We start from the raw sequence: 56,306 nt of genomic DNA, 5'->3' as shown, positions 1-56,306 counted from the left end.
CACTGCTCGTCCTCATCGCGTACGGCGCCGCCGCGCTGCTGGCCGGATACCTCCTGTTGAGGAGGCGTGATGCGTGAACAACCACTCCCGCGCGAGCGGAGCCGGACATCCCCGCCCGAAACGGCGGACCGGATGCGCCTGGCGGAAAAGTGGCGGACATGAGTGTGCTGACCGCCGAATGGCTCAAGGTCAGGTCGGTCCGCTCCAGCCACCTGACCGTCGGCATCGGACTGTGCTCCGTGCTGCTCGCCGCCGGGCTGGCCTGGATGGCGATCGGGATGTACGACAATGCGTCGCCGTCCATGCGTGCCAGTGCCCGCATCGCGGAGTTGGAGGAGGTGGTGGTGATCGTTCCGCAGCTGTGCCTGGGCATCATGGGCGTGCTGTCGTGGACGTCGGACCGTGTGCTCCAGACCAGCCTGACCATCGTGCCGCGTCGCTGGCCCGTCCTGGTGTCGAAGGCGGCGGTGACGGGCGGGCTCGGGCTCGTGGTGGGTGTGGTCAGCGTCTTCGGGACGTTCTTCCTGTCCCGCGGGATGCTCGCCGGGCGCTATCCGGTGAGCGGTTTCGCCGAGTCCTGGTCGATCCTCGTGCCGACCAGCATCTCCGTGGCGGTCTTCGCCCTGCTCGGGCTGGGGCTGGGCGTGATCATGAGGTCCACGGCCGGGGCGGTGGCGATCCTCGTCGGACTCGTCTACGTCATTCCGATGGTCTGCGGCAACCTGCCGGAGCCGTGGAGCGAGCGGCTGGGCTCGGTGATGATTGGCGCGCTGCCCCGAGAGATCGCCGGGGCTTCCCTCGCCTCGTCGGTCTACGGGGAACTGCTGTCTCCCGTGGCCGCCGCGATCGTCCTAGCTGCCTATGCCGGGGTGCCCCTGCTCGCGGGGGTCTGGTTGTTAAGGCGTCGCGACGCCTGACCGGCGTCACCCAAGCAGCCTGACCAGATCGGAACACGGGCAGAAAGGCACGGAAATGACCCGAGGAGCCGGGCAGGGGTACGGCGTGGCCGTACCCCTGGAGAGGGTGTCAGACCTCCACCACGACCGGGATGATCATCGGACGGCGGCGGTAGGTGTCGCTCACCCAGCGACCGACCGTGCGGCGGACCACGCGGCGGATCTCCTGCATGTCGACGACCCCGTCGGCCGCTTTGGCCTCAAGGGCACGTTCTATCTGCGGGATGAACTGGTCGAACTGCATCGGGTCGATGCCGGAGCCCCTGGCGTGGATCTCCGGGCCGGCGGTCAGCTTGCCGGTCTGCGAGTCGACGACCACGACCACCGAGATGAAGCCCTCGTCGCCGAGGATCCTGCGGTCCTTGAGCGAGGTGTCGGTGATCTCGCCGACCGACGAACCGTCCACGTAGACGTAGCCGGCGTGGACCGCACCGACGATCTTCGCTCGGCCGTCCACCAGGTCCACGACCACGCCGTCCTCGGCGATCACGATGTGATCGTCGGGCACGCCGGTGAGCGAGGCCAACCGGGCGTGGGCCCGCAGGTGACGCCATTCACCGTGAACCGGCATGAAGTTGGAGGGCCTGGTCAGGTTGAGCACGTACAGCAGCTCGCCCGCGGCGGCGTGTCCGGAGACGTGCACCTTGGCGTTGCCCTTGTGCACGACGCGGGCGCCCCAGCGGGTCAGGCCGTTGATGACCTTGTTGACGGCGGTTTCGTTGCCCGGCACCAGCGAACTGGCCAGCAGCACCGTGTCACCCTCCGCGATGCGGATGGGGTGGTCACGGTTGGCCATGCGCGAGAGCGCCGCCATGGGCTCGCCCTGGGAGCCGGTGCAGATGAGGACGACGTCCTCCGGCGGCCATTCCTCGATGTCGCGGGAGTCGACGATCAACTCCGGCGGCACCTGCAGATAGCCCAGGTCGCGGGCGATGCCCATGTTGCGGACCATGGAGCGGCCGACGAGCGCGACCTTGCGGCCGTACTTGGCCGCGGAGTCCATGACCTGCTGCACGCGGTGGACGTGGGAGGCGAAGCTCGCCACGATAACGCGTTTGTCGGAGGTGCGGATGACCTCGTCGACGACCGGGCCGATCTCGCGCTCACTGGTGACGAACCCGGGCACTTCGGCGTTGGTCGAGTCGGACATCAGCAGGTCGACGCCCTCGGAGCCGAGTCTGGCCATGGCGCCGAGGTCGGTCAGCCTGCCGTCGCTGGGCAACTGGTCCATCTTGAAGTCGCCGGTGTGCAGCACCAGCCCGGCGGGCGTGCGGATGGCGACCGCGAGCGCGTCCGGGATCGAGTGGTTGACGGCGAGAAACTCGCAGTCGAACGGCCCGAAGCGGTCGCGCTGACCCTCCACGACCTCGATCTTGGCTGGCTGGATGCGGTGCTCGGTGAGCTTGGCCTCGATGAAGGCGAGCGTCAGCCTGGACCCGACGAGCGGGATGTCGCGCCGCTCGCGCAAGAGATACGGCACGGCGCCGATGTGGTCCTCGTGGCCGTGCGTCAGGATGAGCGCCTCGACGTCGTCGAGCCGGTCCCTGATGTACTCGAAGTCGGGCAGGATCAGATCAACGCCAGGCTGGTCGGGCTCGGGGAACAGTACCCCGCAGTCCACGATCAGCAGCCGGCCGTCGTACTCGAAAACGGCCATGTTGCGGCCGATCTCGCCGAGGCCGCCCAGCGCGACGATGCGCAGGCCCCCGTCGGCCAGCGGCGGCGGGTCCGGGAGTTCCGGATGCGGATGGCTCATGGTCTACCCGCCTGGAGACGTAGTGTTCGCAAAACTTCTTTGTCCTCCCCGTTCCTATATATCTGCCAACTTCACCCCGCCGGCCACCAGGCAGGCCCGCAGCTCGGCGATCTGCTTGTCGTCCGCTTCCACGAGCGGCAGCCGTACCGGGCCCACAGGCATCCCGACCAGGCCGAGAGCGGCCTTCGCCATGATCGCCCCACCGGCGCGCAGCATGATGCCGTCGACCACCGGAATCAACTGGCGGTGAATGGCGCGCGCTTGCTCGGCGTGGTTGTTCCGGAACAACTGGATCATCTGGGCCAGCTCCGAGCCGACCACGTGCCCGACGACACTCACGAACCCGGCCGCGCCCACCGACAGCCAGGGCAGGTTGAGCAGGTCGTCCCCCGAGTAGAAGGCCAGCTCGGTGGCGAGCATCACCTGACCGGCGGCGAACATGTCGCCCTTGGCGTCCTTCACCGCGACGATACGGTCATGCTGCGCCAGCCGAATCAGCGTCTCGGTGGCGATCGGAACCCCGCTGCGTCCAGGAATGTCATAGAGCATCACCGGAAGCTGGGTCGAGTCCGCCACATGCGAGAAGTGCCGGTACAGCCCCTCCTGCGGGGGCTTGTTGTAGTACGGCGTGACGACGAGCAGCCCGTGGGCGCCCGCCCGCTCGGCGGCCTTGGCCAGTTCGACGCTGTGGTGGGTGTCGTTGGTGCCCGCACCGGCGACCACGGTCGCCCGATCACCCACGGTTTCCAGCACCGCCTCCAGGATGCGAGTTTTCTCCGCGTCCGAGGTGGTGGGGCTCTCGCCGGTCGTCCCACTGACGACCAGGCCGTCGTTGCGCTGCTCATCGACGAGGTAGGCCGCGAGCCGCCGAACGGCGGCATAGTCGACGGCGCCGTCCTGAGTGAACGGCGTGACCATCGCGGTCAGCATGCGACCGAAAGGGGCGTCGGTGGTTCCATTGGGCGAAGCCATAGTGCGAACGCTACCTGGATTCCCCAAACGCCACCGACAGCGCCACCCCGATAGTGACCTCTGCCGGGGTTTGAGGTCTATCCGTTACGCCAGCGCCCCACCGCTCCCCATCCGGCCGTATCTCTCCCCGCGCCCGTGTGTGAGGGCACTCGCGCGTGATGCTGTCGGCTGTCGTGTTGCTGTCGTGGATCTTGTTGCTGTCGTAGGTCGTGTTGCAACCCATACGTTACGGCAGAGCCAAGTGGGCGCCTCCCGCCGACGTCGGCGCAGCCCGATCGGCCGCACGCTTCTCACGTCGGACGTGGTGACCCGCCGTAACGACGCCCGTGACCCAACCAAGTGGTTTCAACACCAACGTTCACCCACGGTCCAGAGCAGCCAACGCACTTCAAGGGCAGGCGCACCGGCAAACGGGCGGTCATCAGCGAGGAGGTCAAGCCTCCGGCGAGAGCCGTACCTGCCTGTTCGTCAGAAACACCGTTCACCGCTCAGGGCGATCAGCCCGAGCCGAGCTCGGCAGCCGCCGCTGCCCACAACCAGAAGCAGGTTCCGACATGGTCTGCGCTTTGTCCTCGCGGCTCAGCTTTGTCCTGTGGCTCAGCCGAATCGGCTGGCCGTGGGCCAGCGCCATCCACTGGCTGGCGGCCGTGGGTCTCCATGCCTTCCGGAGGCTGAGTTGCGGTTGTGGTTGGCGGGGGGTGTTTGCGGCCAGGGCGGCGAAGGTTACCGGGGGCCCGTATCGTCAGATCTCGGGTTTCGGCACCTCGTCCGGTCGTGTCCTGGAATTGGAAGAGGTCGCCGATATGTGCTCGGGGGTACACACATCGACGACCTCTAACGGAGAATCGGTCACCCTTACACCCGCGTTACAGGGTTTCGCGGACAATTTTCCGCCACTGCAAAGTTGGTACTCCAACACTCGGCGATGACGGATGGTTACCTGCCGAATACGGCAACATGGGGCAACGCCTCACACGAACCCCAGGGATGCACTAGTGGCCACCTCCGATCCGGTCTACCTGCGCGTCGTCGAAGACATTCGGCGGCAGATCAACGACGGCACCCTCCTCCCCGGCGCGCCCATCCCCTCACGGGCGCAACTCACTCGTAAATACCAGGTCGGCGAGACCGCGGCGCGTCACGCGCTGCGCGTTCTGGCCGCAGAAGGTCTCATCATCGGCCGCGTGGGCTCCGGCCATTACGTACGGGAACAGCCGGAGCTGTCCCCGCTGCACCGCTGGCGCTTTCTCGACCACCCTGCCCCGTTCGCCGCCGACCTGCAGTCGCAGGGTCGGCGCGTGACCTGGGACTGGCACAGCGAACCCGCCGAAGCCGGTCCGGACATCGCCCGGCGGTTGCGCGTCGACGAGTCCGTCACGGTTTCGCGTACCCGATATGTCTTCCGTGGCGATGGCAAGCCGTTGCAACTGGCGACGTCATATGAGCCGATCGAGTTCGCGGCGCATTCGGAGGACGAACGGCGCAGCCTCGTGACCCGGATGTCCGCTCACGGCATCAAGATCACGGAGATTGTGGAGAGCGTGCGCACGCGGGTGCCGCGCCCCACGGAGAGTGACGCTCTGGACCTTTCGGCCGGGGTGCACGTCCTCCACGTCGAACGGACCCACTGGGCCGGCGACCGTCCGGTCGAGACGAGCGACATCGTGATTCCCGGTGACCGATTCCAGGTGGTGTACAGCATGCCCATGTAATTCATCGGACGTCCCTTCCGATCAAGCCTGGATTCGACCGGAATCTCTGGTTATCGTCACAGCAATACCTCCGATGTATGGAGTGGCGATGAGACCAAGGATGCTGGCGGGAATGACCATGGCCGCGGTGATGCTGGTGGCGCCTCCGGCGGGGGCAGACATTCGGGCCGAAGGCGCCCCGGCACACGACGACCAACGAACCGACGGCCCGCCAACGGGCGACGCCATGACGCACGCGGGCCTCTCGGGACAGGGGACCGGCTTAGGACAGAGGGCCGGATTAGGGCGGGGAGTCGCTTTAGGGCAGGGGGTTGGCGCGACCGGGCTGGGGGCGCCCGGCGTCCCAGGGATCCACGACGGGGACGGGGATGGAGGTCGGCGCAGAATCCTTGGCCGGAGCGATCGGGCAAGAGACGAGGAGCGGGGACGCGAAGGCTCCCGTGGGTGCGGTGCTTGCGAAGGCTCATGGTCCGGCGGTGGTGCAAGGGCGTTCTCGAGCAGCCCTTCAGGAGAGTTCCGAAGGGGCGGAGCCGTACACGCTGTGGTTTGACGAGCCGGCGCCTGACTCCAACAGCGGTTGGGAGCAGCGGTCGTTGCCGATCGGCAATGGGGCGCTGGGGGCGACGGTGTTCGGTGGGGTGGGGGCCGAGCGGCTGCAGTTCAACGAGAAGACCCTGTGGACTGGGGGGCCGGGGGTCAGCGACTACAACTACGGCAATTGGGACACTCCTCGGCCGGGTGCACTGGAAGGCATTCGTGAGCGCATCTGGAAGGAGGGCGGGGTCAAGCCCGAGGACGTGCTGGCCGCGTTGGGGCACAAGTCCGACTCGCCACGCCATCGCCGGTTCGGCGCGTACCAAAGCTTCGGGGATGTCCGGCTGACATTCACCCAGCCACCCTCCGCCCCGGCTGACCCCTCGGGGCAGTCGGCCTCCGATCCCGGCAGCTCAGCAGCGAAGGGCGCAGATCTGGCGGACTCGGGCCCACGGGGTTCGGGTCCGGCGGGTTCGGGTCCGGCGGGTTCGGGTCCGCTGGGCTCAGATCCGGTGGGCTCAGATCCGGTGGGCTCGGGTCCAGTGGGCTCGGGTCCGGCAGAGGGCTCGGCAGCCTCCGGTCCCACGGGCCAAGGTTCGATCGACTCGCCGTCAGGAGAACCATCCGAATACCGCCGTTACCTAGACATCTCCCAGGCCGTGGCAGGCGTCTCCTACACCTCGGCCGGAGTCCGGTTCACCCGGGAGTACTTCGCCTCGGCCCCAGCGGGTGTGATCGTGGGCCGCCTGTCGGCCAGCGTGCCAGGCCAGCTGTCCTTCAAGGCCGAGATCTCCACCCCTGCCAACCGCACCAGAACCGCCTCGGCCACCGACGGCCGCATCACGGTCAAGGGCGCCCTGGCCAGCAACGGCATGCGGTACGAAACCCAGCTCCACGTGGTCAACCGGGGCGGAAGCCGTACCGATGGAGCGGATGGGTCCGTGACGGTCGCGGGTGCGGATGAGGTGGTGCTGATCCTCGGGGCTGGTACCGACTACGTGGCCAAATATCCGATGTATAAGGGCGATGACCCTCATGCCAAGGTCTCGGCTCAGGTGGATCGGGCGGTCGGGCTGGGGTATGACGCCCTGCTCAGGAAGCATCAGGACGACTACCGGGGGCTGTTCGACCGGATGCGGGTGGAGTTGGGTGGTGCGATGCCCGCCGTACCGACGGATGAGCTTCTTGCCGGGTACGGCGCCGCACCTCAGGCCGATCGGGCGCTTGAGCAGCTCTACTACCAGTTCGGGCGGTACCTGCTGATCTCGTCTTCGCGGCCGGGGTCGCTGCCCGCGAACCTGCAGGGTGTCTGGAATGTCCATGAGGCGCCGCCGTGGCAGGCCGACTACCACGTCAACATCAATCTTCAGATGAACTACTGGCCTGCCGAGATGACCAACCTCGGGGAGACGTTCGAGCCCTTTGCCCGCTATGTCGACGGGCTGCGCGAGCCGGGCCGGGTGACGGCGCGACAGATGTACGGTGCGGAGGGGTTTGTCGCCCACCACGCCTCGAACATCTTCGGCCACACCGGCGCCTGGGACCATCCCGCCTACTTCTTCCCGGAGTCCGGGGCGTGGCTGGCCGGGCAACTGTACGACCACTACCGATTCACCCGTGACCGCTCTTTCCTGAAGAAGACCGCATACCCGGTCATGAAGGACGCGGCGCGCTTCTGGTTCGACTTCTTGCAGACGGACCCGCGCGACGGCAAGCTCGTCGCCATCCCCAGCCGCTCGCCCGAACTCGGCCCGTCGGTGGCTGGGGCGGCAATGTCGCAGGAGATCCTGTGGCAACTGTTCACCGAGGTCAGGGAGGCGGCGCTGCTGACCGGGTACCCGGAGTTCGCGGCGAAGGCCCACAAGGTGCTCAAGAAGCTCGATCCCGGTCTGCGCATCGGAAAGTGGGGCCAACTCCAGGAGTGGAAGGAGGACCGGGACGACCCGAACGAGACGCACCGCCACGTATCGCACCTGTACGCGCTTCACCCCGGGCATCAGATCTCTCCACGAACCACCCCAGAGTTCGCGGAAGCGGCCAAGGTCTCGCTGAACGCGCGTACCGACGCGGGGACGGGCTGGAGCAAAGCCTGGAAAATCAACTTCTGGGCGCGGCTGCTCGACGGCGACCGGGCCCACAAGCTGCTCGGCGACCAGCTCAGAACCAGCACGCTGCCCAACCTGTGGGACACGCATCCGCCGTTCCAGATCGACGGAAATTTCGGGGCGACAGCGGGAATGACGGAGATGCTCCTGCAGTCCCATCTGGATGCCCTTGACCTGCTTCCCGCCCTGCCCGCTGCCTGGGCCGACGGCTCGGTGGACGGTCTGCGGGCGCGCGGCGCGTACACCGTGGGGCTGACGTGGAAGGGCGGCAAGCCTTCCGAAGTACGGCTGCGCGCCGACAAATCCGGGCTTGCGACGCTACGTCATGACATGTTCCGCATGCCGGTACGCGTCTATCAGAACGGCCGCCCGATCTCCGCGATCCGTCACGGCGACAAGCTCTTCATCCCCGCCAAATCCGGCGCAAAGTATCGCATCGTGCCCGCATGAATACTGTCGGTGGAGGTTGATAGAAAGTTCTCGTGCTAGTCAACGACCTGCCCGCTCACGAGCGGCCGCGCGAGCGCCTCATGGCGTCGGGCGGCGCCGCGCTCGCCGACCGTGAGCTGCTCGCCGTGTTGCTCGGGTCCGGCTTCCGCGGGGCCGGTGCCGTCGAGCTCGCCGCGCGGGTCATCGACCACTGCGGTGACCTCGGCGAACTCGCCCGCGCCGAGCCCCACCGGCTGCTCGCCGTCCCGGGCGTGGGTCCCGCGAAGGCCGCGCGCGTGGCCGCCGCCTTTCATCTCGTACGGCGAGCGCAGGCCGGGCCGGAGCGGCCCAGGATCACCGGGAGCTCCGACCTGGCCGAGGTCACCGCGCCGTTGCTCCGCGGGCACACGCGCGAACGACTCGCGGTCGTGGTGTGCGACGGCCAGGGCGGCATCCTGCGGCGTACCGTCCTGACGGAAGGCGGGGCCGACCACACGCCGTTCCCGATCCGCGAGATCATCACCACCGTGCTCACCATGGGTGGGGCCGCGTTCGGGGTCGCCCACAACCACCCGACCGGCACCCTCACCCCCAGCCACGCCGACCTGACCGCGACAACCCGCCTGGCCGAGGCCGCCGACACCGTGGGCCTGCGCCTCCTTGACCACCTGATCGTGACCGAAACCGCCTGGCGCCGCATCCCCACCCCGGAGGTGCCTTCTTGATCGGCAGTACGGCTGCGCGGGCCGGTTGCCGGGTTTGTGGGGGTCCCGAGTTTGCCTGTGCCCTTTGGCAGTCCCGGGGTTTGGCAGGTGCGCCTTGGGAGTTCGGGGGTCGCATGTGCGCCTCGAAGGTCCAGGGGTTGGCACGTTGGGGGTTCGGGCTCTTATGTGCGCCTCGGGAGTTGAGGAGTGTCGGGCCCCGTATGCCGGGATTTCCTGGGCGGCCGGGGTTGGCTGGGCAGGCGGGTCGGGGTGGCTGAGGAGGCCGTGGCGGAGCCAAGGAGATGGTGGGTGGTTGAGCAGGCGGGCGTGGAGAGGTAGTCGAGGGGGCGGACGTGAAGGCCATGGCTTCGAGGAGGCGGGGATAGGTGCGATGGCCTGGTGGGGCGGGGGCGGGGCCCGGTGAGGCGTGGGTTGGGCGGACCCGGGGATAGGTGGGCGAGGGCTCGGTGGGGTTGCGGGTGGGGTGTGGCCGGGGGTTCGGTGGCCAGGGGCTGGGCGGGCCCGATACTGGCTATGTCTGGAGGACTGGCTAGGCCCGGCGATTTGGGTGGGCCAGGGTTCAGGGGCCGAGGAAAGGTTGGCCAGTGGACCGGGCGCTTGGTCGGTTGGGGTTGATCGGGTTGGGGTTGGGTTGGGTTGGGGTGGGGTTGGGTTGGGGTGGGGTTGGGTTGGGGTGGGCCCGGGTGGGGTTGGGTGTGGCTGGCGCTGGGTGCTCGGTTGGTTGGGGGGTGGGTTTGGGCGGGTTGAGGATGAGGTTGGGTGGTGCGTGGGTTGGGTGTGGCTGGCGCTGGGTGCTCGGTTGGTTGGGGGTGGGGTTGGGTGGGTTGAGGATGGGGTTGGGTGGGCCGGGGGTGGGCCCCGGCCCCTGGTGGTTAGTGGGGTTTGCGGCCGATCAGCATGGTGGTGAGTTCGTTCAGGGCTACCGGGCTGTCTACCTGGAAGCCTGCCTCCTTCAGCCAGCCCTCCCCCTGGGCGATCGTGTACTCGGACGAGCCGCTCAGCAACGCCATGTTCAAGCTCATCAGCAACCCGAACGCCGACTCTTCACGCTTGTCGTCGATCATGCTGTCGTAGATGAGCAGCGCGCCTCCGGCAGGCAGGTGGTCGTAGGCGCGCTGGATGATCTGGCGGCGCTGCGACTCGACCCAGTCGTGCAGGACGTGGCCGATCACGTACACCTCGGTCTCCGGCAGCGGGTCGGTGAAGAAGCTGCCGGACTGGAAGCGGACGCGGGTGCCCAGGTCGGTGGAGGCGACCAGTTCGTCGAAGAGGGGGTTGAGCGGGGCAAGGTCGAAGGTGACGCCCTCCAGGTGGGGGTGGGCGGCGGCGATGCGGGTGGTGAGCATGCCGCGGCAGCCGCCCAAGTCGGCGAAGGACTTGACCGTGGACCAGTCGAACTTCTCCGAGATCGGGCGGCCCAGGAGGGTGGCGTAGCCGTCCATGCCTTCGGCGAAGGAGCGGGTGCGCTGGGGGGTGGCGTACAGGGCGGGCATGGGGTCGTCGACCTTGGCGCCGTGGGCCAGGTTGGCGGCGGTCTTGAGGAAGGAGGTGAGGTCGCCCCATGCGGGATAGAGGCGGCGCTGGTTGAGGGCGAGGAAGCCGCCGATGTACTCGGGGGCGCCGGGCGTCAGGTACGCGCGGGCGGCGGCCGTCGGGCCGTAGCCGGAGGCGTCCCTGGTGAGCAGGCGCATGGCGACCAGCGCATCGAGGAAGTCGCCGGCGACGTTCGGGTGGAGGCCGAGGTCGTCGCGGAGCCGCTCGTACGGGACGGGGCCGTCGGCGACCTTGGTGAAGACGCCGAGTTCGACGGCGGCGTAGAGGGCCTGGGCCTCGTAGAAGCCGGTGGCGGTCTTGATCAGGGAAGCTGCGGTCAGCGTCATGGGCTGTCTCCTAGTCCTTGGTGAAGCAGAGGATGAAGGCGTCGCCGCGAGTGCTCGGCGTGTAGGCGGTGCTGGAATAGGCGTGGTACGGCTGCCGCTCGACGACCACGCGGTCGAAGAAGCGCAGGTAGCGCTCAAGGATGGTGGCGGCCGAGGCGGTGCAGGTGGCGGCGTCGGGCACGTCGCCGTCGAGGGAGAACATGGGCACGAACGTGCCGCCCGGGCGCAGCGCGCGCACGACCTTGGGCATGAACGCGTCGAGCCTGTCCCGGTCCTCGAACAGGGCCTTGGGCAGTTCCGGGTCGAAGAAGACACCGTCGTAGCTGTCGGGCTGGAGGGTCTCGACGTGGTCGAAGAAGTCGGCTTCGACGATCTCAAGGGTGGCGGGCACGTCGGGGTTGGCCTCGCGGAACAGCTCGATGACCTTGGGGTGCTTCTCGACGACGGTGTGCCGGTAGGTGTCGGCGCGGCCGGCGATGCGCAGGGCGGAGTAGCCGAGACCGAGTCCGACCTCCAGGAACTCGCCGCCGCGTTCGCACAGCAGATCGGCGGAGCGCCACATGAGGGAACGTTCCCAGCCCTGCATGGCCTGGACTTCGCCGATGTAGAGGGTCACCTCTCCTTTCTCGTCGCGGACGAGGTTGATCTCGGTGTCCGGCAGGGTCGTCATGTCTCTCCCTTGGTGAGGCCGGTGGTGACGTGGTCGATGAGACCGGTGGTCAGTCGGTGGTGGTCGGGTGGCGGTCGGGTGGCGTCACGCGACGGTTGGGCGGCTGGTACGGCTACGCGGAGGCGGTCACGTGGCGGCTTGGGCGGTGGTGGTCAGGTGCTGGTCGAGCCGTGGCGAAGCAGTGGCGGTCAGAGGTGGCCACGCGGTGGGGCAAGCGGTGGTCAGGCGGTGGGGCATGTGGTGGGCCCCAGGCAGGGGTGGTCAGGATTGGGCCATGCCGTGGTGGTCAGGTGGTGGGTGGGGTGGTGGTTAGGTGGTCGATGAGGCCGGTGGTGTGGGCGCCCTTGCGGAAGATCGGGTTGGCGAGGACGTCGCGTAGGAATGTCGTGTTGGTGCGTAGTCCCGGGCCCGACACACGAAGCTCGGACAGGGCCCGGTCCATTCGGTCGATGGCCTGGTCCCGGTCGGCGCCCCAGGTGACGATCTTGGCGATCATGGGGTCGTAGTCGGGCGGGATACGGGTCCCGGCCCGTACGTGGGTGTCCACGCGGACGAAGGGACCGCCTGGAGGGGTGAACTCCTCGATGAGTCCGGGGGCCGGAGCGAAGTCGCGGTCGGGGTCTTCGGCGTTGATGCGGCATTCGAGGGCCGCCCCCCGCCGTACGACGTCTTCCTGGCGGAACGGCAGCGGGTGGCCGGAGGCGACGGCGAGTTGCTCGCTGACCAGGTCGAGGCCGGTGACGAGTTCGGTGACGGGGTGTTCGACCTGGATGCGGCAGTTGGTCTCGATGAAGAAGTAGTCCCCGGTGTCGTCGTCGACGAGGAACTCGAAGGTGCCGAGGCCGCGGTAGCCGATGGCGCGGGCGCCGGCGAGCGCGTCCTGGGCCATCCGCTCGGCGAGTTCGGGCGCGACGGCGGGCGAGGGCGTCTCCTCCAGGAGCTTCTGACGGCGCCGCTGGGTGGAGCAGTCGCGTTCGCCCAGGTGTACGGCGTTGCCGTGCGCATCGCAGAGCACCTGGATCTCCACGTGGTGCGCGGCCCGGAGGTAGCGCTCCAGGCAGACCCGGTCGTCGCCGAACAGGAGTTGGGCCTCGGCCCGCACCCGCCGGTAGGCGGCGGAGAAGTCGGCGCCCGCGTGCACGATGGCCATGCCACGCCCGCCGCCGCCGGCCACGGCCTTGATGACGACGGGGTAGCCGACCTCGTCGGCGAGCCTGCGGCCTTCCTCCTCCTCGATCGCGTGCAGGCTGCCGGGCAGGACGGGGACTCCGGCCGCGCTCATGGTGGCGCGGGCGGCGGCCTTGTCGCCCATGGCCTCGATGACGTCGGCGGGCGGGCCGATGAACGTGAGCCCGTACTCCTCGCAGATCCGGGCGAACTCCGCGTCCTCCGACAGGAAGCCGTAGCCGGGGTGGACGGCGTCGGCGCCGGACTGCAGGGCCGCCTCGATGAGGGCGGCGGCGTTGAGGTAGCTGCGCCTGGCCGGGGCGGGGCCGATCCGGACGGTCCGGTCGGCCCAGACGGGCGGCGCGTCGGCCGCGGAGTGCACGGCGACGGTCCTGACGCCGAGTTCGCGGCAGGTGCGCGCCACGCGCAGCGCGATCTCGCCCCGGTTGGCGATCAACACGGTGCCGAACATCATCGGGACCCGGGGAAGAGGGTGTCGCAGGCCGAGGAGTCCCCGGGTGCGATGACGACGAGCGGCTGGTCGTACTCGACCGGGGCCGCGTCGGCCACGGGGATGTCGACGACGCGGCCGGGGGCCTCGGCGACGATCGGGTTCATGAGCTTCATCGACTCGACGATGCCGATCTGCTGGCCGACCTCGACGGTGTCGCCGACGGAGACGTACGGCGCCGCCCCCGGCTCCGGCGCCCGGTAGAAGGTGCCGACGAGCGGAGCCCGTACCTGGATGTGGCCGTCGTCGGGCAGCGGCGCGTCCACGGTCGTGGTCACCACGGCGGGGAAGCCGTCGCTCCAGGTCAGCTCGGCGCTGGCCAGCCCGTGCGAGATCTTGAGCGTGGCCGGCGGATGCGGCAGCAGGGAGACGAGTCTGGTCGCCGCCTCGCACAACGTGTCGAAGTCGCTGTCGTTGGGGAGCTCGGTCATGATTTCACCTCCGGGTGAGTTCTGGGGCGCCGAAGCGCCTGACGGGTGCGTTCTGGGACGCCGAAGCGCCGGAACCGGTCGCGACGCTGCCGTACCAGCTCGGGGCCGGACAGCGGCAGCAGCTCCGCGAAGGCGGCGTGTACGGCGGCGCCGAGCAGGGCGGCGGCCTCGGCGGGATCGGTGTGCGCGCCGCCCTCCGGTTCCTGGACGACCGCGTCCACCACGCCCAGCCGCAGCAGTTCGCCCGCCTCGACCTTGAGCGCGGCGGCGGCCCGCGGCGCCTCGGCGGCGCTCTTCCACAGGATGGAGGCGCACCCCTCTGGCGTGATCACGGAGTACCAGGCGTTGGCGCTGACGAGGACGCGGTTGGCGACGGCCAGCGCGAGCGCGCCGCCGCTGCCGCCCTCGCCGGTGACGACGGTGACGACGGGCACGGTGAGCTGGGCCATGAGCCGCTGGCTCTCGGCGATGGCGAGCGCCTGGCCGCGTTCCTCGGCGGTGAGGCCGGGGTAGGCGCCGGGCGTGTCGACGAGGGTGAGGACGGGCAGGCCGAGCTTGTCGGCCAGGCGCATCAGCCGGGCGGCCATCCGGTATCCCTCGGGTGAGGGCATGCCGAAGTTGGAGGCCGTGCGGTCGCGGGTGGTGTGGCCCTTCTGGTGGCCGATGAGCATCAGCGGGAGTCCGTCGAGGCGGCCGATGCCGGCCACGATCGACGGGGAGTCGCCGAAGACCCGGTCGCCGTGCAGGCGCAGGAAGTCGTCGAGGATCAGGCCGGCGTAGTCGGCGGTGGTGGGGCGGCCGGTCTCGCGCGCCAGCCGTACCACATCCCAGGGTTCCCGAACCGGGGGAACGAAACGCTCCGACGGGACGAAACGCTCCGACGGGACGGACAGCTCTGGCCGGACAAAGCGCCCTGACGGGACTGAACGCGCCGACGAGACTGAACGCGCCGACGGGACGGAGCGCGCCGCGGGGGCGGAGCGCGCTGACGGGACGGACGGCGCGGGAGACTCAGGCTCTGGCGAGACACCGACAGAGCCACTAGCCACCAGCGAAGACAGTGCCGCGCGCAGACCCGAGCGGGGCACGACCGCGTCGACCATCCCGTGTTCCAGCAGGAACTCGGCCGTCTGGAAGCCCTCGGGCAACTCCTGCCGGATCGTCTGCTGGATCACGCGCGGCCCCGCGAAGCCCATCCGTGCCCCCGGTTCGATGAGGATGACGTCGGCCAGCGTCGCGAACGAGGCGGCCACCCCGCCGAACGTGGGATCGGTGACCACCGAGACCGACAGCACCCCGGCCGCGTCCAGCCCGGCGAACGCCTGCGCGGTCTTGGCCATCTGCATGAGCGCGATCACGCCCTCCTGCATGCGGGCGCCCCCGGAGGCGGTGACGGTGACCAGCGGCGCCCGCTCGTCCGCCGCGGTCTCGGCGGCGAGGGTGACCAGTTCGCCGACGGCGGCGCCGAGGCTGCCGCCGAGGAAGCGGAAGTCCATGACGACCAGCACGACGGGCCGCCCGCCGATCGTCCCCCTGCCGCCGACGGCGGCCTCGTCGAGGCCGGTCGCCGTCCGCGCCGCCGCGATCCTGTCCGGGTACGGCACCGCGTCGACGAACCCCAGCGGGTCCTCCACCACCTCCGGCGTCAGGAAGGGCCGGAACGAGCCGGGGTCGAGCAGTTGCTCCACCCGCTGCCCCGCGGTGACGGGATGATGGCACCCGCACTCGGGACAGACGCCCAGCGCCCTGGCGAACCGCCGGTGATGGATCATCGCCTGGCAGCGCCGGCAGCGGATCCACCTGTCCTCCACGACTCCTCCTAGAACGCCGAGACCACGGTGAAGGTCTCGTAGGGCTGCTCGCGGTCGGTGTCGAGGTAGGGGCGCAGCGGGCTGGTGTGGCGGTGGCTGCTGCTGTGCACCCAGTCCTGAAGGTGCTGGTAGCTCTCCCAGTAGCTCGTGACGGCCATGGTGGTCTCGTTCACCTGGGAGTGCAGGAGTTCGTTGCCGAGCATGCCGGGGGTGCCGACGAGCTGCTCGCTGATCTCCTGGTACGTCTTCGACAGCGGCTGCACCTCCTCCTTCGGCACGCGGTACCAGAGGATGACCCGGACCCGCTCGTGGTCGGTCGGCATGGTGGCCATGGAGCCTCCTGTTCGGTATGGGGCCAGCCGCGCGCGGTTCTCGACGTGCGCGGGGCTGAGTTCGAAGGTTCGGAACGCGGACTCGTCGGTCCAGTCGGTGATCACGTAGTAGGCGTCCTCGCCGCGCAGCAGGCTCTGTCCCCGGTTGGCGGGGTGGGCGGCGATGCCCTCGGCGACCTCGCGCCAGGTGCGCTCGAAGGCGTCCTCCTGGCCGGGCCGTACCTGGATGTCGAGCAGCACGCGGAAGGTCACAGCGTGTACACCGCCATCGCCTCGACGTTGCCGAGGAACACCAGGACGGTGATGACGGTCCTGACCATGTTCCACTTGCCGAAGGCGGGGCGCGGGTCGCGTTCCTGCCAGTCGGCGGGCAGGTCGTCGGGGTCGAGCCGCATGACCCGCTTCTTCAGCACGGCGTTGCGCGTCGCGGAGATCACGATGACCGCGACGAGGGCGGCGATGAGCGTGCCGAGCAGGTACTGGGCGCCCTTCGTGGGCGCGACCAGCAGCAGGTAGACGTCGCACGCCAGCACGCCGACCACCATGATCGGCCCGAGCGGGTCGAACCGGGGCGACCAGTACTGGTGCAGCCGCACGTACTCGCCGGCGGGCAGGCGGCGCATCCAGGGCACGCCGCCGATCGCCGACCACAGGAGCATGCCCGCGACCAGGCCGCTCAGCGCGATGGAGATCTGTGAGACCAGGACGCCCATCGGATCAGCCCGCCGCCTGCTCGACCAGGCCCTTGATCCGCTTCATCTGGACAGCGGTGTTGGTGTTGAGGCGCTCGCGCATGGCGGTGTCGTCCACCGGGGAGACGGGCTTCATCTCGAAGTCCTGGACCCAGCGCATGCGGACCTGGCCGGGCGCGGTCTCGGTGTACTCCCAGAAGATGTTCATGTACTTGAACCAGCCGGTCTCGACCCGGTGGGCGCGCACGGTCCTGGTCTCGGCGTCGGAGGTGCGTTCGGAGACCCAGCTCCACTTGTTGCCCTGCGCGTCGGGGTGCATGGTGAGCCGGAACCTGATGGTGTCGCCGTCACGGGCGAGGATCTCGGTGGCGGCGTACTCGCTGAACAGCTCGGGCCACGACTCGACGTCGTTGGTCATCTTCCAGACCAGGTCGAGCGGGGCGGCGATGTCGATGGCGTTGTCGGTGTGGCCGGCCATTGCTCAGGCCTCCCAGTGGTAGAAGGGCGTGGCCATGGCGTCCTTGGGCTCACGCCAGTTCGGGTCGTAGGGCGAGATGAACGCGCTGAGGCCGGTGTTGAGCTCCTTGTACAGCTCGGTGCTCCTGGCCTTGTACAGCCCGTCGGTGATGTCCTCGTCCGCCTCGACCAGGTGGAAGTACAGGTCGTGGAAGCGGAACAGGGTGCGCCGCGAGGCCCCGATCAGGTGGGGCAGGTCGGAGGCGTCCGACTTGGCGAACAGGGCGGCGACGGCGTCGGCGTCGGCCGCGTCCATCTTCGCCACGATGAGCGTGCGCTGCATGGTCATCCCTTCTGGTGTTGGGTCAGCCGGCGGCCGGCCTGGAAGAGGGTGTCCGGGGGGTTGAAGCTGTAGCTCAGGCGTACGGCGGGCGTCGGCGGCCGCCCGAACCGGGAGCCCGCGGCCACCCGGATCCCGGCCCGCGCGGCGGCGGCCAGCATGTGCTCCTCGCTGGCGCCGCGCACCCACAGGAAGAACCCGCCGTGCGGCGGCCGGGAGAAGCAGGCCGTGCCGAGGCCCTTGACCAGGGCGTCGCGGCGCGCGCCCAGTTCCTTGCGGAGCATGGTGAGCCTGGTGTCGTAGCCGCCGTCCTCAATGAGCGTGGTGACCGCCAGCGAGGCCAGGTGGTTGAGCCCGCCGCCGCTGGACAGCAGCCCGCTGGCGGCGGCGGAGGCCACCATGCCGGGCGCGGCCAGCATCCAGCCGAGCCGCAGCCCCGGCCCGAGCGTCTTGGCGAACGAGCAGAGCCTGACCACGCCCTCGTACCCGGCCAGTGCGGCCATCGGCTTCGGCATGGGCAGCTCGTCCAGGCACAGCTCGGCGTAGGCGTCGTCCTCCACGACGAGGACGTCGTGCTCGCGGGCCACGTCCAGCAGCGCCAGCCGCCGCTCCTCCCCCACCAGCCGCCCGGTCGGGTTGTGGAAGGTCGGGATGAGGTACGCGAACGCGACCCGCCTGCCGACGGCCCGATGCCTGCGGATGGCCGCGGCCAGCGCGTCCGGCTCCGGTCCTGCCTCGTCGGCGGCGAACGGGGCCAGGCGCAGCCCCCGGTCGGTGAAGATCTGCTTGCCGTAGTCGTAGGCGGTCGGCTCGCACAGGACCACGTCGCCCGGCTCGGCCAGCGTGGTGGCCAGCAGGTGCAGGGCGTGGGAGGTGCCCGCGGTGATCAGGATGTTCTCCGGGCCGCAGCCGGCCCTTCGCGCGAGGGCTTCGCGCAGCGGCTGGACGCCCTGGTTGTCGCCGTAGGTGAGGGCGGCGGGGCCGTACCGGGAGAAGGCCTTCTCGTAGGCGGCGGCGAGCAGGTCCACGGGGAGCAGGGCGGGGTCGAGGTAGCCGGGGGCCAGGTCGGTGATCCCGGGCGGCGCGACGTCCTGCACGATTCCGGTACGCCAGTACGGGCTCACCCCGCGGCCAGCAGGACGGCGCGCAGCTCCTCCGCTGCGGCGCGGACGGAGCTGTGCGGCCTGGCCAGCGCGATGCGCAGCGACCGGTCGCCCCTGGCGGGGTCGGCCCAGTGGAACTGGGTGCACGGCAGCGCGTACACCTGTCGTTTGTGCAGTTCGTCCCAGATGTCGTCGCAGCTCAGGTGGCCGAGGTCGACCCGTTCGACGCTGACGCGGCTGTCGGGGTCGGGGAAGCTGACGCCGGGCACGTCGCCCAGGACGCCGCGGACGATCGCGCGGCCCTCGGCGATGAAGGCGTGCAGGTCGGACAGGCCGCCGTTGGCGGCGTCCTCGGCGAAGTGCTCGACCAGCGTCAGGATGAACGGCGAGACGCCGAGCAGGATGTCGGAGTAGATCTTGGGGATCGGCAGCCCGATGTTGCGGCTGTAGGCCAGCAGGCCGATCTTGAGGTCGAGCGTCGCCCAGAGCTTGCCGGTGTCCTCGATGACGACCCACCGGCAGCCGCTGGCCTCAAGCACCGCGTAGTGGTCGTAGTGGGCGCGGGTGTCGAAGCCGCGGAAGGAGGTGTCGAGGGCCAGCACGACGTCGCGCTCCTCGCACACCCGCGCGATCTCGGCCAGCCGCCGGGCCGACAGCACGCGGCCGGTCGGGTTGTTGGGCGTGGTGATGAAGACACATCCCACCCCCTCCGGTACGGCCAGCGCCGGGTCCCCGGTGTGCAGCGGGTCCTCCTCCACCGGCACCAGCCGCAGCCCCACGCCGCGCAGGATGTCGGGGATGTTGTCGAAGGTCGGGTGGACCAGCGCGACCGCGTCGGACGTCGTGACCAGCGACCTGGCCAGGATCTCCATGGCCACCGAGGAGGCGTAGCAGCTCAGCACCGCGTTGTCGCCCACCGGGTAGCGGTGCTGGCCGAGCAGTTGGAAGAAGGTCCGGTGGGCGGTCCTTTCCAGGTCGGCGATGGGCTGCAGCGCGGCCTTCTGGAAGAGCGTGGACAGCTCGTCGATGATGCGCTGCTGGCCGTCGCTGAGCTCCTGGCGGGCGTGGCCGTCGGCCACGTTCAGCTCGCTGTCGAGAGCCAGGATTTCGAGTTCGGTGAGGTTGACATTGCTCGAGATCATCTCTACGCCCCGTCGTGTTCTACCGGGAAATCCGGATGCTGTGCTGGTCTAGCCACTGGTTGATCTGCAGGACCGACTCCATGTCGGTCAGGTCACGCCAGGCCCGCGCGGGCTCGATCGGCGAGTCCAGCAAGGCTCTGGCCCTGCCGGTGTCGATGAGCGGCAGGACGGGCGCGCCGGAGTCGTCGAGGAGCCGGCCGAGCTCGGACTTCAGCAGCGGCGCGTACCCCGGGTCGCGGCCGGTGGGGAACTGGCTGGGCCCCCGCTCCAGGACGGAGGCGGGCAGCAGGTCGGCGACGGCCGCCCTGAGCAGGCTCTTGGGCTTGCCGTCGAAGGTCTTCGTCGCCCACGGCACGTTGAAGAGGTACTGGACGAGCTGGTGGTCGCAGAACGGCCAGCGCAGCTCCAGCCCGCCGGCCAGGCTGACACCGTCGTCGAGCGCGCAGCCGAACTCCTGCCACCCCTGAAGGTGCAGGTAGTAGATCTCGCGCATGCGCCGCTCGCCCTGCTCCTCCCCCTCCAGGTACGGCATGCCGGCCAGATCCTCGCGGTAGCGCTCGGCGCAGTAGCCGGGCACGTCGAGCTCCTTGAGCAGGTCGGGGGCGAACAGCCCGGTGCCGAGCCCGTCGGGCGGCAGGTGGTGGGCGGTAGCGGCGACCCACGGATAGGTCTGGGCGGCGACGACCTCGGGACGGTCCATGCCCATGAAGGAGGCGAAGACGGTGTCGGCCTGCTCGCCGGCCAGCACGACGCTGACCTTCTCGCTGATGCGCCTGGCCAGCGCCCGCAGGGAGGCGGGGAACTGGGGCGCGGCGACCGGCAGGTCCTGCTGGGCGGCGACCGCGGTGCGCCGCAGCACCGGGTCGGTGACGGCGACGCCGTCGAGCTCGACGAACTCGTGCTCGGAGCCGATGTGCGCGGCGACCTCGCGGGCGTAGGGCGCGTCCTCACTGGCCCGCATCGGCCCGGGGCCGCCCGCGGCGCCGCCGGGGTAGCCGACGGTGAACGTGCGCAGCGGGCCCTCGCCCCGGTCCGCGAGCGTCTTGGCGGCGATCGCGGCGACCGAGCTGGAGTCGAGTCCGCCCGACAGCAGCACGCCCACCGGGACGTCGGCGTCGAGCTGCTGGGCCACCGAGCGTTCGAGCAGCTCGCGGATGCGGGCCACCGTGGTGTCGTGGTCGTCGGTGTGCGGCCTGGCCTCCAGGCTCCAGTAGCGGTGCTCGTGGACGCCTGACCGGCTGACGGTGACGACTTCGCCGGGCCGTACGCGTCGCATGCCCTTGACCGGGGTGCGGCCGACGCTGCTGGTGAAGGCGAGCAGCTCGCGCAGGCCGTCGAGGTCGGCCACCCGCTCGACGAGCGGATGGGCGAGCACGCCCTTCGGCTCCGAGGCGAAGACGGCGCCGGAGACGGTCGGGTAGTAGAACATCGGCTTGACGCCCATGCGGTCGCGGGCCAGCAGCAGCCGCTCGCGGCCGGTGTCCCAGATGGCGAAGGCGAACATGCCGTCCAGGTGCTCGGGGCAGCGCTCACCCCACTCCAGGTAGGAGTGCAGCAGCACCTCGGTGTCGCTGCGGGTGGCGAACGTGTGGCCGAGCGCCTTCAGCTCGCCGCGCAGCGCGTCGTGGTTGTAGATCTCGCCGTCGAAGGCGAGGACGGCGCCGCCGTGCGCCATGGGCTGGGCGCCGCCGCCGAGGTCGAGCGCCGCCCTGCGCCGGTGGCCGAGCACGGCGCGCGAGGAGGCCCACAGGCCCTCGCCGTCCGAGCCGCGCCACGCGAGGGCGCCGAGCTGCGCCAGCACGATGCTGCGGTCCAATGCGAGATCACGGTGGAAATCCACCCATCCTGCGATGCCGGCCATCCGCCAGTTCCTCCGCGCGATTCGGGGACGCTTGCCTCGGTATGGTGGCAACCCGGTTTCGGCGCGGCCTGTAGCCGTGATCCAGACAGGAGCCAGCCCGCTTGGTCACGCGGTGGTAGTGCTGGCACCACCCCGGGATCTCTCGTCGCCGCCCGGGTCTTTCCGTCCCGATCTCGGTTGACTGGGACCCATGACAGAGACCGCCTCAGTGACGACGGACGCCGTACGCCTGATCGACCTCTCCCGCGTCTACGGCGAGGCGCCGAACGAGGTCGCCGCGCTGCGCGGGGTCAGCACCACCTTCCCCGCCCGCTCCTTCACCGCGATCATGGGCCCGTCCGGCTCCGGCAAGTCCACGCTGCTGCAGTGCACCGCCGGGCTCGACCAGCCGACCGGCGGCAAGGTGCTCATCGGCGGCGCCGATCTGGGCGCGCTCAACGAGCGGCAGCGCACGGAGCTGCGCCGTGACCGACTGGGCTTCGTCTTCCAGTCCTTCAACCTCATCGCCTCGCTGACCGCCGCCCAGAACGTGGCGCTGCCGATCCGGCTGTCGGGCCGCCGCCCGCCGCGCGAGTGGATCCGCGAGGTGCTCACGCTGGTCGGCCTCGGCGAGCGCATGGGCCACCGGCCCGCGGAGCTGTCCGGCGGGCAGCAGCAGCGCGTGGCCATCGCCCGCGCCATCGCCGCCCAGCCCGAAGTGATCTTCGCCGACGAGCCCACCGGCGCCCTCGACAGCAAGTCGGGCCGCGAGGTGCTGGCGCTGCTGCGCCGCCTCGTGGACGAGCGCGGCGACACCGTGGTGATGGTGACGCACGACCCGTTCGCCGCCTCCCACGCCGACCGTGTGCTGTTCCTGTCCGACGGCCTGCTCGTGGACGAGCTGCGCCAGCCCAGCTCCAGCACGGTCGCCGCGCGCCTGGCCGGTCTGGAGGCAGCGTGACCACCATCAGCCCCTTCGACGTCGCTGCCCTGCCCGCGCGGCGGGGCGTGCGCACCCGCACGCTGCTGTCGGTCGCGTGGCGCACGCTGCGCGCCCGCCTGTCCGGGTTCGCGGGCGCGGTGATCGCGCTCGCCCTGGGCGTCGCCTTCGCGGGCGCCGCGACCTCGATGCTGGCCTCCGGCTCCGCCCTCCCGCCCGGCACCCCCGAGGCGGTACGGCGGGCCGTGTCGGAATCCGGCGCCCTGCTGGTCATGCTGGCCGTGATCGGCGCCTTCGTCACCGTCTTCGTCGTGGCCGGGACCTTCGCCTTCATCGTCGCCCAGCGGCGCAGGGAACTGGCCGTGCTGCGCACCGTCGGCGCCGCGCCCCAGCAGGTGCGGTGGATGGTGCTGGCCGAGTCGGCCTTCGCCGCGGTCGTGGCCTCCACGCTGGGCGTGCTGCTGGCCGGGCCGTTCATGGCCGCGATGGCGGCGCTGCTGCGCGCGCAGGAGCTCCTGCCCGCCGCCTTCACCCCGAGCCTGTCGCCGGGCGCGCTGGCCGGCTGCTTCGCCGCGGGCGTGCTCGTGGGCCTGGTCGCCACGGTGGCCGCCGCCCGCAGGGCCGCCGCCGTCCGTCCCGTCGAGGCCCTGCGCGCCGCCGCGCTCGCCGACCGGCCGATCGGGAAGGGCCGCTGGCTCGGCGGTCTGGCCGCGCTGGCCGCCGGGGGCGGCATGCTGGCCCTGGTGCCGGTGGCGCCGCCAGACGGGCGGATGCCGCTGACGATGTTCGTCTCGATGCCGCTGGTGATCGGCTTCGCGCTGCTGTCGCCGGTCTTCGCCTCCTGGATCAGCGCGCTGGTGGCCGCGCCGCTGACCCGCTGGACCGCCGCCACCGGCGAGCTGGCCAGGGAGAACGTGCGGATGGCCGCCCGGCGCACCGCCGCCACCGCCGCGCCGGTGCTCATCACCGTCGGGCTGGCCGGGTCGCTGCTCGGCGGCACCACCCTGCTCGGCGAGGCCATGGCCGCCGACGCCAGGCAGGTGTGGCGCTCGGACCTGGTCATGTCCGGCGACGACAGCGCCGAGGCGGCCCGCTGGCTGGGCGGGCAGGCCGGAGTGGGCGCGGCCGTGCGGGTGACGTCGGGCGAGGTGGAGGTGCACGCCAACCGCACCACCCGCACCGTGCCCGCGCAGGGCGTGGACCCGACCGGGATCGGCCGCGTCATGAACCTGACCAAGGTCGAGGGCAACCTGGCAGAACTGCGTCAGGGCGCGGTGGCGGCCGACCGGCGCCAGGCCGCCGCGCTCGGCTGGAAGCTCGGCGAGAAGGTGGAGCTGGGACTCATGGGCGGGGTGAAGGCCACGCCCAAGCTGGCCGCGCTCTACGAGGGCTCCCCGCTGGGCGGCGGGCTGCTCGTGCCGCCCGGCCTGCTGCAGGGCGAGAACGCGGGCTGGAGCGCCGTGCACGTCTCCGCCGACCGGCCCGCGGCGGTCCGCGCCGAGCTGGAGAAGCGCTGGCCCGAACTGAAGGTGTTCGACACCGTGGAGATCATGACCACGGTGAGCGGGGCCAGGCAGGAGGGCATGCGCATCGGCGCCATCGCGCTGGCCGGGTTCGCCGTGGCGTACACGCTGATCGCGGTGGCCAACACCTCGGCGCTGTCGTTCGGGGCGCGCCGCGGGGAGTTCGCGCGGCTGCTGTTCCTGGGGGCGCGGCGGGCGCAGGTGCTGCGGATGGCGTTGTGGGAGGCGTTGTGCGTGGCCGCCACGGGCGTGCTGCTCGGCGGCGCGGTCACCGTGGTGGCGGTGCTGGGGCTGCGCGGCGTGCTGGGCGGGCTCGGGCTGGAGGTGCCCACCGCCTTTCCTTGGACCGAGGCGGGGCTGGTGGCGCTGGCCTGCGTGCTGGTCGTGGTGGTGTCCGCACTGGTGCCCACCGCGCTGCTGCTGCGCCGCCGTACCTCCGTGGCCGAGGCCGCCGCCTAGCTTGCGCCCTCGCAGACAGCGGGCGCCCTCGCGAAGCTAGCGGGCGCCCTCGCGTAGGTAGCGGAGCACCGCCGCGACGCGGCGGTGCTCCTCGTCGCTCGGCTCCAGCAGGAGCTTGGCGAAGATGTTGCCCACGTGCTTGAGCACCGCCGCCTCGGTGACCACGAGTTCGCGGGCGATCGCGCTGTTGGAGCGGCCCTCTGCCATGAGCGCGAGGACCTCCCGCTCGCGCGGCGTCAGGCGCTCCAGGCCGGGGTCCTGGCGGTTCTCCAGCAGGCGCACCACGACCGTCGGGTCGATGGCGGTGCCCCCGGCGGCCACCCGGGTGACGGCGTCGAGGAAGTCCTCGATCTCGCCGACCCGGTTCTTCAGCAGGTAGCCGACGCCCCGCCCGGAGCCGGACTCCAGCAGCTCCATCGCGTACGAGCGCTCCACGTACTGCGACAGGACCAGCACCGCGACCTTCGGGTGCTCGGTGCGGATGCGCAGGGCGGCGCGCAGCCCCTCGTCGCGAAAGCCCGGCGGCATCCGCACGTCCACGACCGCGACGTCCGGCAGGTACCGGTCGACCGCGGCCAGCAACGACGGCGCGTCGCCGACGGAGGCCACGACCCGGTGGCCGAAGCGCTCCAGGATGTGGCGCAGCCCCTCGCGCAGCAGCACCGCGTCGTCCGCGATCACGACGTCCATGTGACCTCCACCCGCAGGGTCGTGCCCCCGCCTTCAGGACTGGACAGGCTGACCGTGCCGCCCACCGCCGCCACCCGGTCGGCCAGGCCGACCAGCCCGGTGCCCGCCGCGGTGTCGGCGCCGCCCGCGCCGTCGTCGCTCACCTGCAGCACGATGTGGCCGGGCGCGTCGCGCAGCAGCAGCTCCGCGCGGCTCGCGCCGCTGTGCTTGGCGAGGTTGGTGAGCGCCTCGCAGCCCGCGAAGTACAGGGCCGACTCCACCGACTCCGGCGGGCGTCCGTGCGAGGTCTCCATCCGTACGGTCACCGGCACCGGAGACCGCTCGGCCGCCTCGGCCAAGGCCCCTTCGAGTCCCCGGTCGGTCAGGATGGCCGGGTGGATGCCGCGTACGAGGTCCTGGAGCTCGGCCAGCGTCTCCCCCGCCTCTTTGTGGGCCCGCTCGACCAGCTTCCTGGCCTCGGGATCGGCTCCGGCCAGCTCCATCTTGACCAGCCCGAGCGTCATGATCAGCCCGGTGAGCCGCTGCTGGGTGCCGTCGTGCAGGTCGCGTTCGAGGCGGCGGCGCTCGCTGTCGAAGGCGTCGGCGAGCCTGGCCCGCGAGCGGTCCACCTCGATGAGCCGCAGCTCCAGCTCCTCGGGCGGCTGCGTGAGCAGCGTACGTGCCAGCCCCGCCTCCGCCGCGGCGATCGCGGTCACCAGGTAGGCGGCCAGCACGAGCAGCAGCAGCCCGGCCAGCGAGGCGCCCCACGCGAGCGCCGGGTCGGAGGTGACCTTCTGCCAGGACGGGTTGGCCGACGGCGAGAACGGCAGCAGGCGCCAGAACGGGGCCAGCAGCGGGCCACCCGCCAGCAGCGCGAGCACGAGCAGGGTGACGGCGTTGAGCGGGCCGAGCAGGCACAGCAGCAGCCCGTGCCCGGCCTCGCGCCAGGTGGCCGCCTCGCGCAGCAGCGGCCCGCCGCGGTGCGGGTCGGCGGCGGGGCGGCCGTCGATCAGGCGCAGCCTGGCCCGTTCGACCCGGCCGAGCGTCTCGGCCCAGCGCGGCAGCAGGCGCAGCAGCGGCACCCCGACGACGATGGGAACGGTCACCACGCCGACGACGAGCAGGACGACGGTCCCCGCCAGCCAGACGACCGCGACGAGGAAGCCGCCGAGCAGGTACGCGGCCGAGCGCCAGGGCCGGGAGCTGAGCGGAACCCGCGCGGGCGCCGTGACCAGCCCTTCCCACGGCCCGCCCTGGATCCCCACGATCCTCATCCTAATGAGGGAATTGAGCCTGGTTAGAGGCGCGCGCCAGGCGGGATGGAGGCTCATTGCCGATCTCCTGAGCGCTTCCTAGGCTGCGGGACATGACGCTGACCGGGTACTCCCTGCCGCTGTCCCCGTCCGGAGGCTCCTCCGCCCTCACCGCCCCGCCGTGGTACTTCTCCGGCGAGGTGGTCATGGTCGACTACCGGGTCGATCCGGCGGCCGCCGCCCGATTCCTGCCGCCGGAGCTGGAGCTCGGGCCCGATCCCGGCGCCGCGGCCGCGGTGTTCGCCGAGTGGCAGTGGTGCTCGGAGTCGGGCGCCGAGCTGGAGGACCCGGCGGGCAGCCGGTTCTCCGAGTTTCTGATCCTGCTGGGCTGCTCGTTCGGCGGCGAGCCGATGGCCCGCTGCCCGTACGCGTGGGTGGACGAGGCGGTGCCGCTGATGCGCGGCTGGGTGCAGGGCATGCCGAAGCAGTTCGGGTCGGTGCACCTGACCAGGCCGGTCGACGTGGGCAGGGCCGGGCCGAGGCTGGCGCCGGGCGGGCGCTTCGCCGCCAGCCTCGCGGTGCGCGACCGGCGGGTGGCCGAGGTGTCGGTGACGCTCGCCGAGCCGGCGCGTCCGCCGCACCTGCACGCGGTGCCGCTGGTGCACAACCGGCACTTCCCCGCCTGGGTGCCGGGCGAGAAGCCGTTGCGCCAGCTCGTCGCCTCGGCGGTGCGGGACGTGGAGTTCGGGCCGGTGTGGAGTGGGTCGGGCGCCTTCAAGCTGCTGCCGGGCGCCGACGCCGACCTGGCCTCGCTGGCGCCGGTCGAGGTCGGCGCCGGATACGCCTTCAGCTACGCCGAGACGCTGGTGGGCGGGCGCCGCCTGGGCTGAGCGCACGCACGGGCCCCGGGACGGAAAGCCGTCCCGGGGCCTTGAGCCGCTCAGGGCCAGAAGCACACCGGTCAGAAGAACACCACCGTGCCGGAGTGCACCCGGCGGCGGAACGTCCACCACATCCACGCCTGCATCGCCGCCAGCACCGGTACCAGGACGACGAGGAAGCCGCTCAGCACCCCCAGCGTCGCCGGGTCCGCGGTGACGTCCGTCAGGCCGCCGGCCAGCCGCAGGCTCGCCAGCACCGCGGGTACGGCCGCCGCCGTGGAGGTCAGCGCGACGGCGGCGCCGTACCGGGACTTGGCGAGGGCGGCGGGGGCGGCCCAGAGCGCGGCGGCGGCGAGCAGCCCGAGCAGGACGACCGCCGCGGTCGTGGCGATCCCGCCGGGGCCGGGCACGGCGAGCTGCGCGAGGGAGGCGAGGGCGAGCAGCCCGGCGGCGGGGCGCGACAGGCGGGTGGCCGTGGCGACGGCGCGGGCGGCGAGGTCGGCGGGCAGGCGGGCGGCCAGGAAGACGGCGCCGTGGGTGGTGAACAGCAGCACCATCACCACGGCCCACACCGCCGCGTTGATCCCGGCCACGAGCCAGCGGTCGGTCAGCGGCGGCGGCCCGGTCAGCAGCGCGCCCACGAGCAGCCCCCAGAAGACGGCGAACACCCCGCTGGAGGCGCCGAGCATCGCATCCCACCCGGCCCGCCAGCGCGGCGAGGGGCGGCGGCTGCGGAACCAGATGGCCGCGTCGCGCACCACCCAGATGAGCAGCCCGGCCACGATGAGCAGGTACAGCCCGCCGAGCAGGTGGTCCTTCATCACCGGGAAGGCGCCGGCGAGCACGCCGCCGACGGCCACCAGCCACACCTCGTTGCCCAGGAAGAAGGGGCCGATGGAGGTGAGGACGGCGCGCCGCTCGTACTCGCCGCCGCCCAGGCGGCGCAGCAGCAGCCCGGCGCCGATGTCGAAGCCGTCCACGACGAAGTACCCGGCGAACAGCAGGCCCAGCAGGATCGGCCAGAGGAGGTCCATGGTCTGCTCCTTCAGAAGCTGTGGGCAGAGGCGGGCTTGGCCACCTGTTCGAGGGTGGAGCCGAACAGCTCGTCGTCCGGGCCTTTCCGGACGAGGCGCGCGATCAGCACGTAGTCCACGACCGCCAGCGTGCCGAGCACCAGCGTGAACCCGACGAAGGAGAGCAGCACGACGGCGGCCGGGAGATCGGAGACGGCCTTGTCGGTCGTGAGCAGGCCGTAGACGGTCCAGGGCTGGCGGCCCACCTCGCGCACCAGCCAGCCGGCGATCACCGAGACGAACGGCAGCGGCACCATGACCACGAGCACGTAGAGGGGCACGCGCAGCCGTACCACCCAGTTGCGGAACAACAGGATGAGGCAGACGAGCAGGATGAGCGCCATGATGAAGGCGCTGTTCATCATGATCTGGTACGGCACGCCGATCCATCCGGGCGGCGCCCAGTCACCGGGACCGAACTGCTGCTCCATGGCCTGTTGCGCGGCGGCCATGCGTTCCGGCTCGCCGTACATCTGGGCGAGTTTGGCCGGTTGGGTCTTCTCGATCACGACCTCCTGGAGGAAGCCCCAGTGGATGATCGAGAACGCGCCGATCGGGGCGGCGACGAGCCCCCAGCGCATCGAGCGGCGGAAGACGTCGGTCTCCTGGGTGCGCTTGATGAAGTGCCAGGCGCTGATCCCCGCGACGAACAGCCCGCCGGCCAGCACCGCGGCGGAGATCACGTGCAGCAGCGTGTCGATGAGGTTGCTGTTGGCGAGCAGCGCGCCGAAGTCGGTGAGGTAGGCCTGGTCACCGCGCATCTCGTAGCCCACCGGATGCTGCAGGAACGCGTTGGCCACCATGATCCAGAACGCCGAGGCGTAGGCGGTGAGCGCCACCAGCCAGATCAGCGCGAGATGGACGCCCTTGCGGATGCGGTCCCAGCCGAAGATCCACATGCCGAGGAAGGTGGCCTCGGCGACGAAGGCGATCAGCGTCTCCAGGGCCAGCGGCACGCCGAAGACGTTGCCCGTCATCTTCGACAGGCCGCTCCAGTTCAGGCCGAACTGGAACTCCATCACGAGGCCCGTGACGATGCCGACCGCGTAGTTGACGACGTAGATCTTGCCCCAGAACTTCGTCATGCGGCGATAGACCGGGTTCCCGGTGATCGTGTAGGCGGTCTGCATGCCCGCCACGAACAGCACCAGCCCCAGCGTCAGCGTGACGAAGAGGAAGTGGAGCGAGGTCGTCGTCGCGAACTGCAGCCTCGACAACAGCAGGTTGTCCATGGTTCACCAGCCTGTCAGTCCGGTTCGGAAGGGGGCGTCCGCCGTGAGGAGGTTTCCGCGCCTACCCCGGCGGACGCAGTGGGCGCGAGCGGCTACTCCCCCTGAGGTAGCCGGCTGTTGACGAGGTCGATGAACTCGCTGGGCAGCTTCACGCCGCCGACCTCGTCGTCGCCGAGCTTGACCCCGAACTCGCGCTCGACGCGCACGGTCATCTCCAGTACGGCCAGCGAGTCGTAGTCCAGGTCCGCGAACGGCGTCTCGAGGATGTCGCCGTCCAGGTCGACGGCCTCTCCCTCACCCGCGGCCTCCCTCATGATGCGCCGCAGGTCGTCCAGGGTGAACACGGTCATGGTCGCTTCCCTTCTTCGTTGGGTTGGGCAGTTTGAGCACGAGGGTGGCCAGCAGCCCGACGCCCGCGCAGGCGGCCGCGGCGAGCAGGACCAGCGTGAGCGCCGACCCGTAGCCGCCGGTGACCGCGGCGCGCAGCGCCTCGGGCAGCGCGCTGACCGTCTCGGGGTCGCCGGCGGCGGCCACGGCCTGGCCGAGCTGGTTCTCCGGCACGCGGGCGGCCAGCTCGGCCGCGAGCTTGGCCTGGAAGGCGCCGCTCAGCGCGGCCAGGCCGAGCGTGCCGCCGAGCTGGCGGCTGAGCGACTGCAGCCCGATGGCCGACCCGAGGTCGCAGCGGGGCGCGTGGTTCATGACGGCCACGGAGTAGACCTGGAAGATCAGCGCCAGCCCGATGCCGAACACGAGCGCGCCGGCCAGCATCGCCGGCCCGCTCGCCCCGGCCAGCGCGACCAGCCCGCCGGTGAGCAGCACGCCGCCGAGCACGGCGAACAACTGGGGCCGGGCGGCGCGGGCCATGAGCGAGCTGAGGCCCAGGGAGACGATCAGCGATCCGGCGGTGAGCGGGATCAGCGCCAGCCCGGCACCGGTGGCCGACTCGCCGCGCGCCACCATGAGCAGCGGCAGGAACGTGACCGAGGCGAACATCGTGAGGCCGGTGACGAAGCCCTGCACGTTCGCGACCACGAGCACCGGGTCGCGGAACAGCCGCAGCGGGATGATCGGCTGCTCGGCCCGGCGCTCCACCCGCAGCCAGGCGATCAGCAGCACGACCGCCGCCGCGCCCAGCCCGACGACCACCGGCGAGCCCCACGCATAGGCGCCGCCCGCCCAGCTACTGACCAGCACCAGGCAGGTGCACACGCCGCCGAGCAGCGCCGCGCCCAGGTAGTCGATCCGGACCGGCGCCTCGGGCCTGGGCAGCAGCCGGGTCCTGGCGATGAGCGCGACCGCGATCAGCGCCACGGGCACGGTCAGCCAGAACGTCCAGCGCCAGTCGATCCAGTCGGTGATGAGGCCGCCCAGGAACGGGCTGATGGCCGCCGAGGCGTTGAGCGTGGTCGCGAACCAGATCTGGTAGCGCATCCGCTGCTCGGGGGTGAGCAGCTCGGCGTAGATGGCCATGGCCGAGACCATGAGGCCGCCCGCGCCGACGCCCTGGACGATGCGGAAGAGCACGAGCTGCGGCATCGACTGGGCCAGCGCGCACAGCACCGACCCGGCGGTCAGCAGGGCCAGCGCGAGCACGAAGACCTGCTTGCGGCCGAGGACGTCGCTGAGCTTGCCGTACAGGGGGGTGGTGACGGTGGAGGCGAGCACCGCGCCCGTGGTGACCCAGGCGAACAGGTCCAGCCGCCCGAACTCGCCCACGATCGCGGGCAGCGCGGTCGCGGTGATGTTGAGGTCCACCATCGCCAGGAACTGCGCCAGCGCCACGGCGACCAGCGGCAGCGCCACGCTCTGGCGGCGCGTTCCGGTGCTCACCATCGCCACTCCTCTTCCTCCTGGCGTTCCTCCTCCGGCACCGGGAACCAGATCCAGAACACCCCGGCCTTCGCGATCTGCTCCAGCACGTGCATGACCACGCCCTTCACCGGCTTTCCCGGCACAGGACGCGCGCCAGCGCGTCCGGAAGCTCCCCGGGTTCCGTGCCGCGCCAGGCCACGATCCCGTCCGGCCGCACCAGCACGGCCCCGTCCGGCTCCACGCCGTAGCGCGCCGCCCACTCCGGCTCCCGCACGACGTGCACCTCCAGATCAGGTACGGCCGCGCGCCACCGCTCACCGGAGGACCCGGTCAGCAGGCACGGCTCGCGCCCGAACAGGTCGAGCGTCGAGCGGCCGTCACCGAGCTGGACGTGCGGCGCCCGGGTGCCCGGCTCGCCCACCGGCTCGGCGTAGTCGCCCTGGCCGTAGCGGAAGCCCAGCGTGAGCGTCAGGTCGTCGAGCAGTCCCGCGTCGGCGGGCGGGCGGCCGAAGCCGGTGCCCGAGGTGACCCTGCGCAGGCACTGCTCGACCGTGAACTCCGCCACCGGGGCGCGCTCGGCCTCGTAGGTGTCGAGCAGTTCCGGCCCCGCCTTGCCACGCAGCACGTGGGCCAGCTTCCAGGCGAGGTTGTGCGCGTCCTGGATGCCGGTGCTGGCGCCGAAGCCGCCGACCGGAGGCATCACGTGGACCGCGTCCCCGGCCAGGAACACGCGGCCGTCGCCGTACCGGGTGGCCGACAGGGCCGACAGCTCCCACGACTGGGTGTCGAGGATGCGCACCGGCAGGCCGGGGGCGCCGATCGCGGCCCTGACGAGCTGGACGCAGCGCGGCCACGGGTAGTCGGCCGAGCTCTGGCCCTTGGCCGGGTCGTACTGGATGTAGAGGGTGCCCTGCGTGAGCGTGTCGTCGTGGACGAGCAGCCCCTCGACGGTGTCGTTGACCACCTGGCAGATGGCGAAGCGGCGGTCACCGAGGTACTCGCGCAGGTCGGCCTTGAACACGATGCTGAGCTGGCGCAGCAGTGCGGGCGTGCCCTTGAGCTCGATGCCGAGGCGCTGCCTGACCCGGCTGCGCACCCCGTCGGCGCCGATCAGGTACCGGGCCCTGATCCGCTCCGCCGTACCGTCGGTCCTGCTGCGCACGGTCGCGGTGACGCCTTCGCCGTCCTGCTCGAAGGCCGACAGCTCGACGCCGAAGCCGACCCGCGCGCCCAGCTCGACCGCGTGCGCCCGCAGCAGCGGCTCCAGCCGGTCCTGGCTGCACAGCGCCCACGGCGAGGGGCTGAGCCGGTCCAGGTCGGTGGCGGTGGGCAGGTCGGCGCGGAACATCTCCCGGCCGGTCAGGCTCTCGACCCGGGCCCGCATGGTGTGCCCGGCGAAGCCCCTGCTGGCCTCCAGTACGGCAGGCTCCAGGCCGATCTGGCGCATCAGCTCGACCGCGCGCGGGTTGAAGCCCCGCGCCCTCGGGTGGATGGACAGGTCGGCGCGGCGCTCCACCACCCGGCAGGAGACGCCGTGCCAGGCCAGGAAGGCGGCGGCCGACAGGCCGACCACGCCGCCGCCGACGATGAGTACCTCGGTCTCGCTCATGGCTTGCGGGCGGTGATGAGCGTGTTGTGCGTGCCGAGCTCGGCCTCGGTCAGGCCGGTGAATCCGGCCTTCTCCAGCCAGGAGCGGCAGTCGGCGCGCGTGTACTCCGAGCCGTGCGGCGTGACCATGAGCATGTTGAGGCTGGTCAGCAGCGCTCCGGCCGGTCCCTGGCGATCGTCGTCGATCATCGGGTCGCAGATCAGCAGCACGCCGCCGGACGGCAGCGCGGAGAAGGCGGCGGCCACGAGCTGTTCGCGCTCGCTCACCCCCCAGTCGTGCAGCACGTGGCTCATGACCAGTGCCTGCGCGCCGGGCATCGGGTCCTCGAAGAAGTTGCCGGGGTGGAAGGTGATCTTCCCGGTGAGCCCGAGCTGGGTCATGTGCTCGTCGAAGACCGGCGCGACGCCGGGCAGGTCCATGACGCCCGCCTCGACGTGCGGGTGGCGGCGCAGGATCGCCGCGGCCAGGTTGCCGCGCGCCCCGCCCACGTCGACCACCGAGGTGACCTTGGACCAGTCGAACGCCTCGGCGAGCACCGGGCCGATCATCCCGTTCAGGTAGTCCATGCCGGCGGTGAAGTTCCGCCAGGCGGCGGTGGTCCGGTACTGCTCGGTGAACATCTGCGCACCCGAGCCCCACCGGTTCTGCGGCTCACCGGTGCGCAGGGCGTCGATGAGCTGGTTCCAGCGGGCGTCGGCCGCGTTCAGGAAGGCGCCCACGTAGGAGGCCCGGTCGGAGTTGAGGTAGTGCTCGGCCAGCGGGGTGTTGTGGTAGATCTCGCCCTCGCGGGTGAGCACGCCGAGCGCCACGAGCGTGTCGAAGAAGTCGCGGGCGCCGCGCGGGTGCAGTTCCAGGCGCTTGGCCAGTTCGTCGGACGAGGCCGGCGCGCCGGACAGGGTGGTGAAGACGCCGAGCTCGGCCGCCGTCAGCACCGTCTTGCGGCTGAAGTAGGCCGTGCCGAGGCGCCACAGCGGCTCTGCGCTGACGGCGGGCGCGGTCATCTCGCTGGTCATACGGGACCTCCATCGGTGGTGAGCTGGAAGGACGGGTGTGCGGGGCCCGGTCGCAACCGGGCGGCGATACGGGTGCGGGCCAGCGCGAGCGCGGCCGCGACGATGAGGGGCAGGATCGTGAGCGCGAGGAAGTAGCCGGGCCCCGGGCCCTGGGCGGCGGCCTGCGGACCCGGCCCGCCGGGCATGGCCAGCCGCGCGAACTGGCCGCCGACGACGGCGCCGACCGCCCCGGCCAGCCACCACAGCCCCATGAGCTGGCTGGTGGCCCCGGCGGGCGCGACCATCGCGGTCACGCCGAGCCCGACCGTGCCGATGATCAGCTCGGCGATCGACAGCGTCAGGTAGACCACGACCAGCCACAGCGGGGAGGCCGCCGGGCTCTGCGCGGCGAAGACCATGAGCAGGAAGCTCCCGGCCGCGATCACCAGTCCCGCCGCCAGCTTCACCGGTACGGCCAGCCGCCCCGCCGGCCCGCTCCACACGCGGGCCAGCACCGGCGCCGCCAGCAGCACGAACAGCGGGTGCAGCGACTGGAACCAGCTCGCCGGCACCAGGAACCCGCCCACCTGCCGGTCGGTCGAGACCGCGGCGAAGTGGTTGAGCACCGAGTTGCTCTGGCTGACCAGCAGGAACAGCACGGTCGTGGTGAGGAAGACCCAGGCGTAGGCGCGCAGCCGTACCCTCTCCTCGGGGGTGGCCCGCTTGAGGATCACCCGCGAGTACGGCACCGGCGCGAGGAGCACCAGCAGACCCACTACGGCCACGAGCAGTTCCACCCGCAGCACGCCCTGGACGGCGGCGGCGACCAGCCCGGCCGCCACGACGGCCACGATCACGGCGCTCCACAGCCGGAGCCTGCGCACGGTGGCCGGTTCGGCGGGCTGGCCTGGCTCGCGCCCCACCTCGCCGAAGTGCCTGCGGCCGCGGGCGAAGACGGCGATGCCGATGCCCATCCCGACCGCGGCGGTGCCGAAGCCGAGATGCCAGTCGACGGTCTCGCCCACGAATCCGGTGATCAGCGGGGCGAGCAGCGCGCCCACCTGGATGCTGACGAAGAAGACGGAGAAGGCCGCCTCCCGCTCGGCCGCCTGGCCGGGCGGGTAGAAGGAGCCGAGCAGCGCCGAGAGGTTCGGCTTGAGCAGGCCGGTTCCCGCCGCGATCAGCGTGATGCCCAGGTAGAACGTCGCTTCGGCCGGCACCACGAGCGTGAGGTGGCCGCAGGCGATGAGGATCGCCCCGGACAGGACCGCGCGCTGCGGCCCGAAGACCCGGTCGCCCAGCCAGCCGCCCGGCACCGAGGCGACGAACGTGGCCGAGATGTAGAGCCCGACCAGGGCGCCGGCGCTGCCGGGAGGCATACCGAGCCCGTCGGGGCTGGTCGCGTAGAGGAAGAGGATGGCCATCATCCCGAAGAAGCTGAATCGCTCCCACAGGTCGGTCATGAACAGCGTGCTGAACCAGCGCGGCTGTCGCCAGGGAAGCAGCGAAGGCGCCATGGGCATCCACTCCCGTCGCTCGGGGGCCGGTCCGTCGGCAGCGATGCTGGCACCCGGATCTTGTGCCGGGTTTGTGTCTCCTTGGTGCCCGAGTCGTCTCCAACGCCGCTCAACGTCCGCACGACGGCCGCCCGGTATGGCTGGGGGCATGCGCAGATTCCCCTTCGTCCCCCGCTGCCCCGGCGAGCCGGCGCCCGAGTTCGAGCAGCTCAGGCGGGAGGAGCCGGTGAGCAAGGTGACCTTCCCGACCGGCGACACCGCCTGGCTGGTCACCACCTACGAGGACAACAAGACCGTGATGGGCGACCAGCGCTTCAGCCGGGCCCACACCACCCGGCCGGGCGCGCCCCGCCTGCAGCCGATCCCGCCGGACCCGGCCTCGATGTTCAGCATGGATCCGCCCGAGCACACGCGGCTGCGGCGGCTGGTCTCACCGGCCTTCAACAACCGCAGGACCGCCGCGCTGCGCCCGGTCATCGAACGCGAGGTGGACCTGCTCGTCGCCGCGCTGAAGGCGGCGGGGCCGCCCGCCGACCTGGTCACGCTGTTCGCCCGGCGGCTGCCGATCACCGTCATCTGCGAGCTGCTCGGGGTGCCCGCCGCCGACCGCGACACGATCGCCGGGTTCGTGGACGTCCTGCTCAGCCTCACCCAGTACCCGCCCGAGCAGGTGGCGGCCACCCGCGCCGAGCTCAAAGACTATTTGGCCGGGCTCATCGCCGACCGCCGCGCCGCGCCGCGCGACGACCTGGTCAGCGAGCTCATCGCGATGCGCGACTCCGGCGACCGGCTCAGCGAGGACGAGCTGGTCATGCTCGGCGCCACCGTCCTGACCGGCGGCTTCCTCAGCACCGCCAGCGAGATCGCGCTGTCGTTCCTGTGCCTGTTCCGCCACCCCGCCGAGCTCGAACGGCTGCGCGCCGACCCCGGCCTGCTGCCGTCCGCGGTGGACGAGCTGCTGCGCTACAACGCCCTCACCACCGGCGGCGGCCTGCTGCGGATCGCCACCGAGGACGTGAAGCTGGGCAATGTGACCGTCGCCGCGGGCGAGGCCGTGCTGCCGGCGATCTCCGCGGCCAACCGGGACCCGGGCGTCTTCCGCGACCCCGACGTGTTCGACGTCGGCCGCGAGGACAACCCGCACCTCACGTTCGGCCACGGGATGCACTACTGCCTGGGCGCCCGCCTGGCCCGGCTGGAGCTGGAGCTCGCGCTGGCCGGGATGTTGCGGGGGCTGCCCTCGGTACGGCTGGCCGTACCGGTGGAGGAGCTGCGCCCGCAGGGCGGGCACCTCATCCGCGGCCTGCCCGAGCTGCCCGTGACCTGGTGAGCGCGGTCACAGGCGTCTGCGCGGCGTGACCAGGCCGGACTCGAAGGCGATCACCACGAGCTGCGCCCGGTCGCGCGCGCCCAGTTTGATCATGGCCCGGCTGACGTGTGTCTTGGCGGTCGCCGGGCTGACCACCATGCGATCGGCGATCTCCTGGTTGGACAGTCCCGCCGCGACCAGGGCGACCACCTCGCGCTCGCGGTCGGTCAGCACGTCCAGCTCAGGGGTGGGGCGGTCCTCGGTCGACTTGGCGGCGTACTCGTCGATCAGCCGCCTGGTCACGCCGGGGGTGAGCAGCGCCTCTCCCCCGGCCACCACCCGGATCGCCTGCAGCAGCATCGCCGGCTCGGTGTCCTTGACGAGGAAGCCGCTGGCGCCGGCGCGCAGGCTCTTGAAGACGTACTCGTCCAGCTCGAACGTGGTCAGGATGACCACGCGCACGCCGTCCAGGCGGGGGTTCTCCGCGATGCGGCGCGTGGCCTCGATGCCGTCCATCTCTGGCATGCGCACGTCCATGAGGACGATGTCGGGCCTGAGCCGCGCGGCCAGTTCCAGGGCGTGGCGGCCGTCGCCGGCCTCGCCGACGACCTCGATGTCGGTCTCGAAGTGGAGCAGCGCCCGCAGGCCCGCCCTGATCAGCGGCTGGTCGTCGGCCAGCACCACCCTGATCACGCCGCCAGCCCCCTCACCGGCAGCCTGGCCTCGACGAGGAAGCCGCCGCCCGGCGCGGGGCCCGCGTCGAAGACGCCGTTCAGCGACGCCGCGCGCTCGCGCATGCCCACCAGACCGTTCCCCTCTCCGGGCGTGCCGCCCACGCCGTCGTCGCGCACCTCCACCAGCAGCTCGCCGCCCGAGCAGCGCACCGACACCTCGGCGCGGGCGGCCCCGGCATGTTTGATGATATTGGTCAGAGCTTCCTGAACAATCCGGTAAACCGCTAGATCCACGGTTTTGGGGAGTTCGGGGCAGTCCTCGGGCAGGGTGAGGTCCACCTCGATGCCGCCGGATCTGGCCCGCCGTACCAGCTCGGGAAGGCGGTCCATGCCGGGGGCGGGGGCGAGCGGCTGCTCGCCCTCGTCCACGTCGCGCAGCACCCCGAGCGCGCCCCTCAGCTCCACCAGGACCTCCTTGCTCACCCGGCGGATGTCGCCGAGCGCCCGGCGGGCCTGCTCGGGGTCGCGGTCGATCAGGTGCTCCGAGACGCCCGCCTGGAGGTTGATCACCGAGATGCTGTGGGCCAGCAGGTCGTGCAGTTCGCGGGCGATGCGCAGGCGCTCCTCGGTCACCCGCCGCCTGGCCTCCTCCTCGCGGGCGCGCTCGGCCTGCGCCATCCGCTCGCGCTCGGCGATGAGCTGCTCGCGGCGGTTGCGCGAGATCTCGCCCAGGATGAGGATCGCGAACAGCCAGGTCACGAACCACACCGTGCCCTGCACGCCCGGCGGGCGGGTGCCGAACCAGCCCAGCATCAGGGTGCCCGCCAGCCACGCCAGCGCGCCGCCTCCGGCGAGCCTGCGGTAGCCGCCGCTCGCCACCGTGAACAGCGCGATCGACGGCGGGATCGTCGAAGCTCCCCCGGGAAAGTCGAGACCCTGGTATACCAGTGCACCGGCGACGACCGACGCCACCGCGAGCACGGGCGCCCGCCGCAGGAACAGCAGCGGCAGTGACATCGCCACCAGCAGGCCGAAGCCCAGCCAGAGCGGCAGTCCGCCGGGCGGCGACTCGCGTGCGATGAAGGCGGTTCCCACGATCGTGACCGCGATGACCGCCACCACCTGCGCGACGTCCATCGGGATTCGGCGGACCATACGCAACACTGTAGGCGCTAACCAACGCCCCTCGACTGAGCCTGGAAGACCGCACCAACGGGCTTTGGCAGGGTTGCGGACATGAAGATCACCGCTAGTGATGTCGTTCCCAACCGGCGCAGAGGCGGCGACATCCGGGTCCTGCTCAGCCCGAAGACCGTGCGGAGCACCTCGGGCTTCATGGGGGTGCTCAGGCTCGCGCCCGGCGAGTACGTCGCCGAGCACTACCACCCCCACTCCGAGGAGTTCCTTTACGTCGTCCGCGGCACGCTCACCATGCGCGTGGAGGACGAGACGGTCGAGCTCGGTCCCGGCGACGGCCTCATGGTGCCCATCGGCGCCAGGCACCGGCTCGTCAACACCGGAGCCGAGGAGGGCGAGGCCGTCTTCCACCTCAGCCCGCTCGCGCCCCGCCCGGAGCTCGGCCACGTCGACACCGAGGAGCCGCCCCACGCCCACGAGTCCTCCCCTCAGGTCGGCGGGGCGCGGCTGTGAGACGCCGGGTCGTGATCACCGGGATCGGCATGGTCACACCTGGAGGTGTGGGCACCAAGGCCACCTGGGAGATGCTCACCGCCGGCCGCTCGGCCACCCGCCTCATCCAGTCCTTCGACGCCGGGGCCTTCCGCTCGCCGCTGGCGGCGGAGGTCGACTTCGACCCCGCCGCCGCGGGGCTCACCGCCCGCCAGGTGCGCAGGATGGACCGCGCCGCGCAGTTCGCCGTCGTCAGCGCCCGAGAGGCACTGGCCGACAGCGGCCTGCCCGAGGTGGACCCCGGCCGGATCGGGGTCAGCCTGGGCAGCGCCGTCGGCTGCACGGTCAGCCTGGAGGAGGAGTACGTCGTGCTCAGCGACGCCGGCAAGCGCTGGCTGCTCGACCACGAGTACGGCGTGCCCCACCTCTACGGTCACATGGTGCCGAGCACGCTGGCCGTCGAGGTCGCCTGGGAGACTGGGGCGGAGGGTCCCGTGCAGCTCGTCTCCAACGGGTGCACCTCAGGGCTCGACGCCGTCGGGTACGGCGCGCAGCTCGTCGCCGAGGGCACGGTGGACGTGGCGATCGCCGGAGCCACCGACGCCCCCGTCTCACCGATCACCGTGGCGTGCTTCGACGCCATCAAGGCCACCACCGCCGACACCAGCGATCCCGCCGCCGCCTCCCGGCCGTTCGACCGCACGCGCAGCGGGTTCGTTCTCGGGGAGGGCGCGGCCGTACTCGTGCTGGAAGAGCTCGAAGCCGCACGGGCGCGCGGCGCGCACATCTACGCCGAGGTGGCCGGATACGCCGCGCGCAGCAACGCCTTCCACATGACCGGCCTCAAGCCCGACGGCAGGGAGATGGCCGAGGCCATCACCGTCGCCCTCGGCGAGGCCAGGCTCGACCCCACCGACGTGGACTACATCAACGCCCACGGCTCGGGGACCAAGCAGAACGACCGCCACGAGACCGCCGCCTTCAAGCGCAGCCTCGGGCAGCACGCCTACGAAGTGCCGGTCAGCTCGATCAAATCCATGGTCGGACACTCGCTCGGGGCGATCGGCGCGATCGAGGTCGCCGCCTCCGCCCTGGCGATCGAGCACCAGATCGTCCCGCCCACGGCGAACCTGCACCACCCCGACCCGGAATGCGACCTCGACTACGTGCCGCTGACGGCCCGCGATCACAGGACCGACGTGGTGCTGAGTGTCGGCAGCGGGTTCGGGGGGTTCCAGACCGCCATGGTGCTGGCCAAGCACGAGAAGGGAGATTCGTGAGGGAACGCCTCGGCGTCACCGGCATCGGCGTGATCGCGCCGAACGGCACCACCACTGAGGACTACTGGGCGGCTACGCTCGACGGCCGCAGCGGCATCGGCCCCATCACCCGCTTCGACCCCGCCTCCTACCCGGCGCGGCTGGCCGGCGAGGTGCGCGGGTTCACCGCACGCGAGCTGCTGCCCAGCCGCATCACCACCCAGACCGACCACTGGACCCACATGGGCCTGGTGGCCGCCGACCGCGCCCTCTCCGACGCGGGGGTACGGCCGGCCGACCTGCCCGAGTACGAGATGACCGTCGTGACCGCCAGTTCGTCGGGCGGGACGGAGTTCGGGCAGAAGGAGATGACCGGGCTCTGGGGCAAGGGACCCGACCACGTCGGGGCGTACCAGTCGATCGCCTGGTTCTACGCGGCCTCCACGGGACAGATCTCCATCCGCAACGGGATGCGCGGGCCGTGCGCGGCGATCGCCACCGAGCAGGCGGGCGGGCTGGACGCGGTCGGGCAGGCGCGGCGGATGCTGCGCTCGGGGGCCCGGCTGGCGCTGGTCGGGGGGACCGACGCCTCCCTGTGCCCGTACGGTCTGGTGGCGCAGTTGTCCAGCGGAGGATTGAGCACGCATTCTGATGCTTCGCGGGCTTATGTTCCATTTGACGAGAAGGCTTGCGGTTACGTGCCCGGGGAGGGCGGCGCGATGTTCACCGTCGAGCGCATCGACGGATCGCGTACGCCGGTTTATGGCTATATATCGGGATATGCGGCGACATTCGACCCTCCCCCGGAGCGGGACCGTCCGCCGACCCTCGTCAACGCCATCAGGCGAGCCCTGGCGGACGCGGACCTCGGCCCCGAAGACATCGACGTGGTGTTCGCCGACGCCATGGGCCTGCCCGCCGCGGACCGGGCCGAAGCGGAAGCTCTGAACGCGGTTTTCGGTCCCCACAAAGTCCCGGTTACTGCGCCCAAAACCATGACCGGACGCCTTTACGCCGGGGGCGCGGCCCTGGATGTCGCCACGGCTCTGCTGAGCATGCGTGATGGTGTGATCCCGCCGACAGTGGGAACGACAGACCCCGTGCACTCTCTGGGTCTCGACCTCGTCCTCGGCCGGCCCCGCGAGCGCACCCTGCGCACAGCCTTGGTGGTCGCCCGCGGATTCGGCGGCTTCAACGCCGCCCTCGTGCTCACCAAGTGAATAGGGGGAGCAGACAATACCAACATGGAATTGACGGCGCAACCAGACATTGGACCGTTGCCATTCCTTGCCAGGTCTGCTTATTCTGAGTCAACTCCCATGCAAATCGAAGATGGGCGGCGGCTTGCCTCCGCCCGTCTCCATGCGCTTCGATCCGCATTCAACGGGGTAGGTAAAATGCTGGAGTTCAAAGTTCTGGGGGCACTGGAAGTCCTTGAAAACGGCCGTGTATGCACACCCACACCGCCCAAAGTCCTACGCGTGCTGGCGCTCCTGCTTCTGCGCGCCAACCGCGTCGTCCCCATCGAGACCCTGGTCGAGGAGCTGTGGGGCGACAACCCCGCGAGGACCGCGGTCACGACCACACAGACGTACATCTACCAGGTAAGGAAGCTCATCGACCGAGACCGCTCAGGCACCGACGAGGAGCTCCTCGTCACGAAGTGGCCCGGGTACATGCTCAGGCTCCCCGCCGGGGCGCTGGACGCGGACACCTTCGAGGCACTGGTCACCCAGGGCCGCACACATCTGGAGCAGGGCCGCGCGGCAGAGGCGGCGCCGATATTGCACCAAGCGCTGAATTTGTGGACCGACTTACCGCTGGCGAATGTACCGCAGGGCACCATTCTGGCGACGCACACGCAGAGTCTAATGGAACAACGCCTACGCGCGATCGAACTTCGTATCCAAGCGGACAGTCAATTGGGCCGCCACGTGGAACTCATCGGGGAGCTGCGCGAGCTGATAGCTGAGTACCCATTCAATGAATGGTTGCATGAGCAGCTGATTTCCGCGTTGAATCATGCCGGACGGCGAAGTGACGCGTTGCTCGCCTACCAAGAGATTCGCTCGACATTGCACACGGAACTGGGCCTCGAACCCTCGACCCAGCTTCAGCGCCTGCAGCACGAGGTGCTGTCCAACCAGCCGGTTCGGGTGTCTCGGCTGAAAGCCTAGCCGTTGGCCGGCCCGAGCGCCCCCTCGCACGACCACAACTGAACAGAACCACCCGGGACCACCCGCTGGCTCCGAGCAAGAGTTGTCAGGCAACATTCGGCAACCCCCGCGCAGCGCCCCCGCACCCCCCACCGCGGCCCGCGCCCAGCGCCACCCTCACACCCCAAGCACCCCCACCACCCCCTCCCCCGTGTGCCCTGCGCCCGCATACCCCTCCCCCGCGCGCCTCCACGCCCGCGCCCCCGCCCCACGCGCACCCCGCGACGTCGCCCGGCCGAGCACTCCCCGCCCCACGCGCGCCCCCGCGACCCGCCGCCCGCGTCTCCGCCGGGGCCGCACACCTTCCCTCGCCCCGCACATTTCTCTCGCCCGCGCGCGCCCGTCCCCCTCACCCCCGCGCCCCGCCACCATGCCCGGCCGAGCGCTCTCCTCCCGCGATCTCGCCCATCGGAGCGGCGCACCTGCCCCCTTCCCGCCGCAGAACCGAGGCCCACCTCAGCTCACATCGGCGACTACACTTTCACCACAGTCGCTATACTATTTTAAACGAGCATATAAAATCACGACCTCCCCCTCGCGTCGCCGAGAACCCCCTGGGGCCGTTGTGACCCGATCTCCATAGCCGCAGACTGCGCGGCAAAGGAGGTGGCGCATGAGCCCCGTGAGGCGAGACACGCGCGATACACCAGACAAGGTCAGCCGGCGAGCATTCTTAGGCAGCGTAGGCGCAACGGCTATAGCCATGGTCGACATGGACGCCGCCATAGCCGCCTCGGCCAGAGCCGAGTCCAGCGGCGTGCTGGCCAACAGCTTCGGGCGTATCTTCCAACTCCCGGCGTTCGCCCCCGCCACCGACACCGTGCGAGCCGGCCTGATGGAGATGGGCAGACCGGGCGGCTTCATGGACGCCAAGGACCCGTTGGAGTTCGGCCCGAGGCGCCTGATCACCGAGCCGGAGCTCAGCCCCAACAACCTGGACAACCCCACCCAGACCGCCGGCACCACCTTCCTGGGCCAGTTCCTCGACCACGACATGACGTTCGACCGGCTCTCCCCGCTGGGCGTACCAAAGCGCCCGGAGGACTCCCCCAACACCCGCACCCCGCAGTTCGACCTCGACTCGGTGTACGGCGGCGGCCCCGACGTCAGCCCCCACCTCTACTCCCCCAGCGACCGAGCCAAGTTCCGGATCGAGAACGGCGGCGCGTTCGAGGACCTCCCACGCCGAAGCGACGGATCCGCGATCATCTCCGACGAACGCAACGACGAGAACCTGATGATCGCCGGCCTACACGCGGCCTTCATGAAATTCCACAACAAGGTGGTAGACCGAGTCCGTGCCCAGGGCCTCCCCAACACCTTCGGCACCGCCCGCCTCAACGTCCTGTGGCACTACCACTGGATCATCCTGCACGAGTTCCTCCCCCAGTTGGTCGGCCAGCCCCTGATCACCCACATCCTGCGGAACGGCCGCCAGTTCTACCGCCCATCGACCGCGTTCATCCCGGTGGAGTTCCAGATCGCCTACCGCATGGGCCACAGCATGATCCGCCCCTCCTACCGCGCGAACATGAAGGGCGACCCCGGCGACCAGCCGTTCTTCGGCTTCATCTTCGACCCGATCGCCGAAGGCCAGGCCGACCCGGTAGACCTGCGCGGCGGCGCCAGGGCCCGCCGCCGCTTCATAGGCTGGCAGACCTTCTTCGACTTCGGCGACGGCGAGGTCAAGCCCAACAAACGCATCGACACCAAACTCTCCACCCCGCTGTTCAACCTCCCCCTGCAAACCATCACCAGCGGCGACCCCCCAACCTCCCTGGCAACCCGCAACCTGCTACGCCACCTGACCTGGTCCCTACCATCCGGCCAGCGCCTGGCCCAGACGATGGGCATAGCCCCCATCAGCACCGCAGAACTCGCCACCTTCAACATAGGCATAGAAACCCAAGCCCCCCTCTGGTACTACGTCCTGAAAGAGGCCGAAACCCTGGCCAACGGCCAATCCCTGGCCGGAGTAGGCGCCCGCCTGATCGCCGAAGTCTTCATCGGCCTCCTCCAACTGGACTCCCAGGGCTACCACCGCAACGCCCCCAACTGGCGCCCGTTCCTGCCCAGCCGTACCCCGGGCGACTTCCGCATGGTCGACCTCCTCACCTACGCCGAAGTAGACCCAACCACCCGCAACCAGTAGCGATCCGGCAAGGCGCGGGATACCGGAACCCCTGACGCGCCTACGGCGTAGGTGATGCAGCGGCCGCCATCCATAGCCGCGTCGCCTTGACCAACCGAACCCAGTCACACACCCGACGCATGGTCACCAGCCGCGGTATGAAAACCGCCGGATTGCGAGAGCTCGTCTCCGGCGCGCCAAGGCTGCGGCTGGTAACCCTAGAACGGTGAGCGCCTCGGCCTGGCCGGCGCCGTTGCCAAGGACTCGATACAACTCCAGCGCACGGGCAAGGTTGGTACCCACCGCAAGCAGGTATCCGGTCAGTTGCTGGGCGGCTCCCAGGTCATTGAGCGCAGGGCCTACCCGACGTGGTTGCCGGTGGCGCGGTGCAGTTCAAGGGCCCGAGTGAGACTTGCCATCGCCACCTCGAGATGGTCCGCGCGCCCTTGGAGAGAGCCAAGATAGGTGAGCGCATTCGCCTCGCCAAGCAGGTTGCCAAAGGCTCGGTAAAGGTCCCTCGCCTGTGACAAGGTCTTGGTGGCCTCCCGGTGGTCGCCGTTCCAGCTCTGAAGGACGCCCAGGTCGTTGAGCACGTCGGCCTCGGCGAGGGGATCGCTGACGCTGCGTGCCGTCTCCAGGGCGACGCGATGCAGATGCAGGGCCTGGTGCCAACGTCCGGCAGCCCCGCCGGCCGAACGGCGTCCACTTCCGGCATGCTGGCAGGAACGCCCTGCGTCATATGAAGATCCGCCTCACGGGCGGCAGCGTGGAAAGGGCATCGGCGGGGTCGACTGGGAGTTGGCCGGGAGTGTGGCCATGAAGACGTACGAACAGTTGCCCGTCGGGGAAGCGGGGAGCGAGTTGGTGTGCAGCATGTTGGGCGAAAGCGGTCTTGCCCACCCCGGCCATCCCGTCGATCCCGAACACGCTGGCATTCGCCCCGAGCACCTCGTCCATCTCGGTGCGGCGCCCGGTGAACAAGGCGACATCGGCCGGCAAGGTGTGCGCCGCAGTGGGCCAAGCGCCGGCCTCGACCTCTCCGTGAATCCCACGGCGATGGTCCCTACTCCGGGGAAGCGCCCGCCCTTCACCCTCACCTCGATGCAGTAGCGCGATCACCGAGACGGCCAGCCCGGCCGCGCCGATGAACATGCTGATCACGCTGGCCCGCTGATCCAGCGCCGACAGAAGAGACGCGGATAGGTGCAACGGATCGGCCAGCAGTCCAACCATGCCTGTCATCAGCAACCCGACCGGCAGCACGATCAAGGCGATACGCGTCCCCCGGCGCCAGGCACCACCGTGCGGAGGCTGAGACCTCGACATGCTTCAACACTGCCGTCCGGGTCCGTCGCATGGGACTCGAAGTGATGGAAGCTTCTCAGGTGAGCACGTCCAAGGTGCCGGACCCGGATGCGCCCGGTGGCGTTCGTGACCCCCGGTCTCGTATACGTGAAACCCCGTGGGCCGCGTCCCGGTCCAGCCCACGGGGTCCCGGCGCGGGCAGCAGGCGGCATCCCGCGCGCGAACCGGTCTCGGCGACCTCCCCGGAAAAACCGAGCCCGGAGGCATAAGAAAGGCGTGGCCCCGGACGCGCAGGGAGGGGGCCGAGGCCACGCCAGTCGACGGCGCCATGGCGCCATGCGGCGGCGTGGCTACCGCAGCAGAGGCCACGCACCAAAGCGAACCGCCGAGTGCGCGTCCCACTGCGCGCTGGGACGCACACACGGCAGATCTGCCTCGGGCAGTGAGGTGTAGGACTTGGTGTAAGTCCCCTGCCCGAGAGCCTTAGATGGGCAGCGATGCGCTGCCGGAAACCCGCCACGACCAACTCCACCAGGCCGAATGACCGGGGATGTCAGCGGCAGTCGCGGGCGGCACCGGGCCAGGTAGCTCGCCCACGACTGCCCGTGGGCCACGATGGGCCCACGGTGCGCGCCGAGCCCATGAAGGTCTCCAGACGCGTCACATCAAGCAGGCTCAACGACGGCCCGCGTCCCCGCGGGGCCCTTTCGGTGGAGTCGCCCCGCGGGAACACTTCGACAAGTCATTCATCGGCGGTCGCAGATGGCGTCCCTGCGGCCGGACGCCATCCGCGACCACCCATGGGTCGCAAACCCCAACCCATGACGCACCAGAACCCCAAGGGGAATGCGGGGTTCCAGCGCACAAGAAAGATCCAACTCCCAACGAGCGACCCGCTTCACATCAGCGAACTCCGCATAGACCGACAGCTTCGGCAGCCGCGGGCGATGCCCCCGCGCAAAGACACCGCCCGCGACCACCTACGGCGCACCGGAACCCCAAGGGGAATCGAGGTCCCGGCGCTGGACAAGAAAGATCCAACCCGCTCACCTTGCAGGCATCACGTCAGCACACTCCGTATGGACCAACAACCTTCGGCGGGCGCGGGCGGTGTCCCCTGTAGCGGAGCACCGCCCGCGACCACCCATAGGCCGGCAAACCCGGCCATGGTGCACCAGAACCCAGGGGATGAACGGATCCGGCGCGTCAGTGAGGTCCAACTGCTACCCACCCGAAACTGTGAGGCGCTTTGCTCGAATGGTCGACGTCACCCGTGACCCCGCGCCGCAGCCAATGACAGCAACATGTGATTAGACGTATCCATTGGTCTAGGCAGACGTATCCAGACGCACTAGCGTGCGTATATGTCCAACGATCCGAGCGCGCTCGACCGACACGGACCCGTGCCGATCTATAAGCAGGTCGCCGACGAGATTCTCAAGAAGATCCAGAGTGGCGAGCTTCCAGCCGGCGCACCAGTGCCGAGCGAGGCCCAGCTCGAAAGCGACTACAACATCGCCCGGACCACAGCGAGACGCGTCGCCCGGGAGCTTCGTGAGCAGGGCATGGTTTATACGATCCAGGGCGAAGGCACCTTCGTCGGCGAGCCGGGCGTACCGCGTCGACCTCGCAAGATGCCGATCTACCAGAAGATCGCGGAGGCGATGGCCAAGCGCATCCAGCGCGGTGACATCGCGCCGAACCGAGCCATCCCCGGTGAGAAGGACATGATGCAGCTGTACGGCGTGGCCAAGGTCACGGCCCGCCAATCAGTCTCATTGCTGCGCGAGCAGGGCTGGGTGTTCACCGTCCCTTATCGAGGCACCTACGTCGCCCACCCTGACAAGTGGCCGATCAACGAGGATCGCTAGGGTCATCGCGCCTCCCCGCAGAGTAGGTGCATCCACATCTGATCCGTCTGCGCCGCAGGAAGCCACGTCGACTCATGCACGAACACCTGCTTCCTCTCTCTCGTATACCGCCGTATGAACCGCAACCCACCACCCTGGCAAAGCTCGTAGTACACCCTCCGGCAGCAGCAGGTATGCGCCTTGACCCGCACCCGCTCCGCCCGAGGGACCGCGACGTCCCAGTCGATCTTCCGCGCCCAAGGCTGCGCGGGAGCCGGATGAGGTGACATGCACTGCGGTTCCGGCACACCCAGAGAATACGTCTAGTTGTATCGCTCCGTCTAACAGAACGAGCGACCCGTCTATTTAGTAGGAGCGTTATGAGGGACCTCGTACCCGTTCGTCTATCTTGCGGATGTGATCGACTACGACGGTGACACGCACGTCTACATCCAGATCGCGGAAGCCCTGCGCAACCGCGCCGCGGAGCTCACCGCCGGGCAGCCGATGCCGAGTGAGGCCGAGATCCAGCAGGAGTTCGGGGTGGCCAGGACCACGGCGCGGCGGGCGATTCACATGCTGCGCGAGGAAGGTCTGATCTACACGGTCCAAGGCGAGGGCACGTTCGTCGGGTCGCCGGAGGACGCACCGCGGGCCGTACGGAAGATGCCGCTCTATCGGCAGATCGCGCACGACCTTCGGGAGCGGATCACCTCAGGACAGCTTCAGCCGCGCAGGCCGGTCCCGCCGGAGTCGACCATCCAGCAGCAGTACGACGTGGCGCGGGAGACGGTCAGGCGGGCCATGGCGTTGCTGCGAGAGGAGGGCTGGATCTACACCGTCCCGGCTCGGGGCAGTTTCGTGTCGCCTGAGGACGACTGGCCTAAGAAGCGGTGACTACACGCAGGTACAGGCAGACGACTTCTGTGTCGTCTGCCACCTGCTGTCCCTCGTCTGCCCAGTAGCGGCGGTGGGCATCGCGCCAGTGCTCAAGCGAGCGGAAGCCTTCGCCTTCCGCCTGCGCGAACTCCCAGGTCACGGCGGCGAACGGCACCACTTCGACGGAGGTCACGGCCACCTCGCCCACTCGGGCGCCGGCGTCGTCGACCAGGACCAGGTGTTCGCCGACGTGCTCCAGGTCCTCGCCCTCGGCGCGGTAGTCGGACTCCAGGAGCCCGGCCGTGGCGGTCTTGGCGCCGGACAGGACCAGGCCGTTGAGTTCGGCGCGCAGCGGGCCGGGGGTGCCGAGGTCCAGCACTCTGAGGCCGTCGATTCTTCCCCACATAGTGGGACTCAGCATAGGTGTGAGGAACGCACTGGTGCTGGTGATGGCTGCCTCTCGGATGGGTGGGCGCGCCGCCGTACCGTCTGGGCATGGTCGGATGGTGCATCGCGGTGCTCGGCGCGGCCATGCTGGCCGCGCCGAGCACCCAGGCGGCGAGCGGGTACATCTGCGTGACGGGCGAGTTCAGCCAGGGGTGGGTGAGCGCGGAGAACTGCGCGGGCAACGGGCTGCGGGACGTCACGGTGATCATCTGGTACGGCGACGCCGGCACCTACACCTGCCGAAACGCCACCTTCTACCCCCTGGCCTCTCACCTGGAAGCCACGGGCTGCACCGTCTAGGGGGACAGGGCGTCGATCAGGTCGCGGATGGCGGTGCGGTGATCGCCGGGACGCCAGGCCAGCGCCAGCTCGCACGGCGACAGCCCCGTAACCGGGATCGCCCTGATCCCCGGCCGCCGGTAGATCTCGGCGTTGCCCGAGGCGAGCAGGACGACGGCGTCGGTGCTCTCCAGCGCCGCGAAGGTCTCCTCGGCGTTCGTCACGGTCGAGCAGACCACCGGCGCCCGCCCGCCGCGTTCGTCGGTCGCCAGCCAGTGGTCGCGCAGCGGTCCCGCGCTCTCCGGCAGGGCAAGAAACGCGTCGTCCAGGAGTTCGGCGAATCCGACCTCGTCCCGTACGGCCAGCCGATGCCCCTCACGGAAGGCCACCCAGCGCGGCTCGCGGGCGACGACCTGGACGTTGAGATCGTCCTGACCGGGTATCGGCAGCCAGACGAACGCCGCGTCCACCTCGCCCTCGGCCAGTCCCGCGGTGGCGTCGGACCAGTTGACCTGGCGAATCCGCAGTTCGCAGCCGGGACGGCGGGTGGTGAACCGTTCCCTGATCGCCGCCAGCAGGCCGCGGCCGACGCTGGTGGACATGCCCACGGTCAGGCGCGAGGTCTGCGCGGCGGCGGCGTCGCCGACGGCGCGCTGGGCCTCGTCCCACCGCTGGAGCAGTTCGCGGGCGACCGGAAGCAGCGCCTCGCCCGGCTCCGTGAGGGATACCGCACGCCGGTTGCGGTCGAACAGCTTCACCCGCATCAGGTCTTCGAGCTGGCGTATCTGCTTACTGAGCGTCGGCTGCGCGATGTAGAGGCGCTCGGCCGCGCGGGTGAAGCTCAGCTCCTCCGCCACGGCGACGAAATATCTCAGGTCTCGCAGGTGAGCATCCATAGCCGTTGACTATTACAGCAGCTATTGGACCTGCGAGGAAGGTCCGTTCCATCATTGCCCCTCATGAGCACCTGAGGATCGTCTGGCGATCATCGAGACCTGCACCCGTATGGCCTGGCACTCCGACCAGCGCGAGTGGAACCGCCTGGCCGAGGTGTTCGCGGACTCCGTGACCCTGGACTACACGAGCCTGAACGGCGGTGAGCCCGCCACGCTGACGCCCGCCCAGATCGTCGAGGCGTGGTCGGGCCTGCTGGGCGCGTTCGACGCGACACAGCACCTGATCACGAACCACCTGGTGACCGTCGAGGACGGCACCGCGGTCTGCACGGCGTCGTTCCAGGCCACGCACCGGCTCGCCAACCCGCACGGCTCGCCGCTCTGGACGCTGGGCGGCACGTACCGCTTCGACCTGGTCCGGTCAGGTGGCGGCTGGAAGATCAGCGGGGTGGTGATGACCGCCACCTGGGCCGACGGCAACAAGGACCTGCTGGCGCCGGCAGCCGGATGATCGCCCTCGTGACCGGCGGCAACCGAGGCATCGGCCGGGAGGTCTGCCGGCAGTTGGCGGAGCTGGGCCACACGGTCCTGCTCGGCTCCCGGTCGCCGATCGCCGAGGAGCTCGGCGGTGACATCGTCCCGCTGCGTCTCGACGTCACCTCCGCCGCGGACATCGCGCAGGTGGCGGCCACTGTCGCCGAGCGGTACGGCCGGCTGGACGTCCTGGTCAACAACGCCGCCATCGCCTACGACACGTGGCAGGGCGCCGCGGACGCCGATCTCGGCGTAGTCCGCGAGGCGGCCGAGACGAACCTCTACGGCCCGTGGCGGCTGACCCAGGCGTTGCTGCCGCTGCTGCGCGAGAGCGCGCACCCCCGGATCGTCAACGTCTCCAGCGAGGCCGCCTCCCTCACCAACATGGGCGGCGGCACGCCCGCGTACAACACCACCAAGGTGGCGCTCAACGCCCTGACCCGCATGCTCGCGGCCGAGCTGCGCGCCGACGGCGTGCTGGTGAACGCGATCTGCCCCGGCTGGGTCGCGACCGACATGGGCGGGCGGGGCGGCCGTCCGGTCTCGGCGGGCGCGGCCGGAGTCGTCTGGGCGGCCACCCTGCCCGACAACGGCCCGACCGGCGGATTCTTCCGCGACGGCCGCCCCCTCCCCTGGTGATCCCTGTGAAGGACCGATAAATGATCTTGGTAACGGGCGCGACGGGCAACGTCGGCGCCGAAGTGGTCCGTGCTCTGGTCGCGGCCGATGAACCGGTCCGTGCTCTGGTACGGGCTCCGCGCGCCGTACCCCGTCTGGACGGCGTCGAGACGGTCACCGGCGACCTCAACCGGCCGGAGAGCATGACCGATGCGCGGCGCGGGGTGCGCGCGATGTTCCTGCTTCCCGGGTACGAGAACCTGCCGGAGTTGCTGGCCGAGGCCCGCCGTACCGGCGTCGAGCAGGTGGTGCTGCTGTCCGGCGGGTCGGCCGGGAGCGGCGACCTGACCAACGCGGTCACCCGCTACATGGCCGCGTCCGAGTCCGCCGTGCGGGCGTCCGGGCTGGCCAGGGTGCTCGGCCGCGATCTGACCTTCGTCGGGCTGACGAACGAGGAGGCGCGCGCCGAACTGCTAGCCACCATGCCCGCCGAGTACGTGGACGCGTTCTTCGACTTCTACGTGACCGGCACGCTGGACGAGTCCGTCGTCCGCCCGACGGTCCGCGAGGTCACCGGCCACGACCCCCGCACCTTCGATCAGTGGGCCCAGACCCACCTCGGCACGCCGTGAACGCGACCATGCGGCGCACGCTCGCCGCCTGCGTGATCGTGGCGGTGACCGGCTGCTCCACCCCCGACGCTACGGGCGGCTTCGCCTCGCCCAACCCCGGATCGGTCAACACGTACTGGATCCAGGGCCCCGAGGGCCTGGTCGTCATCGACACGCTGCGCACTCCGGGCGACGCCCGCGAGGCGGTGGCCGAGATCAAGAAGACCGGCGAGCCGGTGGCCGCCATCCTGCTCACCCACTCGCATCCCGACCATGTAGGTGGCGCGGGCGCCTTCGACGCGGCGTACCCCGAGGCGCTCATCTACGCCTCGAAGGCGACCGACGCGGCGATGCGGGAGGACAAGCGGGGTTTCTACCCCTTGGCCCGTTCCGCCAACGCCGACTTCCCCGCCCAGGTCACCTACGCCGACAGGACCTTCGACGACAACGCGCCGCTGCGGGTCGGCGGGCTCAGCTTCGAGACCGCCACGTTCGCCCACGGCGAGTCCGACACCGCGACCGTCTACTACCGCCCGGACACCGGTGACCTGTACGCGGGCGACCTGGCGACCGCCAAGGTCACGCCCGCCCTGCTGGAGGGCACCAGTTGCGGCTGGCTCCAGGCCCTCGACCAGCTTGACCGGCGTTTCCCCCGGGCCGGGACGATCCACCCCGGCCACGGCGCCGCAGGCCCGGCCCGCGCCCTGATCGACGGGCAGCGCACGTACCTGCGTCGTTTCCGCGATCTGGTACGGCCCGCCACCGCCCCCGACTCCCCCGAGGGCAGGACGGTCGCCCCGGGCGAGCAGAAGTCGATCATCGAGGAACTGGAGCGCGCCTACCCCGGCCACCCTCCGGTCGCCGACCTGCCCACCATCGTGCAGGAGAACATCAAGGCCGTCGCCCGCGAACTGTCCGCCGAGAACCCCGCCTGCGCGGACGGACTGCTGGCACCCGTGCGGGCCTACGTGAGCGCGGTCAACGACGGAAACCTCGACGCGCTGGCCCAGACGTTCGCCCCCGAGGCGGAACTCGTCGACGTCGGACGGCGCTTCGCCGGCCGCCCCGCGATCCGCGCCTGGGCCCAGGCCGAGGTGATCGGCGGCAGGCTCACCGTCACCCGAATCGCCGAGAACCGCCCCGGCTACCAGCGCCTGCTGGTCCGCTTCGCCCCCGGCGGCCAGGGCGGTTTCGCCGCCTACTACGCCTTCACGGTGAACGGCTCGTCCATCACCAAAGCCGAACTGACCTACGCCGACTGATCAAGGAGCTCCCATGGAAACCGTGAAGTTCAAGGCCGGAGACGCGACCCTGACCGGAAACCTGTACCTGCCGGACACCCCAGACTCGGCGCCCGGCATCGTGGTGGCAGGCACCTGGACCAGCGTCAAAGAGCAAATGGCCAACCGATACGCCGAACGACTTGCCGACCGCGGCTTCGCCGCCCTCTCCTTCGACTTCACCGGCTACGGCGAATCCGAAGGCACCCCCCGCGACTACGAAGCACCAGACCGCAAGGTATACGACATCCACCACGCCGTGACCTTCCTCGCGAACCACCCCGCCGTAGACCCCGGCCGCCTCGGCGCCCTCGGCGTCTGCGCCGCCGCGATGTACATGAGCGGCAACGCCGTGTCCGACCCCCGCATCCGCTCGCTGGCGCTGGTCGCGCCGTGGCTGCACGACCTGGAGATCTGCCACCAGGTGTACGGCGGCGCCGACGGCGTGGCCGGCAAGCTGGCCGAGGCGGAGCGCGCCCGGACGACCTTCGAGTCGACAGGCGAGGTCGAGTACGTGCCGGTGGTCAGCGGCTCCGATCCACGGGCGGCCATGCCGTTCGACATCGACTTCTACCTCAACCCCACCCGCGGCGGCCTCCCCCACTGGCCCAACCGCTTCGCGGTGATGGCGTGGACGGGATGGCTGGGCTACGACTCGATCTCCCTGTCCCCCCGAATCACCCAGCCCGTCCTTTTGGTCCACAGCGAGGACGCCGCCATCCCGGAGGGAGCAAGACGCTTCTACGATGGCCTGACCGCCCCCAAGAAGTTCATCTGGACAGACGGTGACCAGTTCGCCTTCTACGACCAGGACCCCCAGGTCACCACCGCAATAAACGCCGCCACCACCCACTTCACCCAAACCCTCAAGTAACCACCCAGCACACACCCCGCTTACTTCATTGCCAGTGCGCCGATCATCACCGCGTCCTGGGCCGGCGCCTGCCCGCCCAGGACATCCCGAACACGCTGGACAGCGGCGGCCACCTGTTCGCCTAGGGCGACGACCTACTGATAAGCCGCGCTCCACGGTGTGGATGCCGCGGGCTACCGGACTCGAACCGGCTCAGCCCCGTCCAGGGCGTCAGCGTCAACGAACGCTGGTAACGATCTTTCCCATTCGCCTTTGCCCGCGGCGACAGCCCCAAGACTACGCCCGATTGGCGACCGCGGGCCGCCCAGCTTCGATGATCCACAACGCGGTGGCGCCCATACCGGCGAGAAGCTGCCCGGCGATCAGCACGATATGGACCTCGTACGACCAGTCAACGTTCTGGTTGATCACCATCAACGCCACGAACGCGGCGATCAGCAGGTTGGCCCAGCCGCCGAGCCTGCTGTGACGGCTCTTCTTCAACCAGAGCGCCCAGGCCGGCGCCCGGCCGGTGATCACGCTGTAGACGCCCACCGCGGCATTCATCGCGGCCAGGGCAAGCAGAATCCACGCGAAAGTGATCACTCGCCCATTATGGGCCGCTGCCCGCCGCAGCGCGAGCCGTGCCCAGCGCGGACCCAGTGAAGCAGCGAGCAGCCACTTCGCCGGTGCGCGCACCCAGAGCCCCTATCGCCCTGACCGCTGTGACCGCACTGCGATCACCATCGCCACTGTCCACACAACGCCGAGCACGAGGCCGCGCGCCGTCACATAGGCCGCCGTGATCCGGTCAGGCCCCTCCACGACGTAGTCGATCACAGCCTGTCCCAGGAAAAGCACCGTGGTGAAGACGGCGGAGCCGACAGCAAGTTGATCCAGCTTCTGGCCTCGAAAGAACCGACGACGCGACAACCGATTCACCCCCGTCTTCCGAACCCCACGGCCGCGATCCACCGCCGACACGACCCATCACGCACGAACCATCGCATGGCTCCTCCTGCAGGAGCAATCGCCTACCGACCGCAAGCTGCCCCAGGACGCCAGAGCCGTCCTTCCCGGCCCACGGCTGGGGGAGCGCGAGGGGCCGGAGGCCTCTCGCTGGGGGTGCGGGGGCTTGCCTCCGCTGTCACAGCCCCGAGCGCGAAGCGTCCCGTGCGAGGACCTTGTCTAGAAGACCGGGATGATTTCTTCTGGGTCGATGAAGTCCACGGCCACGCCCTCCAGGTCCAGCTCCGGTATAGCCGGAAACGCGATCCCCCACCGTTCCACGATCGCGCGGACCCTGGCCATCGCCTGGCGCCAGTTCTCCGCCTGCTCCTCGTACGACAGCACCCCCAGCCCCGCATCCCTCGCGTGGTCCATCAGGACCCGGTGGTTGTTCAGGAAATAAGGGGGCAGTTCCCAGAACCCCTCCGGCGGCTCCCAGAGGATCATGGAAAGGAACACGAACCCGGCCCGCAGCTGCCGGGTGATCAAGGACTTCACATCCTCGGTCAGCCCAGGCCACTCGTTCTCCAGAATCGTCATGCAAATCTGGAGATGTCGGGACTCGTCCCGGCCGATGCGCTGGAACATCTCCCCGAACACCGGATGCCGCGTCCCCGACGCCATCCCCCTGAACAGGGTCGACGCCGCCATCTCCCCCATCATGAAGCTAGTGAACAGCACCGGCAGTGAGTACTTGCCCACCGCCGAGCTGTACCCCGTCCAGTACCGCCCGCCGTTGTGGTACAGCCACCCGATGTTGTTGTGCGCGGCCCGTTCGAGGTCGTCGGTGGGCGTCCAGTTCAGGGGCCCGCCGGGCCACAGGCGGGCGATGGTGCGCTGGCAGCACTCCTCGTGGTTCATCTCGTCGCGGGTGATGGAGAAGAAGCACTTACGCACCGGATCTTCCTCGTGCTTCTCGAACGCCTGGATCGTCGCGCGGGCGAACACCGCCGGGCCCGAGGCGTCGAAGTTGGCGAGGACCGCGAACCAGTACATGATCCCCA

Annotated in this window: 53 protein-coding genes (2 of these 53 only partly in view); 22 read left to right on the top strand and 31 right to left on the bottom strand. The window is 70.3% G+C overall.

Annotated features, from left to right (window positions below; translation table 11 throughout):
* Positions 1-77, top strand: partial view of an ABC transporter permease gene (locus ACIBEJ_RS21725; protein WP_397184581.1) — the end only. The gene continues 688 nt to the left of window position 1, outside the view; 77 of the gene's 765 nt are visible here — the last part of the coding sequence; its start codon lies beyond the left edge, outside the window; it ends in the stop codon at positions 75-77.
* An 81-nt stretch (positions 78-158) separates the two neighbouring features.
* On the top strand, positions 159-917 hold the full coding sequence (locus ACIBEJ_RS21720; RefSeq protein ID WP_397184580.1) for an ABC transporter permease: 759 nt from the start codon (positions 159-161) through the stop codon (positions 915-917).
* A gap of 109 nt (positions 918-1,026) precedes the next feature.
* Here the strand turns inward: ACIBEJ_RS21720 and ACIBEJ_RS21715 are convergent, their stop codons facing one another.
* Positions 1,027-2,712 (bottom strand): ribonuclease J, encoded by a 1,686-nt coding sequence (locus ACIBEJ_RS21715; protein ID WP_397184579.1) that lies wholly within the window; start codon positions 2,710-2,712, stop codon positions 1,027-1,029.
* 54 nt (positions 2,713-2,766) lie between these two features.
* Positions 2,767-3,684 (bottom strand): 4-hydroxy-tetrahydrodipicolinate synthase, encoded by a 918-nt coding sequence (gene dapA / locus ACIBEJ_RS21710; protein ID WP_397184578.1) that lies wholly within the window; start codon positions 3,682-3,684, stop codon positions 2,767-2,769.
* Positions 3,685-4,679: 995 nt separating this feature from the next.
* Between dapA and ACIBEJ_RS21705 the strand changes: the two genes are divergently transcribed.
* The 3 genes from ACIBEJ_RS21705 (at position 4,680) to ACIBEJ_RS21695 (ending at position 9,189) form a co-directional block, all read left to right on the top strand.
* On the top strand, positions 4,680-5,396 hold the full coding sequence (locus ACIBEJ_RS21705; protein WP_397184577.1) for a GntR family transcriptional regulator: 717 nt from the start codon (positions 4,680-4,682) through the stop codon (positions 5,394-5,396).
* 440 nt (positions 5,397-5,836) lie between these two features.
* Positions 5,837-8,485, top strand: a complete 2,649-nt coding sequence (locus ACIBEJ_RS21700) for a glycosyl hydrolase family 95 catalytic domain-containing protein (protein ID WP_397184576.1) — start codon at positions 5,837-5,839, stop codon at positions 8,483-8,485.
* A 32-nt stretch (positions 8,486-8,517) separates the two neighbouring features.
* Positions 8,518-9,189 carry a RadC family protein gene (locus tag ACIBEJ_RS21695; protein WP_397184575.1) on the top strand — a complete coding sequence of 224 codons (672 nt, stop codon included), beginning with the start codon at positions 8,518-8,520 and terminating at the stop codon, positions 9,187-9,189.
* A gap of 872 nt (positions 9,190-10,061) precedes the next feature.
* Here ACIBEJ_RS21695 and ACIBEJ_RS21690 read toward each other — a convergent pair.
* The 12 genes from ACIBEJ_RS21690 to asnB form a co-directional block, all read right to left on the bottom strand.
* Entirely contained in the window at positions 10,062-11,069 is a 1,008-nt protein-coding gene (locus tag ACIBEJ_RS21690; RefSeq protein ID WP_397184574.1) for a methyltransferase, read from the bottom strand.
* Positions 11,070-11,079: 10 nt separating this feature from the next.
* The gene (locus ACIBEJ_RS21685; RefSeq protein ID WP_397184573.1) at positions 11,080-11,739 is read right to left on the bottom strand and encodes a class I SAM-dependent methyltransferase; all 660 of its coding nucleotides are present in this window, start codon (positions 11,737-11,739) and stop codon (positions 11,080-11,082) included.
* Between the two features lie 286 nt (positions 11,740-12,025).
* A complete protein-coding gene (locus tag ACIBEJ_RS21680) occupies positions 12,026-13,366 on the bottom strand; it encodes an acetyl/propionyl/methylcrotonyl-CoA carboxylase subunit alpha (RefSeq protein ID WP_397184572.1) in 1,341 nt (446 codons plus the stop codon).
* Between the two features lie 11 nt (positions 13,367-13,377).
* Entirely contained in the window at positions 13,378-13,848 is a 471-nt protein-coding gene (locus ACIBEJ_RS21675; protein ID WP_397184571.1) for an acetyl-CoA carboxylase biotin carboxyl carrier protein, read from the bottom strand.
* A complete protein-coding gene (locus ACIBEJ_RS21670) occupies positions 13,845-15,659 on the bottom strand; it encodes an acetyl-CoA carboxylase carboxyltransferase subunit alpha (protein ID WP_397184570.1) in 1,815 nt (604 codons plus the stop codon). The genes ACIBEJ_RS21675 and ACIBEJ_RS21670 overlap by 4 nt, the downstream gene beginning before the upstream one ends.
* 8 nt (positions 15,660-15,667) lie before the next feature.
* Positions 15,668-16,243 carry an antibiotic biosynthesis monooxygenase family protein gene (locus tag ACIBEJ_RS21665; RefSeq protein ID WP_397184569.1) on the bottom strand — a complete coding sequence of 192 codons (576 nt, stop codon included), beginning with the start codon at positions 16,241-16,243 and terminating at the stop codon, positions 15,668-15,670.
* On the bottom strand, positions 16,240-16,704 hold the full coding sequence (locus tag ACIBEJ_RS21660; RefSeq protein ID WP_397184568.1) for an anthrone oxygenase family protein: 465 nt from the start codon (positions 16,702-16,704) through the stop codon (positions 16,240-16,242). Before ACIBEJ_RS21660 ends, ACIBEJ_RS21665 begins: the two co-directional genes overlap by 4 nt.
* 4 nt (positions 16,705-16,708) lie before the next feature.
* Positions 16,709-17,161, bottom strand: coding sequence for an SRPBCC family protein (locus ACIBEJ_RS21655; protein ID WP_397184567.1), 453 nt, complete (start codon positions 17,159-17,161; stop codon positions 16,709-16,711).
* Positions 17,162-17,164: 3 nt separating this feature from the next.
* Positions 17,165-17,482, bottom strand: coding sequence for a TcmI family type II polyketide cyclase (locus tag ACIBEJ_RS21650; protein WP_397184566.1), 318 nt, complete (start codon positions 17,480-17,482; stop codon positions 17,165-17,167).
* A gap of 2 nt (positions 17,483-17,484) precedes the next feature.
* Complete coding sequence (locus ACIBEJ_RS21645; RefSeq protein ID WP_397184565.1) at positions 17,485-18,603, bottom strand: PLP-dependent aminotransferase family protein; 1,119 nt, start codon at positions 18,601-18,603, stop codon at positions 17,485-17,487.
* Entirely contained in the window at positions 18,600-19,724 is a 1,125-nt protein-coding gene (gene mppP, locus ACIBEJ_RS21640) for an enduracididine biosynthesis enzyme MppP (protein WP_397184564.1), read from the bottom strand. The genes ACIBEJ_RS21645 and mppP overlap by 4 nt, the downstream gene beginning before the upstream one ends.
* A gap of 19 nt (positions 19,725-19,743) precedes the next feature.
* Complete coding sequence (asnB, locus tag ACIBEJ_RS21635; RefSeq protein WP_397184563.1) at positions 19,744-21,585, bottom strand: asparagine synthase (glutamine-hydrolyzing); 1,842 nt, start codon at positions 21,583-21,585, stop codon at positions 19,744-19,746.
* A gap of 190 nt (positions 21,586-21,775) precedes the next feature.
* Between asnB and ACIBEJ_RS21630 the strand changes: the two genes are divergently transcribed.
* Together ACIBEJ_RS21630 and ACIBEJ_RS21625 are read left to right on the top strand one after the other, a co-directional pair.
* On the top strand, positions 21,776-22,525 hold the full coding sequence (locus tag ACIBEJ_RS21630; protein WP_397184562.1) for an ABC transporter ATP-binding protein: 750 nt from the start codon (positions 21,776-21,778) through the stop codon (positions 22,523-22,525).
* On the top strand, positions 22,522-24,486 hold the full coding sequence (locus ACIBEJ_RS21625) for an FtsX-like permease family protein (RefSeq protein WP_397184561.1): 1,965 nt from the start codon (positions 22,522-22,524) through the stop codon (positions 24,484-24,486). The genes ACIBEJ_RS21630 and ACIBEJ_RS21625 overlap by 4 nt, the downstream gene beginning before the upstream one ends.
* A gap of 36 nt (positions 24,487-24,522) precedes the next feature.
* Here the strand turns inward: ACIBEJ_RS21625 and ACIBEJ_RS21620 are convergent, their stop codons facing one another.
* Positions 24,523-25,176, bottom strand: coding sequence for a response regulator (locus tag ACIBEJ_RS21620; protein ID WP_397184560.1), 654 nt, complete (start codon positions 25,174-25,176; stop codon positions 24,523-24,525).
* Positions 25,164-26,429 carry a sensor histidine kinase gene (locus tag ACIBEJ_RS21615; RefSeq protein ID WP_397184559.1) on the bottom strand — a complete coding sequence of 422 codons (1,266 nt, stop codon included), beginning with the start codon at positions 26,427-26,429 and terminating at the stop codon, positions 25,164-25,166. The genes ACIBEJ_RS21620 and ACIBEJ_RS21615 overlap by 13 nt, the downstream gene beginning before the upstream one ends.
* Positions 26,430-26,521: 92 nt before the next feature.
* Here ACIBEJ_RS21615 and mppR point away from each other — a divergent pair, with 92 nt between their 5' ends.
* Positions 26,522-27,298 (top strand): enduracididine biosynthesis enzyme MppR, encoded by a 777-nt coding sequence (mppR, locus tag ACIBEJ_RS21610; RefSeq protein ID WP_397184558.1) that lies wholly within the window; start codon positions 26,522-26,524, stop codon positions 27,296-27,298.
* 71 nt (positions 27,299-27,369) lie between these two features.
* Here the strand turns inward: mppR and ACIBEJ_RS21605 are convergent, their stop codons facing one another.
* The 7 genes from ACIBEJ_RS21605 to ACIBEJ_RS21575 all read right to left on the bottom strand — a co-directional run bounded on the left by ACIBEJ_RS21605 (position 27,370) and on the right by ACIBEJ_RS21575 (position 35,524).
* Positions 27,370-28,323, bottom strand: a complete 954-nt coding sequence (locus ACIBEJ_RS21605) for a cytochrome d ubiquinol oxidase subunit II (RefSeq protein WP_397184557.1) — start codon at positions 28,321-28,323, stop codon at positions 27,370-27,372.
* Between the two features lie 11 nt (positions 28,324-28,334).
* Positions 28,335-29,594 carry a cytochrome ubiquinol oxidase subunit I gene (locus ACIBEJ_RS21600; protein WP_397184556.1) on the bottom strand — a complete coding sequence of 420 codons (1,260 nt, stop codon included), beginning with the start codon at positions 29,592-29,594 and terminating at the stop codon, positions 28,335-28,337.
* 92 nt (positions 29,595-29,686) lie between these two features.
* Positions 29,687-29,944, bottom strand: a complete 258-nt coding sequence (locus tag ACIBEJ_RS21595) for an acyl carrier protein (protein ID WP_397184555.1) — start codon at positions 29,942-29,944, stop codon at positions 29,687-29,689.
* A complete protein-coding gene (locus tag ACIBEJ_RS21590; RefSeq protein WP_397184554.1) occupies positions 29,889-31,427 on the bottom strand; it encodes an MFS transporter in 1,539 nt (512 codons plus the stop codon). The genes ACIBEJ_RS21595 and ACIBEJ_RS21590 overlap by 56 nt, the downstream gene beginning before the upstream one ends.
* Positions 31,428-31,530: 103 nt before the next feature.
* Entirely contained in the window at positions 31,531-33,015 is a 1,485-nt protein-coding gene (locus tag ACIBEJ_RS21585) for an FAD-dependent monooxygenase (RefSeq protein WP_397184553.1), read from the bottom strand.
* Positions 33,012-34,028, bottom strand: a complete 1,017-nt coding sequence (locus ACIBEJ_RS21580) for a methyltransferase (RefSeq protein WP_397184552.1) — start codon at positions 34,026-34,028, stop codon at positions 33,012-33,014. Before ACIBEJ_RS21580 ends, ACIBEJ_RS21585 begins: the two co-directional genes overlap by 4 nt.
* Complete coding sequence (locus ACIBEJ_RS21575; RefSeq protein WP_397184551.1) at positions 34,025-35,524, bottom strand: peptide MFS transporter; 1,500 nt, start codon at positions 35,522-35,524, stop codon at positions 34,025-34,027. The genes ACIBEJ_RS21580 and ACIBEJ_RS21575 overlap by 4 nt, the downstream gene beginning before the upstream one ends.
* Before the next feature lie 148 nt (positions 35,525-35,672).
* Between ACIBEJ_RS21575 and ACIBEJ_RS21570 the strand changes: the two genes are divergently transcribed.
* Positions 35,673-36,854 (top strand): cytochrome P450, encoded by a 1,182-nt coding sequence (locus ACIBEJ_RS21570; RefSeq protein WP_397184550.1) that lies wholly within the window; start codon positions 35,673-35,675, stop codon positions 36,852-36,854.
* Positions 36,855-36,860: 6 nt separating this feature from the next.
* Here ACIBEJ_RS21570 and ACIBEJ_RS21565 read toward each other — a convergent pair whose 3' ends face one another.
* Positions 36,861-37,526, bottom strand: a complete 666-nt coding sequence (locus ACIBEJ_RS21565; protein ID WP_397184549.1) for a response regulator — start codon at positions 37,524-37,526, stop codon at positions 36,861-36,863.
* The gene (locus tag ACIBEJ_RS21560; protein WP_397184548.1) at positions 37,523-38,662 is read right to left on the bottom strand and encodes a sensor histidine kinase; all 1,140 of its coding nucleotides are present in this window, start codon (positions 38,660-38,662) and stop codon (positions 37,523-37,525) included. The genes ACIBEJ_RS21565 and ACIBEJ_RS21560 overlap by 4 nt, the downstream gene beginning before the upstream one ends.
* 81 nt (positions 38,663-38,743) lie before the next feature.
* Between ACIBEJ_RS21560 and ACIBEJ_RS21555 the strand changes: the two genes are divergently transcribed.
* From ACIBEJ_RS21555 to ACIBEJ_RS21535, 5 genes are all read left to right on the top strand, one after another.
* Entirely contained in the window at positions 38,744-39,157 is a 414-nt protein-coding gene (locus ACIBEJ_RS21555; RefSeq protein WP_397184547.1) for a cupin domain-containing protein, read from the top strand.
* Positions 39,154-40,416 (top strand): beta-ketoacyl-[acyl-carrier-protein] synthase family protein, encoded by a 1,263-nt coding sequence (locus ACIBEJ_RS21550; RefSeq protein WP_397184546.1) that lies wholly within the window; start codon positions 39,154-39,156, stop codon positions 40,414-40,416. The genes ACIBEJ_RS21555 and ACIBEJ_RS21550 overlap by 4 nt, the downstream gene beginning before the upstream one ends.
* Positions 40,413-41,615 (top strand): ketosynthase chain-length factor, encoded by a 1,203-nt coding sequence (locus ACIBEJ_RS21545; protein WP_397184545.1) that lies wholly within the window; start codon positions 40,413-40,415, stop codon positions 41,613-41,615. The genes ACIBEJ_RS21550 and ACIBEJ_RS21545 overlap by 4 nt, the downstream gene beginning before the upstream one ends.
* Before the next feature lie 24 nt (positions 41,616-41,639).
* On the top strand, positions 41,640-42,572 hold the full coding sequence (locus ACIBEJ_RS21540) for a BTAD domain-containing putative transcriptional regulator (protein ID WP_397184544.1): 933 nt from the start codon (positions 41,640-41,642) through the stop codon (positions 42,570-42,572).
* Between the two features lie 751 nt (positions 42,573-43,323).
* Positions 43,324-44,763, top strand: a complete 1,440-nt coding sequence (locus ACIBEJ_RS21535; protein WP_397184543.1) for a peroxidase family protein — start codon at positions 43,324-43,326, stop codon at positions 44,761-44,763.
* A gap of 338 nt (positions 44,764-45,101) precedes the next feature.
* Here ACIBEJ_RS21535 and ACIBEJ_RS21530 read toward each other — a convergent pair whose 3' ends face one another.
* A complete protein-coding gene (locus tag ACIBEJ_RS21530) occupies positions 45,102-45,335 on the bottom strand; it encodes a tetratricopeptide repeat protein (RefSeq protein ID WP_397184542.1) in 234 nt (77 codons plus the stop codon).
* Between the two features lie 142 nt (positions 45,336-45,477).
* Complete coding sequence (locus ACIBEJ_RS21525; RefSeq protein WP_397184541.1) at positions 45,478-46,011, bottom strand: hypothetical protein; 534 nt, start codon at positions 46,009-46,011, stop codon at positions 45,478-45,480.
* 1,400 nt (positions 46,012-47,411) lie between these two features.
* On the opposite strand from ACIBEJ_RS21525, the gene ACIBEJ_RS21520 reads away from it, so the two are divergent.
* Entirely contained in the window at positions 47,412-47,918 is a 507-nt protein-coding gene (locus tag ACIBEJ_RS21520; protein WP_397184540.1) for a GntR family transcriptional regulator, read from the top strand.
* Positions 47,919-48,314: 396 nt separating this feature from the next.
* Positions 48,315-48,794 (top strand): GntR family transcriptional regulator, encoded by a 480-nt coding sequence (locus tag ACIBEJ_RS21515; RefSeq protein WP_397184539.1) that lies wholly within the window; start codon positions 48,315-48,317, stop codon positions 48,792-48,794.
* Here the strand turns inward: ACIBEJ_RS21515 and ACIBEJ_RS21510 are convergent.
* Complete coding sequence (locus ACIBEJ_RS21510) at positions 48,781-49,182, bottom strand: ASCH domain-containing protein (RefSeq protein WP_397184538.1); 402 nt, start codon at positions 49,180-49,182, stop codon at positions 48,781-48,783. The genes ACIBEJ_RS21515 and ACIBEJ_RS21510 overlap by 14 nt on opposite strands.
* 89 nt (positions 49,183-49,271) lie before the next feature.
* Between ACIBEJ_RS21510 and ACIBEJ_RS21505 the strand changes: the two genes are divergently transcribed.
* Positions 49,272-49,523, top strand: a complete 252-nt coding sequence (locus ACIBEJ_RS21505; RefSeq protein ID WP_397184537.1) for a hypothetical protein — start codon at positions 49,272-49,274, stop codon at positions 49,521-49,523.
* Here the strand turns inward: ACIBEJ_RS21505 and ACIBEJ_RS21500 are convergent.
* Positions 49,520-50,398: a LysR family transcriptional regulator gene (locus tag ACIBEJ_RS21500; protein ID WP_397184536.1), complete on the bottom strand. Its 879-nt coding sequence runs from the start codon at positions 50,396-50,398 to the stop codon at positions 49,520-49,522. The two genes, ACIBEJ_RS21505 and ACIBEJ_RS21500, sit on opposite strands and share 4 nt — an antisense overlap.
* 82 nt (positions 50,399-50,480) lie before the next feature.
* Here ACIBEJ_RS21500 and ACIBEJ_RS21495 point away from each other — a divergent pair, with 82 nt between their 5' ends.
* Genes ACIBEJ_RS21495 through ACIBEJ_RS21475 form a run of 5 tightly spaced genes read left to right on the top strand, consistent with a single transcriptional unit; the run spans position 50,481 to position 54,315 of the window.
* Positions 50,481-50,909: a nuclear transport factor 2 family protein gene (locus tag ACIBEJ_RS21495; RefSeq protein WP_397185274.1), complete on the top strand. Its 429-nt coding sequence runs from the start codon at positions 50,481-50,483 to the stop codon at positions 50,907-50,909.
* Entirely contained in the window at positions 50,906-51,571 is a 666-nt protein-coding gene (locus tag ACIBEJ_RS21490) for an SDR family NAD(P)-dependent oxidoreductase (RefSeq protein ID WP_397184535.1), read from the top strand. The genes ACIBEJ_RS21495 and ACIBEJ_RS21490 overlap by 4 nt, the downstream gene beginning before the upstream one ends.
* Before the next feature lie 20 nt (positions 51,572-51,591).
* The gene (locus ACIBEJ_RS21485; protein WP_397184534.1) at positions 51,592-52,182 is read left to right on the top strand and encodes an SDR family oxidoreductase; all 591 of its coding nucleotides are present in this window, start codon (positions 51,592-51,594) and stop codon (positions 52,180-52,182) included.
* Positions 52,179-53,423, top strand: coding sequence for an MBL fold metallo-hydrolase (locus ACIBEJ_RS21480; RefSeq protein ID WP_397184533.1), 1,245 nt, complete (start codon positions 52,179-52,181; stop codon positions 53,421-53,423). Before ACIBEJ_RS21485 ends, ACIBEJ_RS21480 begins: the two co-directional genes overlap by 4 nt.
* A gap of 13 nt (positions 53,424-53,436) precedes the next feature.
* Complete coding sequence (locus ACIBEJ_RS21475) at positions 53,437-54,315, top strand: alpha/beta hydrolase (RefSeq protein WP_397184532.1); 879 nt, start codon at positions 53,437-53,439, stop codon at positions 54,313-54,315.
* 276 nt (positions 54,316-54,591) lie between these two features.
* Here ACIBEJ_RS21475 and ACIBEJ_RS21470 read toward each other — a convergent pair whose 3' ends face one another.
* Positions 54,592-54,900 (bottom strand): hypothetical protein, encoded by a 309-nt coding sequence (locus tag ACIBEJ_RS21470; RefSeq protein ID WP_397184531.1) that lies wholly within the window; start codon positions 54,898-54,900, stop codon positions 54,592-54,594.
* A gap of 582 nt (positions 54,901-55,482) precedes the next feature.
* Positions 55,483-56,306, bottom strand: partial view of a hypothetical protein gene (locus tag ACIBEJ_RS21465; RefSeq protein WP_397184530.1) — the 3' portion only. It continues 199 nt past the right edge of the window; 824 of the gene's 1,023 nt are visible here — the last part of the coding sequence; its start codon lies off the right edge, out of view — the gene reads right to left on this strand; its stop codon occupies positions 55,483-55,485.

Source organism: Nonomuraea sp. NPDC050790 (assembly GCF_044456745.1).
Lineage (GTDB): Bacteria > Actinomycetota > Actinomycetes > Streptosporangiales > Streptosporangiaceae > Nonomuraea.
The sequence above is the reverse complement of the archived record's forward strand: the minus strand, read 5'-3'. Positions and strand labels throughout refer to the sequence as shown.

What these genes read in the sequence shown, in the direction of transcription:
- ACIBEJ_RS21720 (WP_397184580.1), top strand. Translation starts at nt 159, where the DNA reads ATGAGTGTGCTGACCGCCGAATGGCTCAAGGTCAGGTCGGTCCGCTCC.
- ACIBEJ_RS21715 (WP_397184579.1), bottom strand. Translation starts at nt 2,712, where the DNA reads ATGAGCCATCCGCATCCGGAACTCCCGGACCCGCCGCCGCTGGCCGAC.
- dapA (WP_397184578.1), bottom strand. Translation starts at nt 3,684, where the DNA reads ATGGCTTCGCCCAATGGAACCACCGACGCCCCTTTCGGTCGCATGCTG.
- ACIBEJ_RS21690 (WP_397184574.1), bottom strand. Translation starts at nt 11,069, where the DNA reads ATGACGCTGACCGCAGCTTCCCTGATCAAGACCGCCACCGGCTTCTAC.
- ACIBEJ_RS21685 (WP_397184573.1), bottom strand. Translation starts at nt 11,739, where the DNA reads ATGACGACCCTGCCGGACACCGAGATCAACCTCGTCCGCGACGAGAAA.
- ACIBEJ_RS21675 (WP_397184571.1), bottom strand. Translation starts at nt 13,848, where the DNA reads ATGACCGAGCTCCCCAACGACAGCGACTTCGACACGTTGTGCGAGGCG.
- ACIBEJ_RS21660 (WP_397184568.1), bottom strand. Translation starts at nt 16,704, where the DNA reads ATGGGCGTCCTGGTCTCACAGATCTCCATCGCGCTGAGCGGCCTGGTC.
- ACIBEJ_RS21655 (WP_397184567.1), bottom strand. Translation starts at nt 17,161, where the DNA reads ATGGCCGGCCACACCGACAACGCCATCGACATCGCCGCCCCGCTCGAC.
- ACIBEJ_RS21650 (WP_397184566.1), bottom strand. Translation starts at nt 17,482, where the DNA reads ATGCAGCGCACGCTCATCGTGGCGAAGATGGACGCGGCCGACGCCGAC.
- mppP (WP_397184564.1), bottom strand. Translation starts at nt 19,724, where the DNA reads ATGATCTCGAGCAATGTCAACCTCACCGAACTCGAAATCCTGGCTCTC.
- asnB (WP_397184563.1), bottom strand. Translation starts at nt 21,585, where the DNA reads ATGGCCGGCATCGCAGGATGGGTGGATTTCCACCGTGATCTCGCATTG.
- ACIBEJ_RS21630 (WP_397184562.1), top strand. Translation starts at nt 21,776, where the DNA reads ATGACAGAGACCGCCTCAGTGACGACGGACGCCGTACGCCTGATCGAC.
- ACIBEJ_RS21620 (WP_397184560.1), bottom strand. Translation starts at nt 25,176, where the DNA reads ATGGACGTCGTGATCGCGGACGACGCGGTGCTGCTGCGCGAGGGGCTG.
- ACIBEJ_RS21615 (WP_397184559.1), bottom strand. Translation starts at nt 26,429, where the DNA reads ATGAGGATCGTGGGGATCCAGGGCGGGCCGTGGGAAGGGCTGGTCACG.
- mppR (WP_397184558.1), top strand. Translation starts at nt 26,522, where the DNA reads ATGACGCTGACCGGGTACTCCCTGCCGCTGTCCCCGTCCGGAGGCTCC.
- ACIBEJ_RS21605 (WP_397184557.1), bottom strand. Translation starts at nt 28,323, where the DNA reads ATGGACCTCCTCTGGCCGATCCTGCTGGGCCTGCTGTTCGCCGGGTAC.
- ACIBEJ_RS21600 (WP_397184556.1), bottom strand. Translation starts at nt 29,594, where the DNA reads ATGGACAACCTGCTGTTGTCGAGGCTGCAGTTCGCGACGACGACCTCG.
- ACIBEJ_RS21595 (WP_397184555.1), bottom strand. Translation starts at nt 29,944, where the DNA reads ATGACCGTGTTCACCCTGGACGACCTGCGGCGCATCATGAGGGAGGCC.
- ACIBEJ_RS21590 (WP_397184554.1), bottom strand. Translation starts at nt 31,427, where the DNA reads ATGGTGAGCACCGGAACGCGCCGCCAGAGCGTGGCGCTGCCGCTGGTC.
- ACIBEJ_RS21585 (WP_397184553.1), bottom strand. Translation starts at nt 33,015, where the DNA reads ATGAGCGAGACCGAGGTACTCATCGTCGGCGGCGGCGTGGTCGGCCTG.
- ACIBEJ_RS21580 (WP_397184552.1), bottom strand. Translation starts at nt 34,028, where the DNA reads ATGACCAGCGAGATGACCGCGCCCGCCGTCAGCGCAGAGCCGCTGTGG.
- ACIBEJ_RS21575 (WP_397184551.1), bottom strand. Translation starts at nt 35,524, where the DNA reads ATGGCGCCTTCGCTGCTTCCCTGGCGACAGCCGCGCTGGTTCAGCACG.
- ACIBEJ_RS21570 (WP_397184550.1), top strand. Translation starts at nt 35,673, where the DNA reads ATGCGCAGATTCCCCTTCGTCCCCCGCTGCCCCGGCGAGCCGGCGCCC.
- ACIBEJ_RS21560 (WP_397184548.1), bottom strand. Translation starts at nt 38,662, where the DNA reads ATGGTCCGCCGAATCCCGATGGACGTCGCGCAGGTGGTGGCGGTCATC.
- ACIBEJ_RS21555 (WP_397184547.1), top strand. Translation starts at nt 38,744, where the DNA reads ATGAAGATCACCGCTAGTGATGTCGTTCCCAACCGGCGCAGAGGCGGC.
- ACIBEJ_RS21540 (WP_397184544.1), top strand. Translation starts at nt 41,640, where the DNA reads ATGGAATTGACGGCGCAACCAGACATTGGACCGTTGCCATTCCTTGCC.
- ACIBEJ_RS21535 (WP_397184543.1), top strand. Translation starts at nt 43,324, where the DNA reads ATGGACGCCGCCATAGCCGCCTCGGCCAGAGCCGAGTCCAGCGGCGTG.
- ACIBEJ_RS21520 (WP_397184540.1), top strand. Translation starts at nt 47,412, where the DNA reads ATGTCCAACGATCCGAGCGCGCTCGACCGACACGGACCCGTGCCGATC.
- ACIBEJ_RS21510 (WP_397184538.1), bottom strand. Translation starts at nt 49,182, where the DNA reads ATGTGGGGAAGAATCGACGGCCTCAGAGTGCTGGACCTCGGCACCCCC.
- ACIBEJ_RS21505 (WP_397184537.1), top strand. Translation starts at nt 49,272, where the DNA reads ATGGTCGGATGGTGCATCGCGGTGCTCGGCGCGGCCATGCTGGCCGCG.
- ACIBEJ_RS21500 (WP_397184536.1), bottom strand. Translation starts at nt 50,398, where the DNA reads ATGGATGCTCACCTGCGAGACCTGAGATATTTCGTCGCCGTGGCGGAG.
- ACIBEJ_RS21490 (WP_397184535.1), top strand. Translation starts at nt 50,906, where the DNA reads ATGATCGCCCTCGTGACCGGCGGCAACCGAGGCATCGGCCGGGAGGTC.
- ACIBEJ_RS21485 (WP_397184534.1), top strand. Translation starts at nt 51,592, where the DNA reads ATGATCTTGGTAACGGGCGCGACGGGCAACGTCGGCGCCGAAGTGGTC.
- ACIBEJ_RS21475 (WP_397184532.1), top strand. Translation starts at nt 53,437, where the DNA reads ATGGAAACCGTGAAGTTCAAGGCCGGAGACGCGACCCTGACCGGAAAC.